The organism is Lysobacter sp. M2-1, assembly GCF_022662495.1.
Lineage (GTDB): Bacteria > Pseudomonadota > Gammaproteobacteria > Xanthomonadales > Xanthomonadaceae > JAKPBU01.
This window is the reverse complement of sequence record NZ_JAKPBU010000011.1, coordinates 1-56789: the sequence shown is the minus strand read 5'-3', so window position 1 is coordinate 56789 and position 56789 is coordinate 1. Positions and strand designations below refer to the sequence as shown.

Genomic DNA, 56789 nt, shown 5'->3' with positions numbered 1-56789 from the left:
GGTGGAGGCCAGGCTCTCCCACCGATGAACCCTCCAGCAGGCGCTGCGATTCGTCTTCGCAGGTCAGGCCTCCGCTTTCGAGCAGCAATATCCGATGGCGGGTGCCTGCAAACGCGTTTGCGATGGTGATGCCGGCGGCGCCTGCGCCCACGATGCACAGGTCGGTCTCGCAGTGGAACGTGCCTGTTCCAGTCCCAAAGTCCTCGATCAACGTCTGGCTCCGTGGTCCGCTGGCGTGCATCGACCGGCACGATTCAGTTGAACGCATGCGAGCGGGCTTACCGGTCATGCGTCCCGGTCTCGCGTCGCGCGACACCGACCCGGTAAGGTGGGCTCCCCAAAGAAGCGAACTGCAAACGCAATGGCCAAGAGCAGGACCAGCTACGTCTGCAGCGAATGCGGAGCGGGATCCACCAAATGGCAGGGCCAATGCGCCGAATGCGGGGCATGGAACACGCTGGTCGAATTCGTCGTGGAATCGGTCGCCAACGGCGGCGGGCCTGCCCGGCGCGGCGGCTGGGCCGGCAAGGTCGATCCGCCGCGGGTTACCGCGCTCAAGGACGTGCAGCACAGCGAGGACGCGCGCGTATCCACGGGGATCGGCGAGTTCGATCGTGTGCTCGGCGGCGGCCTGGTCGAGGGGGCGGTGGTCCTGGTCGGCGGCGATCCGGGCATCGGCAAGTCCACCTTGCTGCTGCAGGCACTGGCGCAGATGTCGTCGGCCTCCTCGGGTCCGGCACTGAGCAGCCTGTATGTGACCGGCGAGGAATCGCTCGCGCAGGTCGCCGGTCGCGCTGCACGACTGGGTCTGCCGCTCGACGGATTGAATGCACTGGCCGAAACCGGTGTGGAACGCATCCTCGAGCAGGCAGTCGCATTGCGGCCGCGGCTGATCGTGGCCGATTCGGTCCAGACCCTGTGGACCGACCAGCTCACCGCCGCACCCGGGTCGGTCAGCCAGGTGCGCGAATCCGCCGCCCGGCTCGTGCGCTACGCCAAGGAAACCGGCGCTGCCGTGTTCCTGGTCGGCCATGTGACCAAGGAGGGAGGCATCGCCGGCCCGCGCGTGCTCGAACACATGGTCGATGCGGTGCTGTACTTCGAAGGCGATTCTGGTTCGCGTTTTCGCGTCCTGCGGGCCTTCAAGAACCGCTTCGGCGCGGTCAACGAGCTGGGCGTGTTCGCGATGGGCGACAAGGGGCTCAAGGAAGTTCCCAACCCCTCGGCGATCTTCCTGTCCGGAGGCAGCATCCAGCAGCCAGGCAGCTGCGTCATGGTCACGCGCGAAGGCACGCGGCCGCTGTTGGTGGAAGTGCAGGCGCTGGTGGATGCATCGCCGCTGTCCAATCCGCGCCGCGTCGCGGTCGGCCTGGAAGGCAACCGCATGGCGATGCTGCTGGCGGTACTGCACAGGCATGGCGGCGTCGGGGTCGGCGACCAGGATGTGTTCGTCAACGTGGTCGGCGGGATCCGGGTGCAGGAAACCGCGGCCGATCTGCCCGTACTGCTGGCTGTGCTGTCTTCGCTGCGCGACCGACCGCTCGCGGACAAGACCATCGCTTTCGGTGAGGTCGGGTTGTCCGGGGAAATCCGCCCGGTCCCCAACGGCGAGGAGCGGCTCAAGGAAGCCGCCACCCACGGGTTCAAGCGCGCGATCGTGGCCAAGGCCAATGCGCCGAAGGCGGGCAGCTACAAGGGGATGCAGGTGGTGCCGGTCGAGCGCCTCGGCGACGCGCTCGAGGCCGCCGGTTGAGGGCTGGCTTGGGGTTCAATGCGCATCGGCCGCAGCGCCGACTCGCCGGGAACGCGGCGACCTCAGCCCCGTTGCAGAACCAGCTCCAGAGCGAACTGACTGCCGAAAAACGCCAGGCCCAGCAGGGCCATGGCCACGAGCGTCCAGCGCACCGCAATCGCACCACGCCAGCCATAGCGTCTGCGGCCGACCAGCAGCGCGCCGAAGGCCAGCCATGACAGCACGCTGAGGACGGTCTTGTGCACCAGATGCTGTGCGAACAGATCCTCCACGAACAACACGCCGGTGAGCAGGGTTGCGCTGAGCAGGACGAAACCGACGGTGATGCTGCGGAACAGCAGCGATTCGAGTTCGGTGAGCGGCGGCAGGGCGCGCAGCCAGCCATGGAACTTGCGCCGGCGCAGCGCGCGTTCCTGCAGCCACAGCATCAGCGCCAGCAGCGCCGCGATCGCCAGGGTTGAATAGGCCAACAGCGCGCACCAGGCGTGCAGTTGCAGCCGCCAGTCATGCGGCTCGGGCGGCTTGTGCCCGACCATGGCATAACCGGCCAGCATGATCGCCGCGAGCGGAAAGACCACCACACCTAGCGCGCGCATGCGGCCGGTTGCTCCGAACAACGCGGTGAGCGTGGCCATGCCCAGGCCCACCAGCGACAGTGCGGCGAAGAAGTGCATGTCCGCTCCGCCCGCGGCCCGCCAGGCGAGTAGGTGATAGCCGCCATGCGCTGCAACGGCGGCGATGGCCGGCCATAACCAGAGTGCCGACATCGACTGATCGTCATCCCTCGACACGGCCCGCACCAGCAGGGCGGTGGCCGACAGGTAGGCGAAGACGGCGATGAGAACGATTGTCATCGGAGGAGTTTGGCACGAATGGGCCACCGGGCGTGGCTGATACTGCCGCGGGACGGTCATCATCCTTCGCGCGAATATCCCGAGACCTCGCTGTGCCGGGCTGCGCAGGGCGAGCGTCGACGCAGGCGGGACCTATAATTCGCGCCAGTTCCTTCCGCATCTGCAAGGCCCTCGGCATGTTCGAATCCCTTACCCAGCGCCTCTCGGGCACCCTCAACCGCCTGCGCGGACGCGGCCGTCTGACCGAGGAGAACATCCGTGAGGCCACCCGCGAGGTGCGCATCGCGCTGCTCGAAGCCGACGTGGCCCTGCCGGTCGTGCAGGCGCTGGTCGAACGGGTCAAGGTGCGCGCGGTCGGACAGGAAGTCCTGAAATCGCTCACCCCGGGCCAGGCGCTGATCAAGGTCGTTCGCGACGAGCTGGCCACCGTGATGGGCGCCTCCGCCAGCGAACTCAACCTCAACGTCCCGGCTCCGGCGGTGATCCTGATGGCCGGCCTGCAGGGTGCGGGCAAGACCACCACGGTCGGCAAGCTCGCCAAGCACCTGAAGGAGAAGCGCAAGAAGAAGGTGATGGTGGTATCGGCCGACGTCTACCGTCCTGCCGCCATCGAGCAGCTGAAAACGCTGGCGCAACAGGTGGACGTGGGTTTCTTCCCCTCCGACCCATCGCAGAAGCCGGAGGCCATCGTGCGCGCGGCCATCGACGATGCGCGCAAGTCCTTCGCTGACGTGCTGATCGTCGATACCGCCGGCCGCCTTGCGGTGGACGCGGCGATGATGGCCGAGATCAAGGCCTTGCACGCGGCGATCCATCCTGTCGAAACCCTATTCGTGGTCGACGCGATGACCGGTCAGGACGCGGCCAACACCGCGAAGGCGTTCGGTGAGGCGCTCCCGCTGACCGGCGTGGTCCTGACCAAGACCGATGGCGACGCGCGCGGCGGCGCAGCGCTCAGCGTGCGCTACATCACCGGCAAGCCGATCAAGTTCGTCGGTACCGGGGAAAAGGCCGACGGCCTGGACGTGTTCCATCCCGATCGCGCCGCTGGCCGGATCCTCGACATGGGCGACGTGCTCAGCCTGGTCGAGCAGGTGGAGCAGCAGGTCGACAAGGACAAGATGGCCAAGCTGGCCGACAAGGTGGTGAAGGGCAAGCGTTTCGACCTCAACGACCTCAAGGAGCAGCTGGAACAGATGCAGAGCATGGGCGGCCTGTCCGGACTGATGGACAAACTGCCCGGTATGGGCCAGATCCCCGATTCGGTGAAGAGCCAGGTCACCGGCAAGGAGATCCCGCGCCAGATCGCGCTGATCAACTCGATGACCAAGAAGGAGCGGCGCAATCCCGCCCTGCTCAACGGCTCGCGCCGCGCCCGCATCGCCAAGGGCGCGGGGATGACGCCTGCCGACGTCAACAAGCTGATGAAGCAGTACCAGCAGATGGAAAAGATGATGGGCAAGCTGGGCCGTGGCGGCATGAAGGGGATGATGCGCAACCTGGGCGGAATGATGGGCGGGCGGGGACGGCCGTTCCCGTGATCGCGCGGACTCGACTCAGGATCGGGTGATGCGCAGCCGGCACGCCGAGCGCCATCGCAACGAACACGCCGGCTGGCTGCGCGCCGCCGTGCTCGGCGCCAACGACGGCATCGTCTCGACCGCGAGCCTGATGGTCGGCATCGCTGCGGCCAACGCCGGCCATCACCAGGTGCTGCTGGCCGGTCTTGCGGGGCTGGTGGGCGGGGCGATGTCCATGGCCGCAGGCGAATACGTGTCCGTGAGCTCGCAGGCCGACGTTGAAGCGGCGGACCTGGCCAAGGAAAAAGGCGAACTCGAGAATTTCGCCGAAGCCGAGCATCAGGAACTCGCAGCCATTTATGTCAAGCGCGGGCTCGACCCGGCGCTGGCCGACCAGGTCGCCACCCAGCTCAGCGAACACGATGCGCTGGCCGCGCACGCCCGCGACGAGCTCGGGATCACCGAGACCCTGCGTGCCCGGCCTGTACAGGCGGCGCTCGCTTCCGCGGGGGCGTTCGCGCTCGGGGCCATGCTTCCCATCACGGTGGTCCTGCTGGCGCCGCGGGACCATGCCGGCCCGTGGGTCACCGGATTTTCGCTGGTCTGCCTCGCAATCCTGGGTGGCGTCGCGGCCAAGGTGGGGGGCGCGCCAGTCGCGCGCGGCGCGCTACGCGTGAGCGTATGGAGCGCGCTGGCGATGGCCTTCACCGCGGCCCTGGGGCACTGGTTCGGGGGCGTGGTCGCCGGCTGACAGGCAAGCCTGGTGTCGCTTGCGAATGCGGGACCGGGTTTCGCGGCTCCTGCCAATGCTCTAGAATGTCCGGCTTACCCTGCCACCCTGGCAGCTGGGCTATACCGAGAACAGCAATGGTCAAGATCCGCCTCACCCGTGGCGGCGCGAAGAAGCGTCCGTTCTACCACATCATCGTCACCGACAGCCGCAGCGCCCGCGACGGCCGCAACATCGAGCGCGTCGGCTTCTACAACCCGGTGGCTTCGGGCCAGGAAAAGCGCGTCGAGCTCAATGTCGAGCGCGTGCAGCACTGGCTGGGTCACGGCGCCCAGATGACCGACAAGGTTGCCGATCTGTACAAGCAGGCCGCCAAGGCCGCACCCGCCGCCTGATCCGCCGGCTGCGCGACGCGCGGCCGCAGCTGGACGCATGCAAACCGCCACGCGCCCCTCCGGTGACAGGCTCGTCCTCATCGGCAGGATCCACGGCGCGTTCGGCGTGCGCGGCGAAGTGAAGCTCGAATCCTTCACCGATCCGAAATCGTCCGTGCTCCGCTACCAGCCGTGGACGCTGCGCGACGCGCACGGACGCGAGCGTGAACTCAGTGGCGCGCGTGGGCGCGAAACGGCCAAGGGCATCGTCGCCACGCTGCCGGACGTGGCCGACCGCGACGCCGCCGAGGCCCTGCGCGGCACCGAGGTCTGGGTGCCGCGTTCGACGCTGCCGGCTGCCAAGGAAGGCGAGTACTACTGGGTCGACCTGGAAGGCCTGCGCGTGCGGAATGCGGAAGGGGTCGACTTCGGGACCGTATCCCATCTGTTCTCCACCGGAGCCAACGACGTGCTGGTGGTGCAGGGCGAACGCGAACGCATGCTGCCCTTTGTGCAGCCCGATGTGATCCGGCAGGTCGATTTCGAAACCGGCGTCATCACGGTGGACTGGGACGCGGATTTCTAGCCGCTCCTACCAGTCGCACCTACACTGGCTGATGGAATTCCGATGCGTATCGACCTGATCAGCCTGTTCCCCGAATTCGTCGCCCAGATCGCCGGCCACGGCGTGGTCGGGCGGGCGGGCGAGCGCGGACTGCTGTCGATCCATGGCTGGAACCCGCGCGATTACGCCGGAGGCAACTACCGTCGGGTCGACGACCGTCCCTTCGGCGGCGGCCCGGGCATGGTGATGCTGATCGATCCGCTGCAGGCGGCCATCACCGCCGCGCGCGCGGCAGATCCCGCACCGGCCAGGGTGATCTATCTCAGCCCCCAGGGCGAACGTTTCGACCAGGCGAAGGCGCGCGAGCTGGCCACACGCAGCCGCGTGATCCTGCTCTGCGGACGGTACGAGGGGGTGGACGAGCGCCTGATCCAGGCCGAGGTCGACGAGGAGCTTTCGATCGGCGATTACGTGCTCTCCGGTGGCGAGCTGGCCGCGGCGGTAGTCATCGACGCGATCGCCCGGCTGCAGGAGGGGGCGCTGAACGACGCCGATTCCGCCCTCCAGGACAGCTTCGGACCCGGCAGTGAGGAAGGCCCCATCTTGCTGGACTGTCCGCATTACACCCGGCCGGTGGAACACCCCCTGGGCCCGGTGCCTGAAGTACTGCTGTCGGGGAACCACGCCGAGATCGCCCGCTGGCGGCGGATGCAGGCCCTGGGCCGCACCTGGCTGCGGCGGCCGGACCTGCTCGACGAGGCGGTCTTGTCCGAGTCGGACCAGGCGCTGCTGGATGAATTCAGGAAGTCCCGGTCCTGACCGGCCCGGCGTCCGCTAACCCCATGGCATCACAGGGAATTTTGTCGCTATAATGCGCGGCTTCGTTCCACCAAGGCCATGACGCGGGTCCGCGTGCACTCGCGCATACAACTAAGCTCTGAACAGAGCGTCCAACAGGCAGCCCGCTCGGGCACAGCTCCAAGGCGATTCCCATGAACAAGCTCATCCAGCAATTCGAAGCCGACCAGGCGCAGCGCCAGCTGCCGGAATTCGGTCCGGGCGATACCGTCATCGTCAACGTCAAGGTCAAGGAAGGCAACCGCGAGCGCGTGCAGGCCTACGAAGGCGTGGTCATCGCCAAGAAGAACGCCGGCCTCAACTCCGCCTTCACCGTGCGCAAGATCTCGCATGGCTACGGCGTCGAGCGCGTGTTCCAGAGTTACAGCGCCGCGATCGAATCGGTCAAGGTCAAGCGCCGCGGCGACGTGCGTGCGGGCAAGCTGTACTACCTGCGCGGGCTGGAAGGCAAGAAGGCGCGCATCAAGGAAGACCTGGCGGGCAATGCCAAGGCCAAGAATGCTGCGGCTGCCGCCGCTGCTGCAGCCGAAGCCGCCGAGTAAGACCCGCGCCTTCAGGCGATGCCTGGAACGGCCACCGCAAGGTGGCCGTTCGCGTTTATGAGTTCGACTGGCCGGGACCTGGCAGCGCGTGCTTTGGCGGAAGCGCCGCACCGGTTCGCTGCGGCCGACATGCACGACTGCACGCTGCCGGACCCGTCCGCAACGCTGGTTAGAATGTCCCCAGCATGGAATCCGCAACCGACAACGCTGCTGCCGGCACCCGCATCGATGTCTGGCTCTGGGCGGCGCGCTTTTTCAGGACGCGCAGCCTGGCCAAGCTGGCGGTTGAATCAGGCAAGGTCGAGGTCGGCGGCCAACGCGCCAAGCCCTCGCGCCTGGTGCGGGTGGGAGATCGCCTGTTCATACGGCGGGGCGAGGAGGTGTTCGAGATCATCGTCCGTGCACTCTCCGGCATGCGCGGACCGGCTTCGGTCGCGCAGGGGCTCTATGAGGAAGGCGAGGCCTCGCGAGAGCGACGCGAGGCCGAACGTGCGACCCGCGCAGCCGCGCGCGCAGGTTATCGCGCACCCGAGACCAAACCCGACAAGCGCGCCCGCCGCCTGATCCGCGCGCTCGGCGATATCGACACGCTGTAGCCGGAAACAGGAACGCCGGCTTGCGCCGGCGTTCCGTCGTCAGGCGCCGTGTCGGCGCCCGCGTTCTTGCCGCTACGCTGCGAGATCGAACCGGTCCAGATCCATCACCTTGCTCCAGGCCGCGGCGAAGTCCCTGACGAACTTCTCCTGCGCATCCGCGCTTGCATAGACCTCGGCCAGCGCACGCAACACGGAGTTGGCGCCGAATGCCAAGTCCACGCGGCTGCCTGTCCACTTCGACGCTCCCGACTTGCGGTCGCGGCCTTCGAATGCGTCGCGCGCATCCGAGGTCGCCTTCCATTCCGTGCCCATGTCGAGCAGGTTCACGAAGAAGTCATTGCTCAGCACGCCGGGGCGGTCGGTCAGCACGCCGTGCTTCGAACCGCCATGGTTGGCGCCGAGGGCGCGCAGGCCGCCGACCAGGACCGTCATCTCCGGCGCGGTGAGCGTGAGCAGCTGCGCCCGGTCGATCAGTAGGTGCTCGGCCGGTACCACGGAACGGCCCTTGATGTAATTGCGGAACCCGTCGGCGAACGGCTCGAGCGGGGCGAACGAATCGACGTCGGTCTGCTCCTGCGACGCATCGGTCCGGCCCGGATGGAAGGGCACCGCGACTTCGACGCCGGCGTCCTTCGCGGCCTTCTCGACGGCAGCCACGCCGCCGAGCACGATCAGGTCGGCCAGCGAAACCTTCTTGCCGCCGGCAGCCGCGCCGTTGAAATCGGCCTGGATGCCTTCGAGCGCCTTGAGCACCTTGCCCAGCTGCGCCGGCTGGTTGACCGCCCAGTCCTTTTGCGGGGCGAGGCGGATGCGCGCGCCGTTGGCGCCGCCGCGCTTGTCACCGCCGCGGAAGGTGGCCGCCGACGCCCATGCCGTGGATACCAGTTCGGCGACCGACAGCCCCGAGCCGAGAATCTTCGCCTTGAGCGCAGCGATATCGTTCGCATCGACCAGCGGATGGTCGACCTTCGGCACCGGGTCCTGCCAGATCAGCTCCTCTTCCGGAACCTCAGGGCCCAGATAGCGGGCGCGTGGGCCCATGTCGCGGTGGGTGAGCTTGAACCAGGCGCGGGCGAACGCATCGGCGAACTGGTCCGGGTTCTCCAGGAACCGGCGCGAGATCTTTTCGTACACAGGATCGAAGCGCAGCGACAGGTCGGTGGTCAGCATCGTCGGCACGCGCTTCTTCGACGAATCGTGCGCGTCCGGGATGAGGGCCGGTGCGTTCTTGGCGACCCATTGGTGCGCGCCGGCCGGACTCTTCGACAATTCCCATTCGAAGCCGAACAAGTGCTCGAAGAAGTCGTTGCTGAACCTGGTCGGAGTTTTGGTCCAGGTGACCTCGAGACCGCTGGTGATCGTGTCGGGACCCTTGCCCGAACCGAAACGGTTATGCCAGCCGAACCCCTGCGCTTCCAGCTCGGCGGCTTCCGGTTCCTCGCCGACATTGTCCGCCGGACCGGCCCCATGGGTCTTGCCGAAGCTGTGCCCGCCGGCGATCAGCGCGACCGTCTCCTCGTCGTTCATGGCCATGCGCCCGAAGGTGTCGCGGATGTCCTTCGCGGCGAGCAGTGGATCCGGGTTGCCGTCCGGGCCCTCCGGATTGACGTAGATCAGGCCCATCTGCACTGCGGCGAGCGGGTTTTCGAGATTGCGGGTATGCACGTCGCCGTCGGCATCGTCGTCGGAGACCAGCACGCCGCGGTCGCCCGGCTTCTCGACGCCTTCCGAGCCGTGGGCATAGCGCACGTCGCCGCCCAGCCAGGTATTTTCCCGACCCCAGTAGACATCCTCGTCGGGTTCCCAGGTGTCCGGCCGCCCGCCGGCGAAACCGAAGGTCTTGAAGCCCATCGTTTCCAGCGCGACGTTGCCGGCCAGGATCATCAGGTCGGCCCAGGAAATGCTGCGGCCGTACTTCTGCTTGATCGGCCACAGCAGCCGGCGAGCCTTGTCCAGGCTGACGTTGTCCGGCCAGCTGTTGAGCGGGGCGAAGCGCTGCTGGCCGCGCCCGCCGCCGCCACGCCCGTCGCCGATGCGGTAGGTCCCGGCGCTATGCCAGGCCATGCGGATCATCAGCCCGCCGTAGTGGCCGAAGTCCGCGGGCCACCAGTCCTGCGAATCGGTCATCAGCGCGGCGAGATCCTGTTTCAGCGCGGCGTAATCGAGCTTCTGGAATTCCTTTGCGTAATCGAAATCCGCGCCCATGGGATCGGACTTGGACGAATGCTGGGACAGCAGGTCGACACGCAGCTGGTTCGGCCACCAGTCGATGTTCTGCTGTCCTCCGCCCGCGGTCTGGTGGAACGGACACTTGGCCTCGTTGGACATGGCATTTCTCCCTTGGTGGTGTCGTGGAACGCAGGTTCGATCGAACCTGCGTGCGGCATGTCGAAGACAAGCCGGGCTGCCGGATGTGCCGGGTGCTCAGCTGGAACGAGGCTACGACCGTCCCGGTGCAAAGGAAAATTGAATGATTCGACAGATCCGATAGGTGATTGCTATTGCAAGCCCGTAGTGTTGCGGCTGTCCGGCCGACGTCGCGTCTGCGGCCGGGAGGCGCGCCGATTCAAACCCTCCGCGGGCCGCCGAGAATTGAACCCCCGATCTTCAGCAGGTCGCTGAAATCGGTGTCACCGTCGCCATCGCGGTCCAGCACCTGGCCGAGCACGCTGCCGAGCGGTCCACCTTGCTGTTCGACCGTGCGTGTCTCCTGCTCGAGGATGTCGCCGAGCACGCCGGGAGAGGGCGCCTGCGCCGGTGGCTGGTGGGCCGAGCCTTGCGGCAACGATGCACCGCCGGCCGACACCTGCCGGTTCTCGAACATGCGCTTGGCCAGATAGGCCAGCACGATCGGGGCGAGCCAGCGCAGCAGCAGATTGGCCTTGTCCTGGCCGATGCCGGTGCTCCGGCCGACGGCCTGTTCGGCGCGTGGCTGGCGGCCGCCGAAGATGTGGCCGAGGATGCCGGCGCCATCGGTCTGCCGGCTGTGGTCGCCGCCGAGCACCGCGCCGAGCAACTGGCCCAGGCCGCCAGCGCCGGCGTGATCGTTCTGCAGCGCACCGAACAGCGCCTGCGCGCCCCCGGGCTGGCTGGCATTGCGGCCGAGCGCGCCGATCAGCAACGGCAATGCGGCGGTCACCGCGGTCTGTGCGGTGGCCGGATCCACGCCCAGCTGCTGCGCGATCTGCTGTACCGGCCCACCCTGCAGCTGCGAGGCTAGATCCTGAGTCATCGAAGTGGTCATGGCCGGTCCGTCCGGTAAGGGGAAGCCACGCTACGGCCGAACGCGTTAGTACCCGGTTATTGCAGGGCCTTGATCCGGTACAGGGCTTCGAGCGCCTGCTTCGGCGTCAGTTCGTCCGGATCCAGTGTTGCCAGGGCCTCGAGCGCGGCGGATGCAGGCGCGAACAATCCGATCTGCTGTGGCGCATCGAGCGCCTGCGCGGTAAGCGGGGAGGAGGGCGCATCACGTCGCGCCTCGAGTTCGGCGAGCCTAGCGCGCGCCTGGCGTACCACGGATTTCGGCAGCCCGGCCAGCGCCGCGACCTGCAGGCCGAAGCTGCGATCGGCCGGCCCGTCCTTCACCGCATGTATGAACACCAGACTCTCGCCTGCGACCGGGTCGTGGTGTTCGACCGCATCCAGGTGCACGTTGGCAATGCCGCTGCCCGGTTCGGCCAGCGCGGTCAATTCGAAGTAGTGCGTGGCGAACAGGGTGTAGCTCCGGTTCACCGCTGCCAGGTGGCGCGCACAGGCATCGGCGAGCGCCAGGCCATCGTAGGTCGATGTGCCGCGGCCGATCTCGTCCATCAGCACCAGCGACTGGTCGGTGGCGTGATGCAGGATGTAGGAGGTTTCCGCCATTTCCACCATGAAGGTGGATTGTCCGCGCGCCAGGTCGTCGCCGGCGCCGATGCGGGTGAGGATGCGGTCGATCGGTCCGATCTCGGCGCGCGCGGCCGGGACGAAACTGCCGATATGCGCGAGCAGCACGATCAGCGCGTTCTGGCGCATGTACGTGCTCTTGCCGCCCATGTTGGGGCCGGTGATCACCAGCATGCGCAGGCCGCTATGGTCCGGCGCGCAGTCGAGCACCAGGTCGTTGGGAGTGAACGGCTCGTCGCGCACGGCTTCGACGACAGGGTGGCGCCCGCCTTCGATGTGCATCCCCGGACCCTCGGACAGTACCGGCTGGTTCCAGTCGAGCGTCTGTGCGCGTTCGGCGAAACAGGCGAGGGCATCGAGTTCGCTCAATGCCGCCGCGGAATGCTTGAGCGGTTCCAGGTTCTCGTTGAGCGTGTCGAGCAGGCTTTCGTAGAGCAGTTTTTCCCGCGCGAGTGCGCGTTCGCGTGAGGACAGCACCTTGTCCTCGAAGATCTTCAGTTCTTCGGTGATGTAGCGCTCGGCTCCGGTCAGGGTCTGTCGCCGGGTGTAGTGCGCCGGCGCTCGCTCGCTCTGGCCTTTGCTGATCTCGATGTAATAGCCGTGGACACGGTTGTAACCCACCTTGAGCGTGGGGATTCCGGTGGCGGCTTTCTCCCGTGCTTCCAGGTCGACCAGGAATCGATCCGCGTTGCTCGACAGCTGGCGCAGTTCGTCGAGTTCGGCATCGAAACCCTCCGCGAAGACGCCCCCATCGCGTGCCAGGACGGGTGGCTGCGCGACAAGCGCACGGGTCAGGCGCGCGGCATGTCCCGCATGTTCGCCAAGGGCATCGTGCAGCGCCTGCAGGCGCGGTGAATCCAGCGGCGCCAGCAGCTTGCGCACTTCCGGCACCAGGTTCAGGCCATCGCGCAGCGTGGACAGGTCGCGCGGACGTGCGCTGCGCAGGGCGATGCGGGAGAGGATGCGCTCCAGATCGCCGAGCGCGCGGAACGCGTCGCGCACTGCGGCGTCGGCGCGACTCTCGATCAGGGTCGCCACGGCCTGGTGCCGTTCGCGCACGACCTGGCGGTCGCGCAGCGGCCGATGCAGCCAGCGACGGAGCAGGCGCCCGCCCATCGGCGTCACCGTCGTGTCGAGCACGCCAAGCAGGGTGGTCTTCGTATCGCCATCGATGCGCGTATCCAGTTCCAGGTGCCGGCGGGTGGCGGCATTCATCGCGATGGCGCCGTCGCTGGCTTCCACGGCGATCGTGGTCAGATGCGGGAGGCGCTGCTTCTGGGTCTCCTCGACATAGCCGAGCAGGGCGCCCGCGGCGGCGACGGCCAGGCGTCCCTTGCACGCCAGGCCTTCGTCGATACCGAACCCGGAAAGATCGTGCAGGGCGAAGAACCGCAGCAGCTGGCGGCGTCCGCCATCGGCATCGAACAGCCACGGCGCGCGCCGGCGCAGGCCGCCGCGCTCGAGCACGAAGCCCGGCCAGCCGTCCTCGTCCGGCACAAGCAGTTCGGCTGGCTGCAGGCGCGCAAGTTCGGCCTCAAGCGCATCGTCGCTGGCAACTTCGTTGACCAGGAAGCGACCCGCGGCCAGATCCGCCCACGCCAGCCCATAGCCGACGCCTCCCCGCGACGCGCCGCCGCGCGCGAGCGCCAGCAGCAGCGTGTCGCGCCGCTCCGGCAGCAAGGCCTCGTCGGTCACGGTGCCGGGGGTAACGATGCGTACGACCTTGCGTTCGACCAAGCCCTTGGCCAGCGCGGGATCGCCGATCTGCTCGCAGATCGCCACCGACTCGCCCAGCGCCACCAGTCTTGCCAGATAGCCTTCGTAGGCATGCACCGGCACGCCGGCCATCGGGATCGGCTGTCCGGCGGAGCTCCCGCGCTGGGTCAGGGTGATGTCAAGCAGCCGCGCCGCCTTGCGGGCATCGTCGTAGAACAGCTCGTAGAAATCGCCCATGCGGAACAACAGCAGGATGTCCGGATGCTCCGCCTTGGCGGCGAAGAACTGCTTCATCAACGGCGTGTGTTCGGCGGACATCTGCGCAGGGAGCGGGCGTGGCCCGATAGTGTGCCCCAAGCCATGCCCATGCCGGCTGCCCTGGCTTGTGCTAGCGTGCCGTGCATGGCCGGGGCGTCCCCACCGATCCGGCCGCGGGGAATGCGTCGCCGATGCGACCGGGCGGACTTCGGTCCGGCCCCGTCACCGGATTTTCTCCGTTGTGTAGTCATCCGCATTGCACACATCCAAGGGGACATCGCCATGACCATCCAACCGCCGCGTGCAACGCTCGCCGTCGCCGTGCTGGCTGTTCTCGTTTCGCTGGGGCTTCCGACAGCGGCCAGCGCGCAGCAGGCGCCCGCGACTGCGACGGACCCGGATGCGGAAGAGCCGACGACGCTGTCCACCATGACCGTCACCGCGCAGAAGCGCGAAGAACAGATGCAGGACGTGCCGATCGCGGTCACGTCGATACCGCAACAGTTGATCCAGGACAACGGCATCCGCGACATCAAGGATCTGCAGGTGCTCGTGCCCGGGTTCACCGTGACCAGCACCCAGAACGAGGGCATCACCACTGCGCGGATCCGCGGGATCGGCACCGTCGGTGACAACGTCGGCCTGGAATCCTCGGTCGGCGTGGTGATCGACGGCGTCTACCGGCCGCGCAACAGCGTGGGCTTCGGCGATCTGGGCGAAGTCGAGCGGATCGAGGTGTTGAAGGGTCCGCAGGGCACCGTCTTCGGCAAGAACACCTCCGCTGGCGTGATCAACGTGATTACCAAGCGCCCCGGCTACAACCAGGAGCTCGATGGCGAAATCACGGTCGGCAATTACGGCGCCCTCGGCGTGTCGGGCGCGTACAACGACGCGCTGGGCGAGAACGCCGCCTTCAGCGTCTATGCCGCCAAGCGCAAGCGCGACGGTTGGATGGACGTGGTCACCGGCGCCGGCCCACGCACCGAGGAAGAGGACTACGACCAGAACTACCACACCCTACGCGGCAAGCTGCTGCTGGAACCCAGCGAAAACGTCGACATCCTCCTCTCTGGCGACTTCTCCAGCCGCGAGGAGAACTGTTGCACTGCCGTGCAGCTGGTCAGTGGCGGCACGGCGCCACTGATCAACATCCTCGGCGGCGGCAACGCCATCGCCATCCCCGCCGATCCGTTCGGACGCACGGCCTACAGCAACCGCAGCACCGAGCAGGACATCAAGGACAAGGGCGTTTCCGCGGAAATCAACTGGGAACTGCCGTGGTTCGGCGGTGCCACGCTGACTTCGATCACCGCGCAGCGCGACTGGGAACTGATTCACGGCATCGACTTCGACTTCACCGCCGCTGATATCCTCTATCGCAACGCCGATGAGGACGAGAATTTCAGCGGCTTCGAAAGCTTCAGCCAGGAATTCCGTCTGACCGGCTCCACCGACCGTGTCGACTGGATGGTGGGCGCGTTCTATTCGGACGAGGACATCGAGCGCAACGAGTCCTACCGCATCGGCGCCGCCTACGAGCCCTATCTGTCGACCCTGGTGCTGCAGCGCGTGGCACAGGGCGTGACCGCGCTGGGCCTGCCGTTCGACACCGCGAATCCGGCCACGTTCTTCTCGCAGGTCAGCGGCCGCCCGTTCGGCACCGGCTTCGCCGGGCTCGGTGCCCTTGACCGGCACAACCAGAACGCGAAGAGCGCGGCGATCTTTACCAACAACACCTGGCACGCGACCGAGGCGCTCGACCTGACCCTGGGCCTTCGCTACACCCGCGAAGAGAAGGAGCTGCGCTCGGTGTTCTCCAATCCCAACGGCAGCGCCTCATGCGGCGCGGTGCTGGCCAATCCTGCAGCCACGGTCGGCGGCGCGCTGGCGCAGCGCATCGCCATCTGGGCGTTCCTGCCGCCTGACGTCCAGGCCCAACTGATCGGCGCGATCGCGCCGCAGGTGGCCGGCTTCATGTGCTTGCCCTGGGCCAACGCCCTGCACAACGGCCGCATCAGCGAGCAGGAACGCGAGGAGAAGGAGTGGTCGGGCACGTTCAAGGCGGCCTATCGCTGGAACGAAAACGTGATGACCTACGCGTCGGCCGCGCGCGGCTACAAAGGCGGCGGCTTCAACCTGGACCGCGTGCAATCTTCCAACGGCCTGTCCAGCGGCGGCGCCGGCATCTTGCCGGTGAACGACACGTCGTTCCCGGGCGAGTTCGTCGACAGCTACGAACTCGGCGCCAAGACCACCTGGGCGGGTGGGAACCTGCTGCTGAACGCGACCTTGTTCCACCAGACCTACGACGACTTCCAGCTCAACAGCTTCCTCGGCACGAGTTTCGTGGTGCGCTCGATTCCGGAAGTGGTCTCGCGCGGCATCGACAGCGAAATCCTGTGGCAGCCCAACGCCATCCCCGGGTTGATGCTGCAGGGGGGCTTGATGTATGCCAATACCCAGTACGGCGACGACATCCCCGGGGCGGATTTCGTCGAGCCCACCGGCCAGCTGTACAAACTGCCGGGCGCGCAGATGAGCTTCGCGCCGAAGTGGTCGGGTTCGGCCTCGATCACCTACGAATGGGATTTCGCCAGCGACCTGGTCGCGCGCTTCAACCTGGGCGCGAAGTACATGTCGGACTACAACACCGGTTCGGACCTTGACGACGAAAAACTGCAGGACGCCTTCACCGTGGTCAATGCCCGGATCGGCCTGGGGCGGCGCGACAAGCGCTGGGCGGTGGAGCTGTGGGGCCTGAACATCTTCGATGCCGAATACGTGCAGGTCGCCTTCGACGGCCCGCTGCAGGCGGTCGGCACGCCGCAGCCCGGGGATCCGCTCAATACCTACAACGCGTTCCTCGGCGCGCCGGCCACGTACGGCATCACGTTCCGCTACAACTATCACTGAGGGCGGGCTTCGAGTTTCCGGACGAGGAAAGCGGGGCAGCAGGATCCATGCGCCGGCCGGTGACTCCAGCCGGCGGTGGTTGATCGCGAGCAGATTGCGTGAAAGGGCGCCGCGGCCATGCAACACGGGCGCTGGGTTTCAGCCGACAATTCAACGTTCCTCCGCCGAACTGCCTGCCGCATGCCGAGCCCCACCGATGCACAACTGCGCGCACTTGCCCAATCGCTGGGCGAGCGTCTGCGTGGCAGTCGCGATCACCTGGTCACTGCCGAGAGCTGCACCGGCGGCTGGATCGCCAAGACGGTGACGGACGTCGCCGGATCCTCGGACTGGTTCGACTGCGGGATGGCGGCCTACAGCTACGAGGCCAAGCAGGCTTTGCTGGGCGTGAGCCCCCAGACCCTGGAAACCCATGGTGCGGTGAGTCGCGAGACGGCGATCGAAATGGTTTCGGGTGCGCTGGTGAATTCGGGTGCCAGCGTCGCCGTGGCCGTCACCGGGATCGCCGGGCCGGGGGGCGGCACCGCGGACAAGCCGGTCGGAACCGTCTGGATCGCATGGAAGCGCCGCGGCGGCTATCCGCGGGCCGAGGTTTTCCACTTCGAAGGTGACCGCGAAGCCGTCCGACGACAAACCGTGGCAGCGGCCCTGGAAGGTCTCGGACCTCTGTAACCCTGAGGCAGCCAGGCGGAACGAGAGGCTTGCGCCGATGGTTTGTTAGTAGTAATACTACTCACCATGGAACTCACCGATACCCAGCAGGCCATCCTCGCCATGATCGCCGAGCGGATCGAGGCCGAAGGCTTCCCGCCCTCGCAGGCCGAGATTTCACGTGCCTTCGGCTTCAAGGGGGTGCGCGCCGCCCAGTACCACCTGGAGGCGATGGAGGCCGCCGGGGCCATCGAGCGCATGCCCGGTCGGGCGCGGGGCATCCGCCTGCTGCGGACGCCGACCGCACCGCAGCGGGAACTGCCGCTTGCCTCCATGGAGGACGCCGTGCGCCTTCCGGTGCTTGGGCAGGTCGCTGCCGGCCTGCCGATTGGCGCGGGCATCGACGAGAGCAGCGGCCCGGACAGCTATCTCGTGCTCGACCGTGTGCTGTTCTCGCCGTCGCCGGATTACCTGCTCAAGGTCAAGGGCGACTCGATGCGCGACGAAGGCATCTTCGAGGGCGACCTGATCGGCGTGCACCGCACCCGCGACGCACGCAGCGGTCAGATCGTGGTCGCGCGGATCGACGAGGAAATCACGGTCAAGCTGCTGAAGATCGGCAAGGACCGCATCCGCCTGCTGCCGCGCAATCCCGATTACGCCCCGATCGAGGTGCAGCCGGGCCAGGATTTCGCGATCGAGGGCCTTTACTGCGGCCTGGTGCGGCCGAACCGGTGATGGTGCGGCCCGCCGCAGCCCGATCCGCACCCCGCACCGGCGGGAACCCGGGCGCGTTGCCTCGGGCCTGCTCGACCAGCGATTTTTTTCAGGGTTTTCCTACCCGCCTTTGCGTTGTTGCCCAGTTCCCCCCAGCGTCCCCCGTGAATATTTTTTCGTACAAGGCTGCAGCGTCGCAGCCCCTGCGATGACCCGGGCCTAGCCTGACCGCATTCCGGATTTCCCATACGAACCTGAAGGACGACCACGATGGACGAAAACAAGAAGCGTGCCCTTTCCGCGGCCCTGACCCAGATCGAGAAGCAGTTCGGCAAGGGCTCGGTGATGCGCATGGGCGACCGTGCCGTGGAGGTGGCGGAAGTGATCGGCACCGGATCGCTGATGCTGGACATCGCACTGGGGATCGGCGGCTTGCCCAAGGGCCGGGTGGTCGAAATCTACGGGCCCGAATCCTCGGGCAAGACCACACTGACCCTGCAGACCATCGCCGAATGCCAGAAACTCGGTGGCACCGCCGCCTTCATCGATGCCGAGCACGCGCTGGATCCGATCTATGCGGGCAAGCTGGGCGTCAATGTCGACGAGCTGCTCCTCTCGCAGCCGGACACCGGCGAGCAGGCGCTGGAGATCGCCGACATGCTCGTGCGTTCCAACGCCGTAGACATGGTGGTGATCGACTCGGTCGCCGCACTCACGCCCAAGGCCGAAATCGAGGGCGAGATGGGCGATCAGCTCCCCGGCCTGCAGGCACGCCTGATGAGCCAGGCGCTGCGCAAGCTCACCGGCAATATCAAGCGCAGCAACTGCATGGTGATCTTCATCAACCAGCTGCGCCACAAGATCGGGATCATGATGCCGGGCCAGAGCCCGGAGACCACCACCGGCGGCAACGCGCTCAAGTTCTACGCCTCGATCCGCCTGGACATCCGCCGCATCGGCGCGATCAAGAAGGGCGACGAGATCATCGGCAACCAGACCAAGATCAAGGTGGTCAAGAACAAGATGGCGCCCCCGTTCAAGCAGGTGCTCACCGAGATCCTGTACGGCGAGGGCATCAGTCGCGAGGGCGAACTGATCGAGATGGGCGTGGACGCCAAGCTGGTGGAGAAGTCGGGCGCCTGGTACAGCTGCGGCGGCGAGCGTATTGGCCAGGGCAAGGAAAATGCCCGCCAGTACCTCAAGGAGAATCCGCAGGTCGCGCAGAAACTCGAAGCCCAGCTGCGTGAGCAGTTCGTGCCGGAGGAAATCTCGCGCGCCGAGGTCGATGAAGCCTGACCGGTTGCAACGGCGGGCCGGGATGACTGATCGTCAGCAGGCATCCCGGCCCGCTCCTCGTGCAGGCGCCGGAGAAGGGCACCTCATGGGGAAATCCGATGACTCGATCGACTTGCTCGAATCAAACCAAGGCTTAGCCGAAACCGCACCGGTCGTGTGCGGCGTCACTGGTCCCGAACGGCGCAAGCGACGGCGACCCGAACCCTCGCCCCTGCAGCGTGCGCTGGGCCTGCTCACCCGTCGCGAGCATTCGCGCAAGGAGCTGACCCGCAAGCTCACCGATCGGGGCGTAGAGCGGGCAGAGGCGGCCGCGGCGATCGAAAAGCTTTGCGACGCCGGCTGGCAGGACGACGCCCGCTTCGCCCAATCCCTGGTTCGCAGCCGTGCCAATGCTGGTTACGGTCCGATCCGGATCCGCGCCGAACTGGGAACCCATGGCCTGGATCGGGAAGCGGTGGCTGCCGCCATGGACAGCTTCGACGGGGATTGGGCCACCAATGCCCAGGACCTGGTCCGCCGCCGTTTCGGCCAGGGGATCGCCACCGACCGCGCCCGCCAGCGCAAAGCGGCCGACATGCTCGTCCGCCGCGGTTTTGCTGCCGACCATATTCGTACCGCGCTTCGCTGCGACCCTGAAGATTGAACCCGGACCTGGGTCTGTGGCAGGCATGCCTCGGGAAGGAGCGATGCGTGAACAGCGGCGGGGCAGCCATTAAGCGTCCGCCCCTGGCGCGCGTGGGTTGTTCAAGGTCCAAACACGCTTGATCGGCGCCCCGACGCGCCCCATCCCGCCTGTAAACTAGCCTGATCGGGTTGTCCGTTCGTTTCCGCGGCCGCATCTTGCCGGTCTTGCGGCGTCCGGACTGCGCCCACCCTCCAGCATTCGCCAGATGAAAACCACCTCCGACATCCGCCGGGATTTCCTCGAGTTCTTCCAGGGCAAGGGCCACACCATCGTGCCGTCCGCGCCGCTGGTACCCGGCAACGATCCGACCCTGCTGTTCACCAATTCCGGCATGGTCCAGTTCAAGGACGTGTTCCTGGGTGCGGAGAAGCGCAGCTACGTACGTGCGGCCGACGTGCAGCGCTGCCTGCGCGCGGGCGGCAAGCACAACGACCTGGACTCGGTCGGCTATACCGCGCGCCACCACACCTTCTTCGAGATGCTGGGCAACTGGTCGTTTGGCGACTACTTCAAGAAGGACGCCATCGCCTGGGCGTGGGAGCTGCTGACCGAGGTCTGGAAGTTGCCGAAGGACCGGTTGCTGGTCACCGTCTACCACACTGACGACGAGGCCTACGATCTGTGGCACGACATGATCGGCATCCCCGCCGAGCGCATCGTCCGGATCGGCGACAACAAGGGTGCGCCCTACGCGAGCGACAACTTCTGGCAGATGGCCGACACCGGCCCCTGCGGCCCGTGCACCGAGATCTTCTACGACCACGGTCCGTCGCATTTCGGCGGCGCGCCCGGGTCGCCCGACGAAGACGGCGACCGCTACATCGAGATATGGAACCTGGTGTTCATGCAGTTCGACAAGCAGCCCGACGGCACCCTGGTGCCGCTACCGGCGCCGTGCGTGGACACGGGCATGGGCCTGGAACGCCTGGCGGCGGTGCTCCAGCACGTGCACAGCAACTACGAAATCGACCTGTTCCAGGCGCTGATCCGGCGCGCCGCCGAGCTCACCAATACCAGCGACCTCGAGAACAAGTCGCTGCGGGTCATCGCCGATCACATTCGCGCGTGCGCCTTCCTGATCGTCGACGGCGTGCTGCCGGGCAACGAAGGCCGCGGCTACGTGCTGCGCAGGATCATCCGCCGCGCGCTGCGGCATGGCTGGATGCTTGGCGTGCGCGAGCCGTTCTTCCACAATCTGGTCGCCACGCTCGATACGTTGATGGGCGAGGCTTACCCGACCCTGCGTGAGCACCGCGCCACCGCCGAGCGCGCGCTGAAGGCCGAGGAAGAGCGCTTCGCCGAAACGCTCGACTCAGGCATGCGCATCTTCAACGAAGTCGCTGCGCGCAATGCCGACATCATCCCCGGCGCGGACGCGTTCCGCCTCTACGACACCTACGGCTTCCCGGTCGATCTGACCGCCGACATGGCCCGCGAGCGCGGGATGTCCGTCGACATGGCCGGATTCGACGCGGCGATGGCACGCCAGAAGGAAACCGCTCGCGCCGCGGGCAAGTTCGGCGGCGGCACCCAGCTGCCTGCCGACCTGGTCGCGCAGCTCACCCCGACGGAGTTCCTCGGCTATGAGGCGCTCGATGCCGGCGGGCTGGAGGTCGTCGCGCTGCTGAAGGACGGACGCCCCGTCGAGGCCGTCGACGCCGGCGACAGCGCGATCGTCCTGCTCGACCGCACGCCGTTCTATGCCGAATCTGGTGGTCAGGTCGGCGATACCGGCGAGCTGGACGAGAAGGGTGTGCGTTTCATTGTCGAGGACACGATCAAGCTGGCCGGGCAGTTCCATGGCCATGTCGGCCGCCTTGTGAATGGAAGCCTGCGCAGGGGCGACCGCCTGGTGGGTTCGGTCGACGCACCCCGTCGCGCCGCGACCGTCCTCAACCACAGCGCCACCCACCTGCTGCATGCCGCCCTGCGCACCGTGCTCGGTACCCACGTGCAACAGAAGGGCTCGCTGGTGGCACCCGACCGGCTGCGCTTCGATTTCTCGCACTTCCAGCCGGTGACCGATGTCGAGCTGGCCGAAATCGAGCGACGGGTCAACGCCGAGGTGCGGGCCAACCACGAGGGCGAGGTCCGCCACATGGCGATGCAGGAAGCGCTCGATTTCGGCGCCCTGGCGCTGTTCGGCGAGAAATACGGCGAGAACGTGCGCGTGTTGCGCTTCGGGCCCACCTCCACCGAGCTGTGCGGCGGCACCCACGTCCGTCGCACCGGCGATATCGGCCTGTTCAAGATCGTCTCGGAAGGTGGCGTATCGGCCGGTGTGCGCCGAATCGAGGCGCTGACCGGGCAGGGCGCGCTGGATTACGTCGAACAGGAGGAACGCAGGCTGGACGAGGCAGCCGCCCTGCTGGGTGGTGCCCCGGGTGATGTTGCCGACAAGCTGCGTGCGCTGATCGACCGCCAGAAGAAGCTCGAGCGGGAACTCGAGACGTTCAAGGCCAGGGCGGCCTCCGGAGCCACCGCGGACCTGGCCGCGCAGGCGGTCGACCTGGACGGCATCAAGATCCTGGCCGCCCGCCTGGAAGGCTTCGATGTGAAGGCTCTGCGTGAGGCGGTCGACCGGCTGCGGCAGCAGCTGGGCGACGCGGTGATCGTGCTGGCCGGAGTCCAGGGCGGGAGGGCGGCGCTGGTCGCCGGCGTCAGCGGCGCTGCCGGCGGCAGGATCAGTGCGGGCGAGCTGCTTGCCGACGTCGCGGCCCGGATCGGGGGCAAGGGCGGCGGTCGACCCGACATGGCGCAGGGCGGCGGCGAGGACTCGCCGGCGCTGGCCGATGCGCTTGAGGGAGTACGTTGTTGGGTGCAGACAAGGCTGAATGGTTAACGTCCTGCATGACTTTGTGCTGATGCAGGCGCCGTCGGGGCTGACTACCGTGAGAACAGCCGCCGGGGACGCAATCGGTTTTTGCGCAAATTCGTTTAAAATGTGCGTTTAAGCATGTAGACGGCCGCTGCCGTCCTCTGGAGAAGTCACTCAATGCTCATCTTGACCCGCCGCGTAGGCGAAACGCTGATGATCGGAGATTCGGTCACCGTGACCGTGCTCGGGGTCAAGGGCAACCAGGTGCGCATCGGCATCACTGCGCCTAAGGATGTTGCCGTGCATCGCGAGGAGATTTACCAGCGCATCCACGGCGAAGAGGGGGATCGCCGCTCCGAACCCCAAGAGCGCGACAATCTGGAAGGTTTGCCGCAGTCGGGTTGAACCGGTATCCTTCGGCGCCGCGCGCGTCCTCGGACGCAACGCACGGAGACTTGCCCGAGAGGCCGAAGGGGCTCCCCTGCTAAGGGAGTATGGGGTCAAAAGCTCCATCGAGGGTTCGAATCCCTCAGTCTCCGCCAGTTAACTGGCTACGACTTCGTGATTCCCGGCCCTCGCGCCGGGCGCGCGAGGGCGCAGATGGGCCGCAAGCCTGTGGCTTGCAAGCGGTCCACCGTTCGCCCCTCAGTCTCCGCCAGTGTCCGAGACGCCACGAATTGACGGTCACGCCGCCAATTGGGCACAATTCCGCTTCTGCATCATGCGCCCGTAGCTCAGCTGGATAGAGCACCAGGCTACGAACTTGGGGGTCGGAGGTTCGAATCCTTCCGGGCGCGCCAGATCCTGCAGTACCAAAGGCCGACGGTTTTCCGCCGGCCTTTGCTTTTTTCTGCGTGATGTTGAGGCTAGTGCGGGTACCTGGGCTCCGAGACTTCGCGCACGATCTCGGCGGTGTCCTTCTTCTTGCCCGCCAGCGCGATGTCCGCGAGCGAGACGATGCCCGCGAGCCGTCCGGATGGGTCGACCACCGGCACCCTGCGTACCTGCGCCTGCTCCATCAGGCTGACCGCTTCTTTCAGGTCGCTGTCGGTGCGTACCGTCCTGGTCGGCGAAGACATTGCATCGCTGGCCCTGACCATGCCGTCGCCGCCCCTTGCGACGATCCGTACCGCGATGTCGCGGTCGGTGATTACCCCGACCGGCATGCCCTGATCGTTGCACACCGGGATCTGTCCGCAGTCGTTGTCGATCATCATGCGCGCCACTTCTTGCACGGGCGTTTCGACCCTGCACGTGGCGGGGTCGGGCGTCATCACTTCGCTTATGCGTGTCATTTCGCTACCTCCATCGGGCAACCACCGCGATCGGGTGGTGGGAACGATTCTCGCGCGGCCGCAGTGGCATCCAGGTGAATGCCACAGCAGCGCAAGGCGCGTCGCGGTGGGCCGGCGTCACGGAAATGACCTGCTGCGACGTCCTAGAACTCCAGCAGCGGTACCGTGGCCTTCGGCAGCAGCCGTTCAGTGAAGTGCCGGTCCTTGAAGTATTTGATCTTCTCGCACTTCACCGGATGCGGGATTCCTTCGTAGAAGAACACCTCGGTATCGAATCCCATCGCCTTGAGTTCCTGGGGCAGCATCAGCGCGCGCCGCTCCTCGTTCTCGCTCAGGGTGTAGTTGCCGTGCTGGCCATAGGAACGGCTGCGGTTGCGCTTGCGGATGGTCGTGTAGCCGAGCATTTCCGAATAGTCGTTGGCGTCCTGCTGCTCCCGTGGGGCGTAGACGATCTGCAGCGCGTGATTGGTGATCATGGTGCGCGAGACGTCCTTGCCGTACACCGCATCCAGCTGCGCCATCGACTGGATGATCGGCAGCAGGCGGATGTTGTAGCCGGCCATGTAAGCGATGGCAGTGGAGATGATCTCCACCTTGCCGATCGATGTGAACTCATCCATGAGCAGCAGGCACTGGTGCCGGAGCTCGTCATTGTTCTGCGGCAGCTCGCGCGTGTTCTGGTTGATCAGCTGGCTGAAGAACAGATTCACGATCAGCCGCGCCTCGGCCAGCTTGTTGGGCTGGATGCCGATGTAGATGGTCATCCGCTTCCTGCGCACGTCGGTCAGCAGGAAATCGTCGTTGGAGGTGGCCGCGTCCAGCACCGGGTTGATCCAGGAGTTGAGCGGTTCCTTGAACGTGCCCATGATCGAGGCGAAGGTCTCGTCCGCCTGTGAGAGCATGTTGGCGAAGGCGGTCTTCGCATTCGGCCCGAGGAACTTGCGCGAGGCCAGTCCTTGTAGGAACTTCTTCAGGTCGCTGCCGTCGCCCGACGAAAGCCGATAGATCGCGCCTAGGGTCGGATACCGCGAGAACGGGAAGCCCAGCGCCTGCTCCTCATCCCAGTTCTCGAACAGGTACAACGCGAAGGCTAGGAAGGCATTGCGCGCCTGGCTGACCCAGAACTTCTGATCGTCCGCGCCGTCGGGATAGAGCATGGCGGCGATGCTCGACAGGTCCGAGACACGGAAAGCCGGGTCACGCGAGACGTAGGTCAGCGGATTCCAGCGATGCGTGCGCCGGTCCTCGGCGAACGGGTTGAACAGGTAGATCTCCTGGCCCTGGCTGGCGCGCCAGCCGCTGGTCAACTCGAAATTTTCCTGCTTGATGTCCAGCACCACCATCGATTCCTGGTACTCGAGCAGGTTCGGAATCACGATCCCCACGCCCTTGCCAGAGCGCGTGGGCGCCGCCAGGATCACGAACTGCTGCCCTGGCAGCCGGATCAACTTGCCGCCCATCTTCCCGACCACGACGCCGTCGGCGGACGGCTTGAACATGTCCTTCTTCGCCAGGTCGCCGGCGGTCGCGAAGCGCGCGTCGCCGTGCAGGGACTTATGCCGCGGTTTGAGGATCAGCACGGATAGCGGCAGCCAGACGAGCAGCGGCAGCCCGAAGCCGACGACGGTCGCGAACTTGATCTTGCCAGCGTGCGGTTTGACCTGCGGCAGGTCCAGGACTCGGAAGTAGCTCCACCAGGTTTCGTACCAGGGCGTGGGTGCCTGCACCTTCAGCAGCAGCGGCACCAGCACGCCGGACAGGTACAACCCGCCCGCCATGGCGAGCGCCAGGGTGACCAGAAGCGCACCGAGTTTCAGGGGGAATGTATTGCTCACCGTGGCGTCCTGCAGGTGGGGTCTGTCCATGTCGCGGCCCCGCAGCAGACGCGGGGCCGGGGCGATCATGTCAGGGCGCGACAGGCGGCGGCAAGTCGCACGAACTACCCCCTGATCGCCCAGGCCGCGTGGCCATACCTGTACGAATGGACTTGTTGACAGCGCCGATGCGGCCGTGGACTATTCATCAAGGAGCCAAGGATCGGCGATCCGCGGCAGCAGGGGATCAAGGAGGAACACGGACGTGTTACCCGGCATGGAGCTGATGAGCTGCCCCAACCTGGCCGTGCCCAGGGAAGTCATGCACCACGTGGTGCGTGTCGAATCCTCATATAACCCGTACGCCATCGGTGTCGTCGGCGGCCGCCTCGTGCGCCAGCCGCGCAACCTGCCCGAGGCGCTCTCCACCGCGCGCATGCTCGAGCAGCGCGGCTACAACTTCTCCCTCGGCCTGGCCCAGGTCAACCGCTACAACCTGGCCAAGTACGGCCTGGATTCCTACGAGAAGGCCTTCCAGCCTTGCGCCAACCTGCAGGCCGGCTCGCGCATCTTGGCCGAGTGCTACCAGCGCTCGCGCGACTGGGGCAAATCCTTCAGCTGCTACTACTCGGGCGATTTCAAGACCGGGTACCGGCACGGTTATGTGCAGAAGGTGTATGCGTCGATGCAGCGGGAGCGTCGCATGGATGCGACCTTTGCCGGCGTGGCCCCGATCGCTGTCGTTGACCGCGTCGTGAGGCGTACGGGACGCCCGGTCGAGCAGCAAACCGCAGCCGGCGCCACCACCGGGTCGCTGGTGGAACGCCGGGGCGCCGATTACCGATCCGCGCCAACGACTCGGGGCCAGCCTGCGGTCATCCCGCAAGGACAGGGTGCCGCCCCGACTTCGACACCCGCGTCCATGCAGGCGACGCAGGCCCAGGTTCCGATTCCGGCGACCGCTGCCTTTCCCATGGCAAGCGCGGGTTCGGGCGCCGTTGTCGTTATGGCGCGGCGTGCAAACGACGGCGCCGCCCCCGACGCCCCAGTCGCCCCCCAGCCAACAGCTGTTTCGCCGAGCGGCGGCGACAGCGCCTTCGTCTTCTGAGTCACGACACACCTAACGAAAGCCGCATCCGCCCCAACCACCCCTCACGAAAAGGAGATCACCATGAAGCCCGCGAAATTCGTCCCCCAGGCCAGCGATGCCCGCAACACGCTCTCGGCGCTATTCATGGCCGTCGTCTTCGTGTCGACGATCGCCATGCCCGAGATCGCCATGGCCCAGTCCGAATTCCAGACCAAAACCTGCGGATTCCTCAGCAATATCACCGGTCTGCTCAACATCGCGTCGATTGCCGTGGTCACCATCGGCATCATCTTCGCCGGCTACCAGATCGCGTTTGCACACAAGCGCATTTCTGATGTCGCGCCGATCATGATCGGGGCCCTGCTGATCGGTGCGGCTGGCCAACTGGCCAACTGGATCATTGGTTCCCGCGAAGGTTCGGAAGGTTGCGGCGATATCTCCGCGATCCAGCAGTTGCTGCCGTACGTGGCGTAAGCGCACGTCCAGGGCAATGCATAAGAACATCGTCTTCCGCGGCTGCACCCGCCCGCCCATGTTCCTGGGCGTGCCGTACGTCCCGTTCTTCATCGGGGCGGGCGGGGTGATCATGCTCGCCCTGTACGCGCCCGGGCGATTGCTCTGGTTGCTGTTGCTGCCACCGGTGATCCTCGTGATGCGGCAGATGGCCCGGCGCGACGAGATGATCTTCCGCCTGCTCGGGTTGCGTCTGCAGCTCGCGCCGCAGGTCCGCAACAAGCGCGAGCACGAAGGGATGTGGGTGTTCAATCCGAATCCCCATCGTGACCAACCCGCGCCAAAGAAGAAATAAACCGGCATTCCAATACCGAGACCGCATGTTCAACCGCGACAGTCCCATCAGCAGCTTCGTTCCGCTCTCGTCCCACGTCGCCCCCTCGGTCGTGAAAACGACCGGGGGCGACTACCTGTTGACCTGGTACCTGGGCGGGTTGCCATTCGTGGGGCGCGACGAGTGGGAGATCGAGCATCGCCACAACACGTTCAACCGCATGCTGCAGACCCTGCGTGCGCCGGACTACGTGAACGTGGCCTTCTGGGTGCACGACGTGCGGCGCCGGCGCAGGATCAGCTCCAGCGACCATTTCGCCCAGGCCTTCAACCAGCACTTGTCCGATGCGTACTACGGCAGCCTGTCGTCGCAGAAGATCATGGTCAATGAGCTATATCTGACGATGCTCTATCGCCCGATCGTCGGCGGCAAGCGCTTCACGGAGAAGGTCAGCGACACCGCGCGCCTCAAGGCGATGGAGGAGCAGGCCGTCGGCAAGGTGCTCGAGCTGGCAGGCAACGTCGAGGCCGTGCTCAAGGACTACGCTCCATACCGCCTTGGCATGTACGAAGCGGCCAACGGTGTGGTGTTCTCGGAGACGCTCGAGTTCTTTGGCTATCTGCTCAACCGCGTGGATGAGCCGGTGCCGGTGCTCAAGGCGCCGGTGCCGGAGTATCTGCCGGTGAGCCGCCACATGTTCTCCGTGAAGAGCGGCGACTTCGTGGTCAGTACGCCCAATGGCGGCAACCATTACGGCGCGATCCTCAACCTGAAGGAATATGCCGAGGGTACCTATCCGGGCATCCTCAACGGCCTGAAGTATCTCGATTTCGAGTACGTCATCACTCATTCCTTCAGCCCCATGGGTCGCCAGGACGCGCTCAAGGTGCTCGATCGCACCAAGGGCATGATGATCTCGTCAGGCGACAAGGCGGTCAGCCAGATCGTGGAGCTCGACTACGCCATGGACCAGCTTGCCTCGGGCAACTTCGTGCTGGGCGAATACCATTTCATCATCGCCGTCTATGCCGACGGACAGGAGAAGCTGCAGCAGCAGCTGGCCATCACCCGCGCCGAGCTGTCCAACGCCGGCTTCGTGTCCTCAAAGGAGGACTGGGCGATCACCGCGTCGTTCTATTCGCAGCTGCCAGGTAACTGGAAGTACCGCACGCGGCTGGCGAGCATGAGTTCGCTGAATTTCCTGGGCCTGTCGCCGCTGCACAACTTCAGTGCCGGCAAGAAAGACAACAATCCTTGGGGCCCCTGCGTCACGACGTTGCAGGCGACAAACGGTCAGCCCTACTATTTTAATTTCCATGCCACCCACCCCGCCGAGAATTCGCTGGGCGAGAAGGCCATCGCCAATACGATGGTCATCGGCAAGTCCGGTACCGGCAAGACGGCGCTGATCAACTTCCTGCTCAGCCAGGTGCAGAAGCTCGACCCGCCGCCCACGGTCTTTTTCTTCGACAAGGACCGCGGTGCCGAGATCTTCGTGCGAGCCTGCGGCGGCAACTACCTGGCGCTTGAGAACGGCCAGCCGACCGGCTTCAACCCGTTCCAGTGCGAGCGCACCGAGGCCAACGTCCAGTTCCTCGCAGACCTGGTCAAGGTGCTCGCGGGCAAGCGCGAATACACGGCGCGCGAGGAGGAGGACATCTTCCGCGCGGTCGAGAACATGCTCGACACGCCGATGCACCTGCGCAGCATGACCAACTTCCAGAAGAGCCTGCCCAACATGGGTGACGACGGCCTCTACGCGCGCATGCGCAAGTGGACGGCGGGCAATTCGCATGGTTGGGTATTCGACAACCCGAAGGACAGCATCGACCTGCACAAGGCCAACATCATCGGGTTCGACTACACCGACATCATCGACAATCCCGAAGTGCGTGTGCCGGTAATCAACTACCTGCTGCACCGGTTGGAAGAGCTGATCGACGGCCGCCGCCTGATTTACGTGATGGACGAATTCTGGAAGATCCTGGACGGCGAAGGCGGCCTGAAGGAATTCGCCAAGAACAAGCAGAAGACCATCCGCAAGCAGAACGGGTTGGGCGTCTTCGCCACCCAGAGTCCGGAGGATGCGCTCAAGAGCGACATCTCCGCGGCTCTGATCGAGCAGACCGCGACCATGATCCTGCTGCCCAATCCCAATGCCAGCCGCGAAGACTACATCGACGGCCTCAAGCTCACTGACGCCGAGTTCCAGGTCATCAAGGGCCTAGACGAGCGCTCGCGCTGCTTCCTGGTCAAACAAGGCCATGGATCTACCGTGTGCCAGCTCAACCTGCGCGGCATGGACGATGCGCTTGCGGTGATCTCAGCCAGTACCGACAACATCGAAATCCTGCACCAGATCCTGGAGCGCAAGGCGCGTTTCCACCAGGTCTCGCCGGACGATCTCACCCCCGACCAGTGGCTGCAGGACTTCTACGACAACCGTAAGGGTTCGGGCAAGGGAAAAGCGGCATCTGACTCGCGACAGAGGATGGGGACATGACGCGCCGCCCATCCCACTCACCCCTCCACCATGCATCAGTCACGCACGCAGGTTTGCTCAAGGAGTCGAAGATGAACACGAACTTGTCCAGCAAGAAAAAGACCGTCAGGGCGGGTGGCTTGTCGTTCGCAATGACCGTGGCGATCGGCATGGTTGGCGCGGGGGCCGTGATGATGCCGCGACCAGCGCAGGCAGTCGCATTCTTCTGCGCAAACTGCTCCAACTGGATGACCCAGATTCCAGAGTACGCGGCGAAGATCGCCCACTACGGCAAGGAAGTCGCTTCCTGGCAGCAACAGGCGCGGGACATGCAGAACCAGATCGCCAATATCCAGAACATGTTCCTGACCCTGGGCATCCAGCCGGGGCCGCAGATGGACGAGGTGCCGCAGAACTATAACGTGCCCGAGCGCTGCGGCGGGTTCAGCCCGACCTCGATGATGAGCTCGATGTTCAGTGTCGATGGCAAGGGCGACATTTACCAGCAGCAGAAGGAGGTCTGCGCCAACATCCAGATGATGCAGAACACCAAGTACAACGAGACGGTGAGGTTCCTGCGCGACAGCTACAGCGCCACCCAAAGCGAGTTCAACAAGTTGCAGCAGATGAACCGTTCGGCCACGAATCTTGGCAACAACGCCAAGGCCAGCCAGAGCGCCAACGAAGCGTTATATGCCCAGGAAGCGCGCTACAAGAACTGGCAGAGCACGATGACCGCCATCGATTCTTACATCGCCACCATGCGCGAGAACCAGAAGCTGCTGGCGCAGACCGCAATGAAGGGGTCGAAGACCAACCAGGTCCTGGGCCAAATCGGCAAGACGGCGATCCTGGTCGGCGCCTTGGAAGTGGACTGAACGCTAGCATCGGGCCGGAGCAGGGGATGCTGCGCCACAGGGAACGCGGCGCGGTGCGAGACGGGGGCGACCCCATATTTGCGCAGGGAAATGGGTAATGGCAATCGTGCGGGACATCGCGACGACGCTCGGCGGACTGGGTAACGGCCTCATGGACTGGTTGCAGCCCAAGGTAGTGGATATCGGCGGGCTGGGCGATTTCATCTTCTTCCGGGCCGTGTTCCGGTTCCTGAGCAGCCGGATCGAGGATTTCGGCTTCGACGTCATGGGCCGGGTGATGGGCTTCGTCGGCTTCCTGGCTCTGATCGTGCTGACGCTATGGATCTTCTTCCAGGGCTACAAGGTGATCACCGGCCAGATGCGCGAGTCGCTGATGGGTCTGGTGGCGAACATGGCCAAGGCGGCGTTCATCGTGTCGTGTGCGGTGGCGTTCGGGACGGTGGGCAGCGAGATCCATACGTACCTGACCCAGGACATGAAGGACGGGATCAACGAGCTGGTGACGGGCAATTCCGGCTCGCCGGAGGAAAAGATCGACGAATCGCTGGGCTGGCTGCAGGTGGCGATGAGCACGTTCGATGCGCTGGACCTGCAGGGCGATCCTGCGCTGGTCGCGGAGAAGGAGCGGGTCCAGTTCTACGTGACCATGGGCACCGGTGGGCCTGCGGTGGTGGCCGGTGCGATGCTGCTGCTGTACCAGATCGCGATGGCGCTGTTCATCGGCCTGGGGCCGATCTTCATCCTGTGCCTGCTGTTCGATTTCACGAAGGGGCTGTTCCAGAAGTGGTTGTTCTATGGCATCGGCACGATGTTCAGCATGGCGATGCTGAGCTTTGTGGTGAGCCTGGCGCTGGACATGGTCACCCGGGTGGCGATCGCAATGTGGACCAGCGCGGCGGCGGGCCAATTCCTGCTGGGGGTGAACGTCAACGAGGGCATGAGCAGCCAGGCGATGCAGCAGGGCGGGATGGGGCTGATCCTGACCGCGCTGATTGTCTCGGCGCCACCCATGGCGGCGTTGTTCTTCAATGGGGTGATGGGCCAGTTCTCGGCGTACGCGACGATGGGTGCGCATTTGGTGCCGGGCGGCCAGCCGCAGATGGGGGCGTATTCGGGTGGCGGGCCGGGCAGCGGATATGGTGGGGGGTATCAGCCGACGATGCCGGTGCGTAGCGACACGGGTATTCAAGCTGGACAGGTGGAAGGTGGAAGGAGCGTGTATAGCAGCCACGCAACGCCTATCCACTCGGCCAGCGGGACAGCGGGTGCACCTGTTCAGGGGCAGACGTATACGCCCGGCACATTGGGCGCGGCCAGCCGGTCGCAACCAAGTCAAGTGGCCAGTTCACCACCGGCTCAGCCGGCCGGGCCTACAACACAACCGCCACCGCCGCCGCGGAATCCGAATCCGACGACGGGTCGGGAGAGTTGAAGAGGTCTGCCATGAAATTACGCGTGTGGTTGCCGCTGGGTTTGTCGGTATTGGGTGCGCCTGTTACAGCTCAGGAAGTTCCCAATTCGCCGGACTATCACGCCAGGCACAATCCGCAGTCGGTGTACTACCAGGGACCGGGACAGCAGCCAGCGCAGCAGCAACAGCCGCTACAGCCGACAGGCTACTGGGAGATGACCTGGGGGGCGATCGCGCCTTCGCCAGTGGGCGGCGTGGTAGGTGCTGCTGTTGGGTCGAGCAGTAAGGAAGAAGCCGAGCGAACTGCCTTGGCCGACTGCAAGGCAAAGGGGGGAGGGGCATGCAAGGTGCTCATCGCGTATCACAATCAGTGTGGTGTGATGGTTGTCGGCGAAAAAAAGACTTTCACCGCAAGCGGAGGTTCTCCAGAGCATGCAGCCAAAGTCGGAATCGAATACTGCGAAGCAAATGACACAAATTGTAGCGTCTACTACTCCGCCTGCACCGAACCGATCTTCCACAAGTATTGATTGAGCAAAGCAGCAGCGCATGGATGCATATACACCCCCACCGCCGAAGGACCGGGGATAAGGAGGATTGCGGATATGAAGCTGCAGGCTTGGCTAATGCTCGCATCGCTGATGTTTGTCGGCGGCGCTCAGGCGCAAGCGCAGGCGCCCCATGTTTGTGGCGCCGGACCTGGGCCAAATGAAGTGATGGCGGGCATGCAACCGGGCGGTAACGGGGCTGCGCCTACGCCGCTTTGTTATTGGAAGCCTCAGGTGCAGCAACCTGCGCAACAGCAACAGCCCCCACATCCGGCCGGCTACTGGGAAAAGACCTGGGGGGCGATTGCGCCCTCTCCCCAAGGTGGCGTTCTTGGGGCCGCGTTGAGTGCGAGCAGTAAGGAAGAAGCCGAGCGGCTTGCGTTGGCGGATTGCAAAGCGAAGGGAGGGGGTGCGTGCGAGATTGACATCGCCTACCACAACCAGTGCGCGGTGATGATCCTTGGCGACAAGTTTATTAGCACCTTCAGCAATGCAACAATTGAAGAGGCATCAGAACGCGGGCTTGCCCACTGTCGCGATACCGATACAAATTGCCGCGTTTATTACTCCGCCTGCACGGAACCGATCTTCCATCGTTATTGAGTAGAAGGCGGCGCATGGACGCGTTGCCATGCGCCGATTAGTCGAAACAATTTGCAGGATGCAGATGAACCGAATCGTATTTTCTTCCGAACACCCGCAGCAGCTTGCCGCTGCGGGTGTTTTGTTGCTTGGCGTACTGGTATCCGGCTGCCGGCAGACGGCTGCTGGGTCCGAGTCAAGCGGTTCTGCTTCGCAGGCGCGCCCTTTAGCGACTTCCTCGATGACGGACCAAGGGAGCAACACCGTGTCGAACCTACAAGACGCAATCAAGAAGGACATGGCTTACGCGGACCTGCGCAAGCTGTTGATCGAGGGCGGTTGGGAGCCAGTGAAAGACCCCCAATGCCAGGTGCAGGTCGCAGGCTACGACCAGAAGACCTGCGGCGACAACCAGGATCTTGCCTTGTGTAGGGCATGCGAGCAGATGCCCGAATTGAGCGCGTACAGCGGCGACGGATTCGCCACTTCCCGTTTCAACGACGTGCGCGCCGGGAAGACGCTGAAGTTGGTCAGCTACGGCATGATCGAGGACTGGAACGTTCCCGGAGATGACTCGCGGCTGCGGATCGAGGAATGGGAGAGTGCCGACACGTCGGCACAGGATTAGCGGGCCTTCGCCGCGCGGCCGCAGGCCGACGTCGCGGCGCAGGCTAATGCAGTTTGGCGCCATGATGCGCCTTGTACGGAACCGGGGTAATGCAAGGCCTCGGTTCCCGGCGGCCGGCGCGGAGCGCAGGTTGCCACGGCCCGGAGACGATTCAGGATGAAACGTTCCGGACAGCCATTCATCCCACTTGACAGTAAAAGGACGTTGACATGAGCAATCCACTGAGCGAACTGCTTGCGCGCGGCGAAGGCGGGTATGGTTCCTACAACCGGGGACGCGCTGGAGATGCCGACGGAAGGACCATCGATTTTTCGCGGATGACCCTGGGCGAGGTCCAGGCGTTGCAGCATTTGCCGCGGCAGGATCCGGACAGGCTGTTTGCCGTAGGGAAGTATCAGATCATCCCGGGCACCATGGATATGGCAGTTCGGGGCTTGCGGTTGGACCCGAATCAGCGTTTCACGCCGGAACTGCAGGAGCGGATTTTTGCCGATTATCTGATTTCGGAGAAACAACCGGGCATCAGGACGTACATCACTGGACAGCCGGGGGCGACGCTGCGCACGGCGCAGATCCAATTGGCCAACGAGTGGGCCAGCGTGGCGCATCCAGACACGGGGCTGAGCGTGCACGGCCGCGTAGGCAATAACCGCGCTTCGATCAGCGCGGACCGAACGGCCGAGGCGCTGGACGCGATGCGGACGCAATACGCGACGAACATCCAACAGGGGATGAGTCCGGAACAGGCTTGGCGCGCCGTCACTGCGACGGGACCGGAGGCGGCGAGGACGCAGCAGACGCCGGCCGCATCCGACGCCCAGCGCATAGAACCGCAATCACCAGGGCAGCCTGCGCTCCTCAAGCAGGGCTCCCGCAGCGCCGAGGTCTGGGATCTGCAGACCACCCTGCACGCGCTGGGCTACACCGGCGCGGACGGCCAGCCGCTGAAAGTAGATAGCGACTTCGGCAACAACACCGACCACGCCGTGCGGGCCTTCCAGCGCGGCCACGGTCTAGAACCGGTGGACGGCAAGGTGGGAAAGGACACTCGGGCCGCATTGATCGAAGCGGCCAAACACCCGCTGGTTTCGGAGGCCGCCCACCCGAACCACAAGCTCTATGAAGCCATTGCTGCCCAGCTTCCGGCGGTCACCAATCCCAAGGTTGCGGCCAACATTACGCTGCAAGCCATGGAGAATGGCATCACCAGTCCCGACCGGCTGCAGCGGATGGTGGTGGTGGGTTCGGACGCGTATCTGCAAGGCCCGTACCCGGGCGATCGGGTGAAGGTGGACTTGGCTGCTCCGACCCCCGACCTTCAGGCCATGAGTGACCACATGGCCCGACAGACTGCCGAGCGAACGCAGGAAGCGCAGAGCCGCCAACAGAGCCACCAGCCACAGATCTCGATGTAGCACGGCTTCGTCGGCTTCCTGGCGCTGATCGTGCTAACGCTGTGGATCTTCTTCCAACAAGGTGATCACCGGCCAGAAGCACGAGTCGCTGTTAGGGCTGGTGGCGAACATGGCGGAGGCGGCGTTCATCGTGTCGTGCGTGTGGGGTTCGGGACGCTGGGCAGCGAGACCACACGTACCTGGCCCAGGAGATGAAGGGCCGGACCAACGAACCGGTGGCGGGCGGCTCGCCGGGCGAAAAGACCGACGAGTCGCAGAGCTGGCTGCATATCGGCAAGCCATTAAACGGCGTCACCAACACTATCTTTGCGTCGGCGACTGACGCGTGAGGTGGACTGATGAAACGATGGCTTTTGTTCTGCTTGGTAATCAACATGAGCACCCCCGTGGCGGCGCAGCTTGTCCCGGAGGCTGAGAAATATCGAATATCGACTGGCCAATACAATCAGCGTCAACAACAACAGCAGCAATATCAAGCACCGTCCTCTCCGCCAATTTACATGGCGGTGGCCATTCATCCCGACAGTTCCGAAGACTGGTCAACGTGGGGTTACCCGAGCACCGAGGCGACGGAGCAGGCCGCCCTGGGCGGTTGTGCTCAGGTCATGGGCGACGGCTGCGAGATTGGCGCATCCTGGAGCGGCCGAGCTCAGGTCGCGGTGGTTCGTGACGTGGGCGGTAACCTGTGGGTTGATGGCGCCGACCCGCAACGCAACGATGCCAAACGGCTCGCGCTCGTCAAATGCCTCGAAGAATCGACCGGCTGCGAGGAAGTGGCTGTTATCAGCAACGGCGCGAACAGAGGTGAGCATTTTGCAGGCCGTCCACCACAGCGCCGGACCTTCGCGGCAATGTGCGAAGGGGCGCAATTGCCGTGCGATCGAGGTTTACGATTCCCGCACACCTCGGGCCCTGACCATCGATCAGTTCAAGGGGGCGAAGAATCCGCTGCGGGGCTTCTTCTCGATTGCTTGGCCGGTGAATGCAGCAAAATCCGAATGGACCAAAGTGGCCATCGCCCGTGGCCAAGAGAGCGCAGCGAAAGCAGACACGGCGGCGATCACTCTTTGTGAGAAGGAAAGCCGCGAGAAATGCATTTGATACCTGGATAATTCCGACCTGGGCGTCGATCAGGTCGCGGTCGTGCTCCAGGACAGCAAGTATATGACGCGGGTGCATTTTGGCATTTCGCCGGCAGAGGCTCAGCGAATGAAGGAGAAATCGTGCGAAAAATATGCTGTCATCTGTCCAGAGGGACGTCTGATCGATCTCGCCGAGCCGACCAACATCACCGTCGACTACTCGCTGCCCGGAGTTGGCCCCTAAAAATTTTGCCTTCAGAGAACAAGGCGAGAAAAAGTGTCAGGGGTCCCCAACACCTTTTTCCGGACATAGCCCTTGGGTAACTGAAGGGCTCGCCCGTTGCAGACCGTCCCAAGAGAGGTACGGGAGGACCCAATGCTGCCCGCATGCTTCGGCTGGCGGGAGCCAACCGTACCCGGGAAGTGCGCAAGGTTCTTGACGGCGCTCTGCCGCTGACGTTAAGGTTTGGCTGCAATGCCGGCGGTTCAGGATCGAGGATCCGGATCGCCGCGGCACGGAAGCAGAGCAAAAGGGGCTGAGAGCTCAGATGTCGGCAAGGAAGCATTCGCCGGGCGTGGGAGCCCGGATACCCAGCGCGAAACCGGCCCATTACGTGGCTGCCGCCCCGCGTTCTCCCAATACTCTCTGCCGCGTTCGCGGCGCCGGACCCGTCGGCGCTCCGACGATGCGCGTGTCCGTTCATCCTTCGCCACTGGATGGTGCTTCGTGATCAGGATTGTGCGCCTGCGACCGCAGGTCTTGGTGGTGTGTTGCCTCGCATTCGCGGTGGTGGCCTGCGCCACCCGCCCGGCCCCCAATTTCCGCGGCCGCTGGAAGCCGGTGAACCAGTACGCCGACGCGCCCGTGGCCATTCCTCTGTACGAGTCGTACACATATGCAGCCTCGCCGATGGACAAGACGCTCAAGGGATTGCTGACCCGCTGGGCGAAGGCGTCCAAGCGCACCCTGTCGTACCTGCACGCGTCCGACTTCACCCTGTACGGACCCGTGAAGGACGTGAACACCACCAGCCTGGAGCAGGCGGTTGCGCAGCTCGATTCAGCCTACGCCTCGTACGACGTGGCGATCTCGGTGGAAGCAGGGCAGATCACGGTGCGGCACACGCAGGCCCCGGCCGTACCGCCCGCCCAATCCACCGCCGCACCCTGACGCTGGCGATTGACGCCCGGTCCCACCGCCGCGGAAGCCCCTGGATCCACGATGCTCGGAAGAAAAAAATCCTCCTCCCAGATCGATGCTGCAGTCGGCGCGTCCGTCAATTACGAGGTGACGATTGCCGACCTGGCCATGCGCAGCCAGAAGCGCGCCTGGTTCGTCGCCGGCAGCGCGATCTTGATGGCGGTGTTGTTGGCGCTCGGGTACCTGTTGATGCTGCCGCTCAAGGAAAAGACGCCATTCCTTGTGCTCGCCGATCCGTACACGGGCACGGCCGCAGTGGCACCACTGGTGTCCGACCTGAGCAACAGCCCGGTGACCTCGAATGCCGCGATCAACAAGGCCAACATTGCCAATTACGTGATCGCGCGCGAGTCCTACGACTACAACATCCTCACTCAGCGCGACTGGGGGCTGGTGTGGACCATGTCCACCAAGCAAGAGGGCGAGGCCTACGATCACCTGCTCTCGCCGGGCAATCCGGCCAGCCCGATCAAGCTGTACGGGAAGACCCGAGCCATCCGGGTCAACATCATCAGCCTCACCCCGAACCGGGAAGGTTGGTTCGACAAGGAAGGCTCGGCCACGGTGCGCTTCCAGCGCGTGCTGGTGAACAAGGCCAATGGCGCGCCGACGGTGCTCGACACCCGCGTAGCGACGATCATCTATACCTACAACGAAGCGCTTTCGCTGACTGACGAACAGCGGTTCAGCAATCCGCTCGGCTTCCAGGTTACTGACTATCGCGTCGTGACCGAACTGGTCTCGCTGCCCTCGCAGCCGCCGTCGGCAATGGCGGAACAGCCGGTGCCCGGCACCTTGCCGGCCCCTTCGGCCGCGCCCGGGGCGGGGGTGCTGCCATCACCTGGCGGCGTTGGACAGGATGCATCGCCAGCCGCAGCGCCTGGTGTCGTGCCACAACAGCCTTCCGCCCCGCAGCAGAACGTCGCTGCGCCCGCAGGTTACGCCAATGGAGCCAATACCCGATGAGCCGCAGTTCGCCATGGCTGCCTGCACTGGCCGCCGCGATCCTCCTGTTGTCCGTGGCGTGGGTCAGGCCTGCTTCCGCCCAGGTCATGCATCAGTACGAGTACCAGCCGGACCGCATCTACGAAATTCGTACGGGCCTGGGCATCACTACCCAGATCGAGTTGAGCCCGAACGAGAAGGTGCTGGATTACAGCACTGGCTTCAGCAGCGGATGGGAGCTCAACCGCCGCGAAAACGTGTTTTACCTCAAGCCGAACAACGTCGACGTGGACACCAACATGATGGTGCGCACCGACAAGCGTTCCTACATCTTCGAGCTGAAGGTGGTGGCCACGGACTGGAGAGTGCTCGACCAGGCCAAGCGTGCGGGCGTGCAGTACAAGGTGACGTTCGTCTATCCCAACGATCCTGCGCTGGCCGAAGCCGCCGAGGTGGCTGAGTCAAGGCCGGGGCAGAGCACGAGCATGGAAGCCGGGCGGGAATACAACTTCGACTACTCGTTCGCCACACGCAGCAAGAGCCCTTGGCTCGTGCCGGTGAGCGTGTACGACGACGGCCAGTTCACCTACGTCCAGATGCCGGACATGACCCAGTTTCCGACCGGGAACTTCCCAGCCGTATACGGGCGCGAGAAGCGAAGGGGCGAGGATTTCGTCGTCAACAGCACGGTCGAGAAGAACACCATCATCGTGCATGGGACCTACCAGTACCTGGTCATCCGCCACGGCAAGAACGCCGTCGGCTTGCGAAGGAACACGCCACAGTGAGCCAGACCACACCTCCGAACACCCCGGATAGCGGTTATGAGGACGGTCGGACCCCGTCCTTCGCGCAGGATCGCGGCAATCCGTATTACAGCGGCGGGTACCAGCAGGCGGAGCCGGCGCCCAATCTGGATGCGGGTTCGCCCACGCTGACCGCTGCCGAAAGCCAGCGCCTGAACCGCAAGGCGTTGCTGTCCCTAGGCGGCATCGTGCTGCTGCTGTTCCTGCTGGGCTATTTCGTCCTGCGTAGCGGTGGAGACAAGGGCGAGGACGAAAAGCCGCAAGCTGACGCCAACAAGCCCCTGATCGTGCCGGAGCTTCCCACGGCAGCCGACGAGCCGACCGAGACGGCGCCCCCAATCGACCTGGCGAAGCAAGCACAACCCGTGGTTCCGCCGCTGCCTGACCAGGCGTATGGCAATCCGTCGGCCAGCAGCCAGGGCGCCCCGGCAGGCCCGCAGCCACCAAGCCTGATGGAGCGACGCATGAGCGCCGCGGGCGGCGCCGGTTCGACAGCCGCTGCGCAGGAGCCTGCGGACAACGGCAGTACCGCGCAGCTCCAGCAAATGCAGGCGATGCAGAACGCGATGCTCGGCCTGCCGCCCGGCGGCACGCCGGCGCCGACCGTGGCCGCGGCGGCAACAAGCGCGCAATTCATGTCGAATCCGAATGCGCTGCTGGTGCGCGGCACCTATCTGCGCTGCGTACTGGAATCGCGCATCGTCACCGACATTCCCGGCTTCACGTCCTGCGTCCTGACCGAGCCGGTCTATTCGGTAAACGGGCGCGAGTTACTGCTGCCGAAAGGCTCGAAGATTCTGGGGCGTTACCAGGATGAAGGCGACGACATCGCGCGCGTCGCGGTCGTATGGGACCGCATCATCACGCCGACCGGAATCGACGTCGCCATGTCGAGTCCGGGCGTCGATGGGCTCGGTGGCGCCGGCCATCCGGGCGACTACAACGGTCATTGGGGCAGCAAGATCATGTCCGCACTGTTGATCAGCCTGATCAGCGACGCCTTCCAGTGGGGCGCGGCCGAACATGGGCCGAGAACCTCGACCAGCATCGTGGGTCCGGGCGGTACGACGGTGGTCGAGCAACCATTCCAGAGCGCGACCGCCCGTTCCATGGAGAGGCTTGCCAACCAGGCGTTGCAGAAGTCCGCACAGCGCAAGGGCACGGTCACGATCAACCAGGGCACGGTGGTCAACGTCTACGTCGCCCAGGACGTAGACTTCTCCGCGGTCATGGCCCTGCGTTGAGGCCGCGCGGCATCGCGATGCGCGGCGGCGCCGGGGCGCTCCCGCGTCACTGGTTCGCGCGAGCGCGGCTGCCTGCCGGCTCCGGAACCATCAGCCGCCAGCAGGGGCCGTGGTGATGCCATGACTGACGCCGACGACTCGCCCCTGGCGCACATCTCCAAGGATTTCCTGGAGTATCAGTACCAGATCCTCGGCATCCTGGAATTCATGCATTCTCCGGATGTCACCGAGATCTGCATCAATCGCCCCGGCGAGCTGTACCTGGAGACGCGCGAGGGATGGCGGCGGGTGGAGGTACCGACGCTCACGTTCGAACGCGCGCGACAGTTCTGCACGGCCGTGGTCAACGAGAGCAATACCGGGCAGCGCATCACCGATGCCGATCCGATGGTTTCTTTGACCTTTCCGACCGGCCAGCGCGCGCAGTTCGTGATTCCGCCTGCGTGCGATGCCGGCAAGGTATCGATCACCATCCGCCTGCCGGCGCGGCGAACGATCACACTGCAGCAGTACGAGGAAAGCGGCTTCTTCGAGCAGATTCTCGAGGACAACCCGACCATCGGCGCCCACGACCAGAAATTGCTGGACCTGCGTGCGGCGCGCGACTACGCCGAGTTCTTCAAGCGTGCGGTGTACTACAAGAAGAACATCGTCGTATCCGGCGCCACCGGCAGCGGCAAGACCACCTTCATGAAATCGCTGGTGGAGTTCATCCCGCAGGACGAGCGCCTGGTGACCATCGAGGACGCGCGCGAGCTGTTCATCGGGCAGCCGAACGTGGTGCACCTGTTGTATTCGAAGGGCGGGCAGGGCACGGCCAATGTCTCCGCCAAGAGCTGCATGGAATCATGCCTGCGCATGAAACCGGACCGGATCATCCTGGCCGAGCTGCGCGGCGACGAGGCGTTCTACTTCATCCGCAACTGCGCATCGGGCCACCCCGGGTCGATCACCAGCTGCCACTCGGGCAGCACGGAGCAGACCTGGGACCAGCTGGCGCTGATGGTGAAGGCATCGAGCGAAGGCGCCGGGCTCGAGTTCGCGGTGATCAAGCGCCTGCTGATGCTGACCATCGACGTGGTCGTGCACATCCGCGCCCACGCCGGCAGCCGCTACATCACCGGCATCGACTTCAATCCGGCACGCAGGTTCGCCGAAAGCTAGGCGCCGTGACTTGCCGCTGCCGGCATGACGTCGGTGCTCGAACATGTCAAGGCGGATGCCACGGCCTCGGGAAATCGCATCCAAGCAAAATGGTCGGCGGTCGCACCGAGGGCAGCCGCATCGAGCCGCGCGATGCGGACCTGCGTGCTTGCGAGTTTCGAAAGCAGGAAGCGCAGCGATGATTCCGGTCCCAGCCAGTCGCGTGCAAAAGCGATGGCATGCACGGGTACGGTGACGCTGCGCAGCGCGCGATCCAGGTCGATTTCCAGGCCCTGCGCGGCATAACGCCCGCTCAGCCCGCTGCGCGCCCAATCCTGGATCAGACCGCGCGCCTCATTGCCGCCGAAGCCGACCGTGCGTCCCGGCAGGGCGCCACGGATCTTCGCGAGCCACGGCAGGAACCGGTAGGTGGCGGGCAGCCACCAGCGCGTGCGCACGGGAAAGGCGCGCCAGTAAGGAGAGCCGGTGGCGACCAGCCACAACGCGCGCGCACCGGGTGCCAGCGCGAGCCGGCAGCAGGCGAGTTGGCCACCCAGGCTGTGGCCGCCGATGACCGGTTCCACGCCGGGCGCTTGGCCGGCGACAGCGCGTTCGCTGGCGGGCAAGTCGTGCAGCAGCAGCTCGCGATAGCCCCAGTCGCAATGGCGGGATGCGCGCACGCTGCTTGACCCATGTCCGCGCCACTCGTGCACGAACACGGCGACGCCGTGCTGCGCCAGCGCATCGGCGAAGGGCAGGTAGTGGCGCGCGGCGACGCCGAGCGCCGGTAGCCACAGCAGGCGATGCGAGGGCCGCTCGGGAATCCGCGCCAGCAAAGACCAGCGATGACCGTCTTCGCCTTCCACCGGCAACTCGAGCGCCTCAGTCGGCACCGGCCGCCGCACCGAGGTGATCGAGGACGATGAGTCCGCCGTGGCCCGGCCGGTAGCCGTGTCTCAGCGCAGCTTCCACGTAACCGATCGCACGCTCCACGGCGCTGCGCATGGCCAGGCCTAGGCAGAGATTGGCGGCAATCGCCGAGGCCAGGGTGCAGCCGGTGCCGTGGGCTTTCAGGTCCAGTCGATCGTGGGCGAATTCGACCCGGTCGGTCGTGTCGCGATAGCGGTCGACGACCCGTGTGCCTTCGTCCAGATGCCCGCCCTTGAGCAATACCGCGCGCGCGCCGAACTGGCGCAGCGCGTCGAAGGCAGCCTCTGCGCCTGCGGCATCGACGATGCGGATGCCGCACAGCAGCTCGGCTTCGGGGATGTTGGGGGTCAGCACTGTGGCCAAGGGCAGCAGCCGCGTGCGCAGTGCGTCCAGCGCCTCGTCCTCCAGCAGCTTGGCGCCGGAGGTGGCGACCATGACCGGGTCCACCACCAGTTGCGCCGGTCGATGCGTTTCGATCGCATCGGCCACGGCATGGATGACCTTCGCGTTCGCCAGCATTCCCAGCTTGACCGCGCCGATGCGGAAGTCGTCGAAACAGGCATCGATCTGCGCGCGCAGGAAACCGATATCGGGAACATGGACCGCGGTCACCCCGCGGGTGTTTTGCGCGGTCAGCGCGGCGATCGCCGAAAGACCGTGCACGCCGTGCGCGGCGAAGGTTTTCAGGTCGGCCTGGATTCCCGCGCCACCGCCCGAGTCCGAGCCTGCGATGGTGAGCGCGCAAACAGGCAGGGCAGGGCCACCATGGTCGGACATGCGGGCATTCTGCCCGAAGCTCGCCTCAGCCCGTTGTCGGCTCATGGACGATCGACTCGGCCAGCCGCAGCGCGCGTTCGAAATTCGAGGTGAAGTGCAGTTCGGCCGGCTCTTCCTCGAGCCGCATCCGGGCGATGACCCGGTTGGGTTGTTCCTGCAGTCCGGAAATGATCAGCACGATGCCCTTGCGATGGCAGCGATGGGCGAGCTGCTTCAGCGCGTGCACGCCGCTGGCATCGATCACCGGCACCAGCCGCATGCGCAGGATGAATACCTTCGGTGGTTGCAGGAACTGGTCCAGCAGGTTGTCCAGGCGGTTCGCGGCGCCGAAGAACAGCGGGCCGCTGATCTGGTACACCTCGACGCCCTTCGGCAGCATCGCGCGCTGATCGAGGTCAGCGCCGCGCGCGTGGTCGTCGTCGCCGATCTCGTCGTCGGGCATCGGCATGCCGGAACTCACTTCCACCGCTTCGGCCATGCGGAACATGAACACGAATGCGGCGACCACGATCCCGGCCTGGATGGCCACGGTCAGATCCAGGAACACGGTCAGGAAGAAAGTGAGCAGCAGCACCAGGCGGTCGCCCTTGGGTGCCGACATCGTGTTGCGGAAGTTCTCGACCTCGCTCATGTTCCAGGCCACCACCAGCAGCACCGCGGCCAGCGCAGCCAGCGGCACGTAGCGCATCAGCGGCGCCAGCAGCAGCATGAACAGGAGCAGGTAGGCCGAGTGCAGAATGCCGGCGACCGGCGTGCGTCCGCCCGAGCGGATGTTGGTGGCAGTGCGCGCGATCGCGCCGGTCGCCGGCAGGCCGCCGAACAGGGCAGAACCCACATTGGCCAGGCCCTGCGCGACCAGCTCGCCGTTCGAGCGATGACGGCCGCCGGTCATGCCGTCGGCGACCACCGCCGACAGCAGCGATTCCACCCCCGCGAGGAAGGCGATGGTGAGTGAGCTCGGCAGCAGTTCCCAGGTGCGCTCGAACGGGATCCGCGGGAAGTCGAACGTCGGCAGCGCCGAGGGCAGGGCACCGAAGCGGGTGCCGATGGTCTCGGCAGGCAGGGCGAATGCGGTCGCCACCAGCGTGCAGACCAGCAGCGCGATCAGGAAGCCCGGCCAGCCCGGCTTCCATTTGCGCAGCCCGACGATCACCGCCAGCCCCATCACGGTCAGCACGACCGCGGCCGGCTGGGTGCTGGCAATGTGCTGCCCGTAGGCGGCCCAGCGCGGCAGGAACTCGGCAGGCACATCGCCCATGCGCAGGCCGAGCATGTCCTTGACCTGGCTGGAGAAGATGCTCACCGCGATGCCGGCGGTGAATCCGGTGATCACCGGCTGGGGCATGTATTTCATCAGCGTGCCCAGGCGCAGCAGGCCCGCGGCAATCAGGATCAACCCGGCCAGCAGGGTGCACAGGATCAGCCCGCCGAAGCCGAACTTCTGGATCACCACGAACACCACCGGGATGAAGGCCGCGGTGGGCCCGCCGATCTGCACCCGCGATCCACCGAACGCGGAAATCAGGAAGCCGGCCACGATCGCGGTGTACAGGCCCTTCTCGGGCGTGGTGCCCGAAGCGATCGCCAGCGCCATCGCCAGCGGCAGGGCAACGATCGCGACGGTCAGTCCGGCCAGCGCATCGGCACGCAGGTCCTGCAGCCGGTAGCCCTCGCGCAGCACCGTGAGCAGCTTGGGCTCGAACATGCGCAGGTACTGGCGGCGATCGAAGCCGGGACTGGCCATCAGCCCGGCTCCTTCAGGCGCACGCCGCGGCCGCGGGCCTGGCTGGGCTGCTCGTTGCCGATCAGCTCGATGCCCGCAGCGTCGAGCGCCTCGATGACCTTCATCAGGGTGTCCACCACGCCGCGCACGGTGCCGTCGCTGGCTTCCATGCGCTGGATGGTCGGCAGCGAAACGCCGGCGAGCTGCGCGAGCGTGCGCTGGTCGATGCCGAGCAGGGCGCGGGCAGCGCGCATTTGGGCGGCGGAGATCATCGGCGCACCAGTCCGGAACAGGTGCCTTATTCCACCAGACAGGACCTGCTTATACAAGTTTCAAATATTGATACTGATGTTTAAAACATCATTCGTTCTGGGGATGATCGGCGCATGAGGGCTTCACACGACACGCCGCCGACCATGGGTCTAGAGCAGATAGATCGGAGGGTCCGTTGAGCCGGTCGCCTGGTGCGCAGGCGAACGCAGATGATCGCCGGCACAAGCCGGCGTGGTGGAGAGTTCCCGTCCTGGAGGCGCCGCCCGCTACAACACTTCCGAGGCGTAGTCCGCCAACCGCGAACGCTCGCCGCGGCGCAGGGTGATGTGGGCGCTGTGCGGCCAGGCCTTGAAGCGATCCACCACGTAAGTGAGGCCGGAGGTAGTTTCGGTGAGGTAGGGCGTGTCGATCTGCTCCACATTGCCCAGGCACACGATCTTGGTGCCCGGGCCAGCGCGGGTGACCAGGGTTTTCATCTGCTTGGGCGTGAGGTTCTGCGCCTCGTCCAGGATCAGGTAGCGGGACAGGAACGTGCGGCCGCGCATGAAGTTCATCGACCGGATCTTGATCCGCGAGGCGAGTAGGTCGTTGGTGGCGGCCCGGCCCCAGCTGCCGCCTTCCTGGTTGTGGGTCAGCACCTCCAGGTTGTCGGTAAGCGCGCCCATCCAGGGGGTCATCTTCTCTTCCTCGGTTCCGGGCAGGAAGCCGATGTCCTCGCCCACGCTGACCGTGGCCCGGGTCATGATGATCTCCCGGTAGCGCTGCTGGTCCATGGTCTGGGCCAGGCCGGCGGCCAGGGCGAGCAGGGTCTTGCCGGTGCCGGCGGTGCCGAGCAGGCTGACGAAATCGACTTCCGGGTCCATCAGCGCGTTGAGCGCGAAGTTCTGTTCGCGATTGCGCGCGAGGATGCCCCAGACCGCGTGCTGGTTGCTGCGGTAGTCGTCGACGATCTGCAGCGTGACCTTGTCCTCGCCGACCCTGGTGACCTTGAGCTCGGCTTCCTCGTCGCCGGGCAGATACAGGAACTGGTTGGGATACCAGTCGTCGTCCTGGTTGCGCGAGATCTCGTAGAAGGTGCGGCCTTTCTCGGTCCACGATTTCAGGTCGTTGCCATGCTTCTGCCAGAAGTCCTCCGGCAATGCGGTGACGCCGGTGTAGAGCAGGCTGAAATCGTCGAGCGCGCGGTCGTTTTCGTAGTCCTCGTTGACGATGCCGACGATCGAGGCCTTGATCCGCAGGTTGATGTCCTTGGATACCAGCACCACCGGCGTGCCGGGCTCGTCGACCTTGAGCGCCAGGATCGACGCCAGGATCTGGTTGTCGGGCATCGCCTTGGCGAACGCGCGCGACGCATCGATGGGCGCGGTCTGGAAGCGCAGGCGCCCGGCGCTGTCGGCGGTGCGCAACTGCAGTCCCTTCGGGCGCTGCAGGACCACGCCGGCATCCAGCGCCTTGTTTCCATGCGCTTCGATCAGTTCGTTGAGAAAGCGGCTGACCTGGCGCGCATTGCGGCTGGCCTCCGAGGTGCCCTTCTTGGCATGGTCCAGCTCCTCCAGCACCTGCATCGGCAGGTAGACATCGTGTTCCTCGAACTTGAACAGCGCGGTCGGATCGTGCATCAGCACGTTGGTATCGAGGACGTAGATGCGCTTGCCCTTGGTCATGCGTGACGGTTCCTGTCGGTCAGGCGTCGGAAGGCCACCGCGACCCGCGGGACGGGGCAGTGGAGGAGGAATGGGAGGCGTGCGTCACTGCTTCTGTGCAGCCTTGAGCGCTTCGAGCACGGCGTACGCATGGCCGGCGACCTTGACGCCGCGCCAGGCCTGGGCGATGCGGCCGTCCGGGTCGATCAGGAAGGTGCTGCGCTCGATGCCGATGTACTCGCGGCCGTACAGCTTCTTCGGCTTGATCACGCCGAAGGCATTGCCCAGCTTCTCGTCCGCATCGCTGACCAGGTCGAACCGGAACCCCTGCTTGTCGCAGAAGTTCTGGTGGCTCTTGATCGAGTCGCGCGAGACGCCCAGCACGGTGGCATCGAGCCTGGTGAACTTGGGCAGCAATACATTGAACTCCAGGCCCTCGGTCGTGCAGCCCGGCGTCGCATCCTTGGGGTAGAAGTACAGCACCAGCCAGTGACCAAGATGGTCGGCCGTGCTCCCGGTCAGCCCGCTGGACAGCGCCAGCGGCAGCTTGGGCACCTTGCTTCCGACGTCGAGCGGCTTGGTGGCCATCAGCTTCGCATGCCTAGAACTTCATCGGGTCCATGATCGCGTCCAGGTTGAGATGGTCGCAAAACTCGAGGAAGTCGTCGCGCAGGCCGGCGATATGCATGTCGGCCGGCACGCCGATGGTGAGCTGGGCGGAGAACATGTCCGCGCCGGTCTGCATGGCGCGATAGCGCGAGCAGTGCAGGCTTTCGATGGTGATGCCCTGGCCGTCGAAGAAGTCCGCCAGCTGGAACAGGATGCCAGGCTTGTCCGCCGCGACCACTTCCACCACGTAGGGCAGCAGGTTCGACTGCAGCGGCTTGGGGCCGGTGCGGTACCACACCAGCTTCAATCCTTCCTCGCGCTCGAGGCGGGTGAGCATGGCTTCGAGCTTGGCCACCGCATCCCATGAACCGGTGGCCAGCGCGCTTACCGACACGTCGCGTCCCACCGTCGAAAGCCGGGTGTCGACCAGGTTGCAGCCGCTGTCGGCGATCCGCCGGGTGACCGGCAACAGGGGGGATTGCGGATGCGTCGTGTAGGCGTTGATCAGCAGGTAGTTCTCGTTCGGCGCGGGCCGGACAGCGGTGTCTGGTTCGGTCAAGGCAGGGTCCGCGACGAAGGGTGAACGGCGACCGGACATCGGTCCGGCGCAGTGCGCAGGATACTTGCCCGTGCTTCGAGCCCGCAAGTAACATCTTGTGTTACGCCATTCCGCATCCGCCCGGCACCGCCGCGGATGCTTTCCCCACCGATTCGGGTACCCGCGCTTGCGACTTTCCGGCAGCATCACCGCGCTGGCGACGCCGTTCACGGCCGCCGGCGAGATCGACCTCGAAGCCTGGCAGCGTCTGTTGCAGCTGCAACTCGAGGGCGGTATCCAAGGCGTGGTCGTCGCCGGCTCGACCGGCGAGGCCGCCGCGTTGTACGACGCCGAGTTCGATGCGCTGCTGCGCAGCGCCGTCGAGATCGCTTCCGGACGCATTCCGGTCTTGGCCGGCACCGGGTTGTCCAACACCGCCAAGACCATCGAGCAGACCCGTCGCGCGGCGGCGTTGGGCGCCGATGCCGCGCTTGTGGTGACGCCTCCCTATGTACGTCCGACACAGGCTGGGCTGATCGCCCACTACCACGCGATCGCCGACGATGGTGCGCTGCCGCTGGTGCTCTACAACGTACCCGGCCGTACCGGCTGCGACCTGTTACCCGACACCGCCGCCGCGCTGGCGGCGCACGAGCGCATCGTCGGCATCAAGGAAGCGCGCAGCGAGCCCGAACGCATGCAGGCGCTGCTGCCCCTGCGCGGCGACGGATTCGCGGTGCTCAGCGGCGACGACCCCAGCTGCGCGCGCGCCATCCTCGCCGGCGCCGATGGGGTGATCTCAGTGGCCTCGAACGTGGCGCCCGCGGCAATGCATAAGCTGTGCGCGCTGGCGCAGACCGGCAAGACAGCGGAAGCCGAGGACTGGAACGCAAAGCTGCAGCCGCTATTCGACTTCCTCAACATCGAACCCAACCCGATCCCGGTCAAGGCCCTGCTCGCACTCCAGGAGATCGGCAGCGGGCTGCGCCTGCCGTTGCTGCCGTTGTCGTCCGGGCATGCTGCACGTGCTGGCGAGATTTCCGCCGGGATCCGTGCCCTTGAGCTATCCTGCCGCGACATGCTCGCGGCCTGACCCCGCAGGAGAGACAACCCGATGCGTCCGACCCCCTTATTGCGTACCGCCACGCTCGCCTTGCTGGTGGTGGCTGTGTTCGCCGCGTCCGGCTGCCGCTGGTTCCGCAGAAACAACCCGTACAACCAGTCCGCGGAAACGCGCCCGCTGGAAGTGCCGCCGGATCTGGATCGGCCGAGCACGGCTGCAGCCCTTGGTGCGCCCACTTCCGTCACCCGTTCGGGGATGTCGGGCACGCCGGTTCAGGGGGCCGCCCCGGCGCAGACACCTGCCGGACAGCCAGCCGTCGCACAGGCTCCCGCCGCGTCTGCGTCGGGCAGCGGCTTCACCGTGCCTGGCGAACGCGATGCGGTATTCAATCAGGTTGGTGAGGCGCTGGCGGCCGTGCCTGGCGCCACCATCGCAAGCAAGGCCCAGCTGCTGGGCACCTACGATGTGAACTACGAAGGCAGCAATTTCCTGGTGCGCGTCACCAAGGTCGATGCCGGGGTCTACGTGTCGGCGGTCGATCCGCGCGGGGTTGCCGCGGGCGGCGAGGCGGCTGCCAAGTTGATGGCGGCGTTGAGAAGCGCGCTCGGCGGCTGACGTAAGGCGCCCTCTCGCGGCTGTTCCTCAAGGGCGCTTGGGCGCCCTTTTGGCAGCTTTCCCGGCGGCCTCAGCGCTCGAGGAGCGGCAGCTTGTCCGGCTTGCCTTCCCATTCCTTGGCGTCGGGCAAGCCATCCTTGCGCACGGTGATCACCGGCCAGGCCTTCGACAGCTCCGCATTGAGCGCGACGAATCCCTCCTGTCCCGCAGGTACGTCGTCTTCGGGATAGATCGCATTGATCGGGCACTCCGGCTCGCACAGGGTGCAGTCGATGCACTCGTCCGGATCGATCACCAGGAAGTTCGGTCCTTCGTGGAAACAGTCGACCGGGCACACCTCCACGCAGTCGGTGTACTTGCACTTGATGCAGTTCTCGGTGACGACGAAGGGCATGGCGGATGGCGTGGCGGGACTGGTGCGATTCTAGCGAATCGTCAGCCCGGTTGATTCGTTGCCGTGAGCGATCGCGCGCGGCACGAGTGCGAAGCCGTTGCGCGCTGACCGGCGCCGCGAACGAAAGAACCCGGCCGGGGGCCGGGTTCTCACAGAAAAATGGCGCTCCCTACGGGATTCGAACCCGTGTTTTAGCCTTGAGAGGGCCACGTCCTAGGCCTCTAGACGAAGGGAGCTTTGGGGATTGCGCCGGCGGGACGCGCCGGCTGCGGGCAGGAGTCTGCGCGCAGCTTGCTAGTATAGCAGCCCAACTGCGGCCGACGCGGCCCGCCAGACCGAGCGCACGACGCCGCCCGATGCCCCAACAAATCACTACCAGCCTGCCTGCGCCGCGGGTCGTCCCGCGCGACCAGCACACGATCTCACGCAAGCACATCAGCCCCAACGCGCTGCGCGTGCTCTACCGCCTGCGCGAAGGCGGACACCAGGCCTATCTGGTCGGTGGGGCGGTGCGCGACCTGCTGGTCGGGATCCAGCCCAAGGACTTCGACGTGGCCACCGATGCCACCCCGGAGCAGGTCAAGGCGCTGTTCCGCAACTGCCGGTTGATCGGCCGCCGCTTCCGCCTGGCCCATGTCGTGTTCGGGCGCGAGATCATTGAAGTGGCCACCTTCCGCGCCAACAGCGACGACGGCAGCGGCGACCGCGAACTGCACGAAGGCGGGCGCCTGCTGCGCGACAACGTGTTCGGCGCGATCGAGGACGACGCGGTGCGCCGCGATTTCACCGCCAACGCCCTGTACTACGCGATCGAGGACTTCTCGGTGCGCGACTACGTCGGCGGTTACCAGGACGTGCTGGATCATGTGCTGCGCCTGATCGGCGATCCGGACACGCGCTATCGCGAAGATCCGGTGAGGATGCTGCGGGCGGTCAGGCTGGCGGCGAAACTGGGCTTCACTATCGATCCGGCCACCGCGGCGCCGATCCCGGAGCTGGCGCCGCTGCTGGCCGAGGCCGCACCGGCGCGTCTGTTCGAAGACGTGCTCAAGATGTTCCTCTCCGGGCACGGCGTGGCGAGTTTCGAAGGCCTGGAACGCCATGGCCTGCTGCCGGTGCTGTTTCCGGAAACCGCTGCTGCGCTCGCCGCGAACCGCAGCGGCGCGCTGCGGCGGATGCTGCTCGAAGGCCTGCGCGGAACCGATGCCAGGGTCGCACACGACGAGCCGGTGTCGCCTGCGTTCCTGTTCGCGTTGCTGCTGTGGCCGGCCTATTGTCGCGCCCTGATGGCTCTGCAGGCCCAGGGCGTGCATGCGGTGGAAGCGCAGCGCCGCGCGGCGGACCGGGTCACCGTGCACCAGCTCACCACGGTCGCGCTGCCGCGGCGATTCTCCTTGCCCATGCAGGAGATCTGGCTGATGCAGAGCCGGTTGTCGCAGCGCAAGCGCGCAGCTCGGCTGATGGCGCATCCACGTTTCCGGGCTGCTTACGACTTCCTGGTGCTGCGCCAGGTGGCCTCCGACGAGCATGCGGAAGACGTGGCGTTCTGGCGCGACGCACAGCAGCTGTCGGGCGAGGATCTGACGCATCGGGTCGCCATGGCGCAGGAGTCCGGGGACGAAGGTGAACTCGCCACGCGCCGTCGCCGCCGCCGTCGCCGTCGTCCGGCCGGCCACGTCGAGTGATCGACCCGGTCATCGCTTTCGTCGGCCTGGGCGCCAACCTGGGCGATGCCCCGGCCACCGTGCGCGAGGCCATGCGCGCACTGGATGTTTTGCCGCAGACGCGCCTCTTACGGGCGTCGCGCCTGTATCGCAGCCGCGCCTGGGGCGTGGAAACGCAGCCCGACTTCATCAACGCGGTGGCGATGCTCGAATCCCGGCTGCCGGCGCGCTCGTTGCTGGATGAACTGCTGGCGATCGAGCGCGCGCACGGGCGCGAGCGTGCGGCGGAAGTACGCTGGGGACCACGCACGCTCGACCTGGACCTGTTGTTGCACGGCGATTCGATCATCGATGAGCCCGGCCTGCGCGTGCCGCACCCGCATCTGCACGAACGCGCCTTCGCCCTGCTGCCCCTGGTCGAAGTCGCGCCGGACGCGGTCATTCCGGGCCGCGGACTGGCGCGCGACATCGCCGCCGTGATGGCGGGCGAGGGCATCCAGGCGCTAGGCTAGGGTCATGAACGCAGCGCCGAAGCCGATGACCGTGCCCGAACTGGCCGAGGCCAAGCAGAACGGCCGCAAGCTGGTGATGCTCACCGCCTACGACGCCGGCTTTGCACGCACGCTCGATGCCAACGGAACCGACATCCTGCTGGTCGGCGATTCGCTGGGCATGGTGGTGCAGGGCGCCGATTCCACGCTGCCGGTCACCGTCGCGGATATCGTCTATCACACGCGCTGTGTCGCATCGGCGACCCATCGCGCGCTGGTCCTGTCCGATCTTCCGTTCCAGGCCGACGCCACACCCGAACGTGCGCTCGATGCCGCCACGGCGCTGCTGCAGGCCGGCGCCGGCATGGTCAAGCTCGAAGGTGCCGGCCACAAGCTGCAGACGATCCGCTTCCTGGTGGAGCGCGAGATTCCCGTCTGCGGGCACCTGGGCCTGACGCCGCAATCGGTGCTGCGGTTCGGTGGCTACAAGGTGCAAGGGCGCGGCGAGGCGGCGGCGGACAGGCTGCTGGCCGACGCAAGGGCGGTGGCCGAAGCAGGCGCTGCGATGCTCGTGCTCGAATGCGTGCCCTCGTCGCTGGCGGCCGAAATCACTGCCGAGATCGATATCCCCACCATCGGCATCGGCGCCGGCCCGGGCTGCGATGGGCAGGTGCTGGTGCTGCACGACATGCTGGGTCTTGACAGTGGCCATCGGCGTCCGCGCTTCGTCAAGGATTTCCTGGCCGAGGGCGGATCGGTCGCCGGCGCGGTACGCGCCTACGCAGAAGCCGTGCGCAGCGGCGCGTTTCCGGACGAAGAGCACAGCTACGCATGAGGCCGCCCGTGGCCGCGGCCATGGTGGGAATCCCAGGGGCTCGGCAGCCCGCGTACCACTGCCAGCGCCATCCGCACGGCTCGGGGAACGGTTGATGGACACGATCCGCGAGCTCGAGGCGTTGCGCGCTCGCATCGCCGGTTGGAAACGCGATGGCCTGCGGATCGGGTTCGTCCCGACCATGGGCAATCTGCATGCAGGGCATTACTCGCTGATCGAATTGGCACAACGGCATGCCGACCGCGTCGTTGCCAGCGTGTTCGTCAATCCGACCCAGTTCGGCCCGAATGAGGATTTCAGTCGTTACCCGCGCACCCCGGAGCAGGACGCAGCGGGACTGGCGGCGGCGGGCACCGACGCGTTGTGGATGCCATCGCTTGCGACCATGTATTCCTACGGCGCCGACAAGGCGGTAGCGATCCGGGTGCCCGGTGTGACCGAGACCCTGGAAGGCGCGCATCGCCCGGGCCACTTCGATGGCGTCGCCACCGTGGTGGCCAGGCTGCTCAACCAGGTGCAGCCGGATGTCGCGGTGTTCGGGCGCAAGGACTACCAGCAGCTTGCGGTGATCCGCTACCTGGTTGCCGATCTGGCATTCCCGGTGGAACTCATCGCGGCCGAGACGCGGCGCGAGCCTGACGGCCTTGCGATGAGCTCGCGCAACCAGTACCTGTCGCCCGAGGAGCGCGCGATCGCGCCCGTCATCCACCGCACCCTGCTTGCGATGCGCGACGGAATCCGCGCCGGTCGTCCGCGCGCGCAAGTGGAAGCCGACGCCAGCGCCGACCTGCACCAGGCGGGCCTGGATCCGGACTACGCGGTGATCCGGAATCCGGACCTTTCCGAGCCGGCGACGCGCGACGGCAGCTTCGTGGCTCTCATCGCCGCGCGCCTGGGCCGCACCCGGCTGATCGACAACCTCGAGTTCGAGGCATAGCGCAGCCGCGCTGACGTTCATGTGGGAGCGGCTTTAGCCGCGATTGCCCTCGTGTTTTATTCGGTTTCTCGCAAAAGCATTCGCGGCTAAAGCCGCTCCCACATGGGTGTCCACCGTGCGCACGGCGCACGCTACGCTGAATCCACGGCAACGCTTTGTTGCGATGCGGCAAAGCGGCCCTATACTGCGCCCTGCCGGGCGCCTGCCCGGGTCGTGCCGATATCGCTCCGGAGCGCCGTTGCATGCAACTCACCCTGCTCAAGGCCAAGATCCACCGCGCCACCGTCACCCATGCCGAGCTGCATTACGAAGGCTCGTGCGCCATCGACGGCCGGCTGCTGGACATCGCCGGCATCCGCGAATACGAGCGCGTGGAGATCTACAACGTCAACAACGGCGAGCGTTTCGCGACCTACGCCATCCGCGGCGAGGAAGGCAGCGGCATCATTTCGGTCAACGGCGCGGCGGCGCACAAGGCGCAGCCGGGCGACCTGGTGATCATCTGCGCCTACGGCCACTGCGATGAAGCCGAAGCGGCGAAGTTCAAGCCGACCCTGGTCTACGTGGACCGCCAGAACCGGCTGACCCATACCAACCAATCGATTCCCAAGCAGGCCGCATGAGCGGCGCCGGGATCGATCTGTCGCTGCTCGCCGAGCAGACGCGGCGCCTGCAAGGCGCTTCGCTTTCGCAAATCAACCTGGACGACCCGGCGCGGGTCTCCGATTTCGCGCTGCGCGTCGGGCCGCTGTACGCCAGTTTCGCCCGGCAGTCGTACGACCGCCAGGCCTGGCAGGCGCTGCTCGCGCTCGCGCGCGACGCCGACCTCGTCGGTGCGATGCAGCGCCTGGTGGATGGCGAGCCGGTCAATGTGACCGAAGGCCGCGCCGCGCTGCACACGGCATTGCGCGGCGAAGTGTCCGGGTCGCCCACGGCGCGCGCCGCGCACGCCGATGCGCTGCGCGCGCGCGCGCGGATGTGCGCGATGGTCGAGGCGTTGGCCGCCACCGATGTCACCGATATCGTCAGCGTCGGCATCGGCGGTTCCGACCTGGGCCCGCGCATGGTGGTCGATGCGCTTGCGCAGCCGGATGCGCCGGCTGTTGGAAGAATGCGGCCGCGGGTGCACTTCGTCTCCAACGTCGACGGCGCTGCGGCGCAACGCACGCTGTCCGCGCTGGACCCGCGCACCAGCGCCGCGATCCTGATCTCCAAGACCTTTGGCACCCAGGAAACGCTGCTCAACGGCGGCATCGTGCGCGACTGGCTGGCGAACGACAGCAGGCTTTATGCAGTCAGCGCCAACGTGCAGCGGGCGAGCGACTTCGGCATCGATCCTGAGCGCATCCTGCCGATGTGGGACTGGGTCGGCGGTCGCTATTCGCTATGGTCGGCAGTGGGATTTCCGATCGCGCTGGCGATCGGGTTCGAGGCCTTCGAAGCGCTGCTGGCCGGCGCAGCGGAACTCGACGCGCACGCGCTGCAGGCCGCCCCCGAAGCCAATCTGGCGGTCTGGCACGCGCTCACCGCGGTCTGGAATCGCAATGCGCGCCACGCCGCCACCCAGGCGGTGCTGCCCTACGACGAGCGCCTGAAGCTGCTGCCGAACTACCTGCAGCAGCTGGTCATGGAGAGCCTGGGCAAGCGCGTGAAGCTCGACGGCGCGGCCGTGGCAGGCGACACCGTCCCGGTCTGGTGGGGCGGCCCGGGCACCGACACCCAGCACAGCTTCTTCCAGGCCCTGCACCAGGGCACGCAGATCGTGCCGGCGGATTTCATCGGCACGATCCGCTGCGATCATCCCTATCTCGAGAACCACGCGGCGCTGCTGGCCAATCTGCTGGCGCAGACCGAAGCCTTCGCCAATGGCCAGGACAGCGACGACCCACATCGCGTCTATCCTGGTGACCGTCCGAGCACGCTGCTGCTGCTCGACGCGCTGACGCCGCACTCATTGGGCATGCTGATCGCGCTGTACGAACACAGCGTCTACCTGCAATCGGTGCTCTGGGGCATCAATGCCTTCGACCAGTTCGGCGTCGAGCTGGGCAAGCAGGTCGCGAACCGGCTGCTGCCCGCGCTGAAGGGCGATGGCGATGCCGAAGATCCGGTGACGCGCGCGCTGCTCGTGGAAATCCGAAACCGCACGTAGGAGCGGGGGGGGGGGGGGGGGGGGGCGGGGGGGGGGGGGGGGGGGGGGGGCGCGGGGCGGGCC

General features: G+C 65.7%; 54 protein-coding genes, 3 tRNA genes and 1 pseudogene (1 of these 58 running past the window's edge). 42 read left to right on the top strand and 16 right to left on the bottom strand.

Annotated elements, in window-relative coordinates; genetic code table 11:
• A protein-coding gene (locus MC375_RS15535; RefSeq protein WP_242104336.1) for a GMC family oxidoreductase crosses the window boundary here: on the bottom strand, positions 1–211 show its 5' portion. It extends 1460 nt beyond the left edge of the window; 211 of the gene's 1671 nt are visible here — the first part of the coding sequence; it begins with the start codon at positions 209–211; the stop codon falls past the left edge of the window.
• A 150-nt stretch (positions 212–361) separates the two neighbouring features.
• On the opposite strand from MC375_RS15535, the gene radA reads away from it, so the two are divergent.
• The gene (radA, locus tag MC375_RS15530; protein WP_242104335.1) at positions 362–1753 is read left to right on the top strand and encodes a DNA repair protein RadA; all 1392 of its coding nucleotides are present in this window, start codon (positions 362–364) and stop codon (positions 1751–1753) included.
• A 62-nt stretch (positions 1754–1815) separates the two neighbouring features.
• On the opposite strand, the gene ccsA is transcribed toward radA, so the two are convergent.
• A complete protein-coding gene (gene ccsA, locus MC375_RS15525; RefSeq protein ID WP_242104334.1) occupies positions 1816–2607 on the bottom strand; it encodes a cytochrome c biogenesis protein CcsA in 792 nt (263 codons plus the stop codon).
• Between the two features lie 176 nt (positions 2608–2783).
• On the opposite strand from ccsA, the gene ffh reads away from it, so the two are divergent.
• From ffh to MC375_RS15490, 7 genes are all read left to right on the top strand, one after another.
• The gene (ffh, locus tag MC375_RS15520) at positions 2784–4148 is read left to right on the top strand and encodes a signal recognition particle protein (RefSeq protein ID WP_242104333.1); all 1365 of its coding nucleotides are present in this window, start codon (positions 2784–2786) and stop codon (positions 4146–4148) included.
• A gap of 28 nt (positions 4149–4176) precedes the next feature.
• Positions 4177–4878 (top strand): VIT family protein, encoded by a 702-nt coding sequence (locus MC375_RS15515; protein ID WP_242104332.1) that lies wholly within the window; start codon positions 4177–4179, stop codon positions 4876–4878.
• 116 nt (positions 4879–4994) lie between these two features.
• A complete protein-coding gene (gene rpsP / locus MC375_RS15510; protein ID WP_242104331.1) occupies positions 4995–5252 on the top strand; it encodes a 30S ribosomal protein S16 in 258 nt (85 codons plus the stop codon).
• A 37-nt stretch (positions 5253–5289) separates the two neighbouring features.
• Positions 5290–5817 carry a ribosome maturation factor RimM gene (gene rimM, locus MC375_RS15505; protein ID WP_242104330.1) on the top strand — a complete coding sequence of 176 codons (528 nt, stop codon included), beginning with the start codon at positions 5290–5292 and terminating at the stop codon, positions 5815–5817.
• Positions 5818–5859: 42 nt separating this feature from the next.
• Entirely contained in the window at positions 5860–6615 is a 756-nt protein-coding gene (gene trmD, locus MC375_RS15500) for a tRNA (guanosine(37)-N1)-methyltransferase TrmD (RefSeq protein WP_242104329.1), read from the top strand.
• Positions 6616–6788: 173 nt separating this feature from the next.
• Entirely contained in the window at positions 6789–7196 is a 408-nt protein-coding gene (rplS, locus tag MC375_RS15495) for a 50S ribosomal protein L19 (protein ID WP_242104328.1), read from the top strand.
• Between the two features lie 185 nt (positions 7197–7381).
• Positions 7382–7792, top strand: coding sequence for an RNA-binding S4 domain-containing protein (locus MC375_RS15490; RefSeq protein WP_242104327.1), 411 nt, complete (start codon positions 7382–7384; stop codon positions 7790–7792).
• A gap of 72 nt (positions 7793–7864) precedes the next feature.
• On the opposite strand, the gene katG is transcribed toward MC375_RS15490, so the two are convergent.
• From katG to mutS, 3 genes are all read right to left on the bottom strand, one after another.
• A complete protein-coding gene (gene katG / locus MC375_RS15485) occupies positions 7865–10120 on the bottom strand; it encodes a catalase/peroxidase HPI (protein ID WP_242104326.1) in 2256 nt (751 codons plus the stop codon).
• A 238-nt stretch (positions 10121–10358) separates the two neighbouring features.
• On the bottom strand, positions 10359–11036 hold the full coding sequence (locus MC375_RS15480; protein WP_242104325.1) for a DUF937 domain-containing protein: 678 nt from the start codon (positions 11034–11036) through the stop codon (positions 10359–10361).
• Between the two features lie 56 nt (positions 11037–11092).
• Positions 11093–13711 (bottom strand): DNA mismatch repair protein MutS, encoded by a 2619-nt coding sequence (gene mutS, locus MC375_RS15475; protein WP_242104324.1) that lies wholly within the window; start codon positions 13709–13711, stop codon positions 11093–11095.
• 222 nt (positions 13712–13933) lie between these two features.
• Between mutS and MC375_RS15470 the strand changes: the two genes are divergently transcribed.
• The 9 genes from MC375_RS15470 to MC375_RS15430 all read left to right on the top strand — a co-directional run bounded on the left by MC375_RS15470 (position 13934) and on the right by MC375_RS15430 (position 23531).
• Complete coding sequence (locus MC375_RS15470) at positions 13934–16564, top strand: TonB-dependent receptor (RefSeq protein WP_242104323.1); 2631 nt, start codon at positions 13934–13936, stop codon at positions 16562–16564.
• Positions 16565–16744: 180 nt separating this feature from the next.
• Positions 16745–17236 carry a CinA family protein gene (locus tag MC375_RS15465; protein WP_242104322.1) on the top strand — a complete coding sequence of 164 codons (492 nt, stop codon included), beginning with the start codon at positions 16745–16747 and terminating at the stop codon, positions 17234–17236.
• Between the two features lie 66 nt (positions 17237–17302).
• Positions 17303–17953 (top strand): transcriptional repressor LexA, encoded by a 651-nt coding sequence (gene lexA, locus MC375_RS15460; RefSeq protein ID WP_242104321.1) that lies wholly within the window; start codon positions 17303–17305, stop codon positions 17951–17953.
• 249 nt (positions 17954–18202) lie between these two features.
• Positions 18203–19228, top strand: a complete 1026-nt coding sequence (gene recA / locus MC375_RS15455; RefSeq protein ID WP_242104320.1) for a recombinase RecA — start codon at positions 18203–18205, stop codon at positions 19226–19228.
• An 85-nt stretch (positions 19229–19313) separates the two neighbouring features.
• Positions 19314–19871: a recombination regulator RecX gene (gene recX, locus MC375_RS15450; RefSeq protein ID WP_242104319.1), complete on the top strand. Its 558-nt coding sequence runs from the start codon at positions 19314–19316 to the stop codon at positions 19869–19871.
• Positions 19872–20118: 247 nt separating this feature from the next.
• Positions 20119–22755, top strand: coding sequence for an alanine--tRNA ligase (gene alaS, locus MC375_RS15445; RefSeq protein WP_242104318.1), 2637 nt, complete (start codon positions 20119–20121; stop codon positions 22753–22755).
• 153 nt (positions 22756–22908) lie between these two features.
• Entirely contained in the window at positions 22909–23136 is a 228-nt protein-coding gene (csrA, locus tag MC375_RS15440) for a carbon storage regulator CsrA (protein ID WP_242104317.1), read from the top strand.
• A gap of 44 nt (positions 23137–23180) precedes the next feature.
• A tRNA-Ser gene (locus tag MC375_RS15435) sits at positions 23181–23273 on the top strand.
• A gap of 181 nt (positions 23274–23454) precedes the next feature.
• A tRNA-Arg gene (locus MC375_RS15430) sits at positions 23455–23531 on the top strand.
• A gap of 66 nt (positions 23532–23597) precedes the next feature.
• Here the strand turns inward: MC375_RS15430 and MC375_RS15425 are convergent.
• Both MC375_RS15425 and MC375_RS15420 read right to left on the bottom strand, forming a co-directional pair.
• Positions 23598–24026 (bottom strand): CBS domain-containing protein, encoded by a 429-nt coding sequence (locus tag MC375_RS15425; protein WP_242104316.1) that lies wholly within the window; start codon positions 24024–24026, stop codon positions 23598–23600.
• 143 nt (positions 24027–24169) lie between these two features.
• Positions 24170–25804 carry a type IV secretory system conjugative DNA transfer family protein gene (locus MC375_RS15420; protein WP_242104628.1) on the bottom strand — a complete coding sequence of 545 codons (1635 nt, stop codon included), beginning with the start codon at positions 25802–25804 and terminating at the stop codon, positions 24170–24172.
• A 313-nt stretch (positions 25805–26117) separates the two neighbouring features.
• On the opposite strand from MC375_RS15420, the pseudogene MC375_RS15415 reads away from it, so the two are divergent.
• From MC375_RS15415 to virB11, 17 genes and pseudogenes are all read left to right on the top strand, one after another.
• Positions 26118–26528 (top strand): annotated as a pseudogene (locus MC375_RS15415) (lytic transglycosylase domain-containing protein); the annotation flags it as partial.
• A gap of 483 nt (positions 26529–27011) precedes the next feature.
• Positions 27012–27404: a TrbC/VirB2 family protein gene (locus MC375_RS15410; RefSeq protein WP_277929526.1), complete on the top strand. Its 393-nt coding sequence runs from the start codon at positions 27012–27014 to the stop codon at positions 27402–27404.
• Positions 27405–27420: 16 nt separating this feature from the next.
• Positions 27421–27738, top strand: a complete 318-nt coding sequence (locus MC375_RS15405; RefSeq protein WP_242104315.1) for a VirB3 family type IV secretion system protein — start codon at positions 27421–27423, stop codon at positions 27736–27738.
• Positions 27739–27763: 25 nt separating this feature from the next.
• On the top strand, positions 27764–30220 hold the full coding sequence (locus MC375_RS15400; RefSeq protein WP_242104314.1) for a VirB4 family type IV secretion/conjugal transfer ATPase: 2457 nt from the start codon (positions 27764–27766) through the stop codon (positions 30218–30220).
• Positions 30217–31077: a hypothetical protein gene (locus tag MC375_RS15395; RefSeq protein WP_242104313.1), complete on the top strand. Its 861-nt coding sequence runs from the start codon at positions 30217–30219 to the stop codon at positions 31075–31077. Before MC375_RS15400 ends, MC375_RS15395 begins: the two co-directional genes overlap by 4 nt.
• Before the next feature lie 106 nt (positions 31078–31183).
• A complete protein-coding gene (locus MC375_RS15390) occupies positions 31184–32509 on the top strand; it encodes a type IV secretion system protein (protein ID WP_242104312.1) in 1326 nt (441 codons plus the stop codon).
• A gap of 11 nt (positions 32510–32520) precedes the next feature.
• Positions 32521–33018 carry a DUF4189 domain-containing protein gene (locus MC375_RS15385; protein WP_242104311.1) on the top strand — a complete coding sequence of 166 codons (498 nt, stop codon included), beginning with the start codon at positions 32521–32523 and terminating at the stop codon, positions 33016–33018.
• 75 nt (positions 33019–33093) lie between these two features.
• Positions 33094–33639, top strand: a complete 546-nt coding sequence (locus tag MC375_RS15380; RefSeq protein WP_242104310.1) for a DUF4189 domain-containing protein — start codon at positions 33094–33096, stop codon at positions 33637–33639.
• A gap of 64 nt (positions 33640–33703) precedes the next feature.
• Entirely contained in the window at positions 33704–34246 is a 543-nt protein-coding gene (locus MC375_RS15375) for a hypothetical protein (RefSeq protein ID WP_242104309.1), read from the top strand.
• A gap of 209 nt (positions 34247–34455) precedes the next feature.
• A complete protein-coding gene (locus MC375_RS15370; protein ID WP_242104308.1) occupies positions 34456–35661 on the top strand; it encodes a peptidoglycan-binding protein in 1206 nt (401 codons plus the stop codon).
• A 191-nt stretch (positions 35662–35852) separates the two neighbouring features.
• Positions 35853–35990 carry a hypothetical protein gene (locus tag MC375_RS15365; RefSeq protein ID WP_242104307.1) on the top strand — a complete coding sequence of 46 codons (138 nt, stop codon included), beginning with the start codon at positions 35853–35855 and terminating at the stop codon, positions 35988–35990.
• Positions 35991–36035: 45 nt separating this feature from the next.
• Positions 36036–36734: a DUF4189 domain-containing protein gene (locus MC375_RS15360; protein ID WP_242104306.1), complete on the top strand. Its 699-nt coding sequence runs from the start codon at positions 36036–36038 to the stop codon at positions 36732–36734.
• 745 nt (positions 36735–37479) lie between these two features.
• The gene (locus tag MC375_RS15355) at positions 37480–37914 is read left to right on the top strand and encodes a hypothetical protein (protein WP_242104626.1); all 435 of its coding nucleotides are present in this window, start codon (positions 37480–37482) and stop codon (positions 37912–37914) included.
• 51 nt (positions 37915–37965) lie between these two features.
• The gene (locus tag MC375_RS15350) at positions 37966–38910 is read left to right on the top strand and encodes a type IV secretion system protein (RefSeq protein ID WP_242104305.1); all 945 of its coding nucleotides are present in this window, start codon (positions 37966–37968) and stop codon (positions 38908–38910) included.
• A complete protein-coding gene (locus MC375_RS15345; RefSeq protein WP_242104304.1) occupies positions 38907–39677 on the top strand; it encodes a TrbG/VirB9 family P-type conjugative transfer protein in 771 nt (256 codons plus the stop codon). The genes MC375_RS15350 and MC375_RS15345 overlap by 4 nt, the downstream gene beginning before the upstream one ends.
• Positions 39674–40939 (top strand): TrbI/VirB10 family protein, encoded by a 1266-nt coding sequence (locus MC375_RS15340; protein ID WP_242104303.1) that lies wholly within the window; start codon positions 39674–39676, stop codon positions 40937–40939. Before MC375_RS15345 ends, MC375_RS15340 begins: the two co-directional genes overlap by 4 nt.
• Before the next feature lie 120 nt (positions 40940–41059).
• A complete protein-coding gene (gene virB11, locus MC375_RS15335) occupies positions 41060–42103 on the top strand; it encodes a P-type DNA transfer ATPase VirB11 (RefSeq protein ID WP_242104302.1) in 1044 nt (347 codons plus the stop codon).
• Here virB11 and MC375_RS15330 read toward each other — a convergent pair.
• The 7 genes from MC375_RS15330 to MC375_RS15300 all read right to left on the bottom strand — a co-directional run bounded on the left by MC375_RS15330 (position 42100) and on the right by MC375_RS15300 (position 48596).
• The gene (locus MC375_RS15330) at positions 42100–42975 is read right to left on the bottom strand and encodes an alpha/beta fold hydrolase (RefSeq protein ID WP_242104301.1); all 876 of its coding nucleotides are present in this window, start codon (positions 42973–42975) and stop codon (positions 42100–42102) included. The genes virB11 and MC375_RS15330 overlap by 4 nt on opposite strands.
• Complete coding sequence (gene thiD / locus MC375_RS15325; RefSeq protein WP_242104300.1) at positions 42965–43789, bottom strand: bifunctional hydroxymethylpyrimidine kinase/phosphomethylpyrimidine kinase; 825 nt, start codon at positions 43787–43789, stop codon at positions 42965–42967. Before thiD ends, MC375_RS15330 begins: the two co-directional genes overlap by 11 nt.
• 25 nt (positions 43790–43814) lie before the next feature.
• Complete coding sequence (gene sulP, locus MC375_RS15320; RefSeq protein ID WP_242104299.1) at positions 43815–45533, bottom strand: sulfate permease; 1719 nt, start codon at positions 45531–45533, stop codon at positions 43815–43817.
• Positions 45533–45766 (bottom strand): helix-turn-helix transcriptional regulator, encoded by a 234-nt coding sequence (locus MC375_RS15315; RefSeq protein WP_242104298.1) that lies wholly within the window; start codon positions 45764–45766, stop codon positions 45533–45535. Before MC375_RS15315 ends, sulP begins: the two co-directional genes overlap by 1 nt.
• A gap of 285 nt (positions 45767–46051) precedes the next feature.
• Entirely contained in the window at positions 46052–47449 is a 1398-nt protein-coding gene (locus tag MC375_RS15310) for a PhoH family protein (RefSeq protein ID WP_242104297.1), read from the bottom strand.
• A gap of 84 nt (positions 47450–47533) precedes the next feature.
• Positions 47534–48016 carry a peroxiredoxin gene (locus MC375_RS15305; protein ID WP_242104296.1) on the bottom strand — a complete coding sequence of 161 codons (483 nt, stop codon included), beginning with the start codon at positions 48014–48016 and terminating at the stop codon, positions 47534–47536.
• Between the two features lie 13 nt (positions 48017–48029).
• Positions 48030–48596 (bottom strand): glycine cleavage system protein R, encoded by a 567-nt coding sequence (locus tag MC375_RS15300; protein ID WP_242104295.1) that lies wholly within the window; start codon positions 48594–48596, stop codon positions 48030–48032.
• Positions 48597–48762: 166 nt separating this feature from the next.
• Between MC375_RS15300 and dapA the strand changes: the two genes are divergently transcribed.
• Together dapA and MC375_RS15290 are read left to right on the top strand one after the other, a co-directional pair.
• Positions 48763–49668, top strand: a complete 906-nt coding sequence (gene dapA, locus MC375_RS15295; protein WP_242104294.1) for a 4-hydroxy-tetrahydrodipicolinate synthase — start codon at positions 48763–48765, stop codon at positions 49666–49668.
• Positions 49669–49689: 21 nt separating this feature from the next.
• Complete coding sequence (locus MC375_RS15290; protein ID WP_242104293.1) at positions 49690–50253, top strand: hypothetical protein; 564 nt, start codon at positions 49690–49692, stop codon at positions 50251–50253.
• A gap of 70 nt (positions 50254–50323) precedes the next feature.
• On the opposite strand, the gene fdxA is transcribed toward MC375_RS15290, so the two are convergent.
• Positions 50324–50647: a ferredoxin FdxA gene (gene fdxA, locus MC375_RS15285; RefSeq protein ID WP_242104292.1), complete on the bottom strand. Its 324-nt coding sequence runs from the start codon at positions 50645–50647 to the stop codon at positions 50324–50326.
• 160 nt (positions 50648–50807) lie between these two features.
• Positions 50808–50883: transfer RNA gene (locus MC375_RS15280), tRNA-Glu, on the bottom strand.
• Positions 50884–51003: 120 nt separating this feature from the next.
• Here MC375_RS15280 and pcnB point away from each other — a divergent pair.
• The 6 genes from pcnB to pgi all read left to right on the top strand — a co-directional run bounded on the left by pcnB (position 51004) and on the right by pgi (position 56726).
• Positions 51004–52332: a polynucleotide adenylyltransferase PcnB gene (gene pcnB, locus MC375_RS15275; protein WP_242104291.1), complete on the top strand. Its 1329-nt coding sequence runs from the start codon at positions 51004–51006 to the stop codon at positions 52330–52332.
• Complete coding sequence (gene folK / locus MC375_RS15270) at positions 52329–52823, top strand: 2-amino-4-hydroxy-6-hydroxymethyldihydropteridine diphosphokinase (protein ID WP_242104290.1); 495 nt, start codon at positions 52329–52331, stop codon at positions 52821–52823. The genes pcnB and folK overlap by 4 nt, the downstream gene beginning before the upstream one ends.
• Before the next feature lie 4 nt (positions 52824–52827).
• A complete protein-coding gene (panB, locus tag MC375_RS15265; protein WP_242104289.1) occupies positions 52828–53637 on the top strand; it encodes a 3-methyl-2-oxobutanoate hydroxymethyltransferase in 810 nt (269 codons plus the stop codon).
• Between the two features lie 91 nt (positions 53638–53728).
• Positions 53729–54574: a pantoate--beta-alanine ligase gene (gene panC / locus MC375_RS15260; protein ID WP_242104288.1), complete on the top strand. Its 846-nt coding sequence runs from the start codon at positions 53729–53731 to the stop codon at positions 54572–54574.
• Positions 54575–54816: 242 nt separating this feature from the next.
• Positions 54817–55197 (top strand): aspartate 1-decarboxylase, encoded by a 381-nt coding sequence (gene panD, locus MC375_RS15255; RefSeq protein ID WP_242104287.1) that lies wholly within the window; start codon positions 54817–54819, stop codon positions 55195–55197.
• Positions 55194–56726: a glucose-6-phosphate isomerase gene (gene pgi, locus MC375_RS15250; protein WP_242104286.1), complete on the top strand. Its 1533-nt coding sequence runs from the start codon at positions 55194–55196 to the stop codon at positions 56724–56726. Before panD ends, pgi begins: the two co-directional genes overlap by 4 nt.
• Positions 56727–56789: the final 63 nt, after the last annotated feature.

Bases quoted from the DNA above. Each gene is read 5' to 3' on its own strand.
- ccsA (WP_242104334.1), bottom strand. From the start codon at position 2,607: ATGACAATCGTTCTCATCGCCGTCTTCGCCTACCTGTCGGCCACCGCC.
- rpsP (WP_242104331.1), top strand. From the start codon at position 4,995: ATGGTCAAGATCCGCCTCACCCGTGGCGGCGCGAAGAAGCGTCCGTTC.
- panD (WP_242104287.1), top strand. From the start codon at position 54,817: ATGCAACTCACCCTGCTCAAGGCCAAGATCCACCGCGCCACCGTCACC.
- MC375_RS15310 (WP_242104297.1), bottom strand. From the start codon at position 47,449: ATGACCAAGGGCAAGCGCATCTACGTCCTCGATACCAACGTGCTGATG.
- MC375_RS15290 (WP_242104293.1), top strand. From the start codon at position 49,690: ATGCGTCCGACCCCCTTATTGCGTACCGCCACGCTCGCCTTGCTGGTG.
- fdxA (WP_242104292.1), bottom strand. From the start codon at position 50,647: ATGCCCTTCGTCGTCACCGAGAACTGCATCAAGTGCAAGTACACCGAC.
- rimM (WP_242104330.1), top strand. From the start codon at position 5,290: ATGCAAACCGCCACGCGCCCCTCCGGTGACAGGCTCGTCCTCATCGGC.
- MC375_RS15480 (WP_242104325.1), bottom strand. From the start codon at position 11,036: ATGACCACTTCGATGACTCAGGATCTAGCCTCGCAGCTGCAGGGTGGG.
- lexA (WP_242104321.1), top strand. From the start codon at position 17,303: ATGGAACTCACCGATACCCAGCAGGCCATCCTCGCCATGATCGCCGAG.
- recA (WP_242104320.1), top strand. From the start codon at position 18,203: ATGGACGAAAACAAGAAGCGTGCCCTTTCCGCGGCCCTGACCCAGATC.
- trmD (WP_242104329.1), top strand. From the start codon at position 5,860: ATGCGTATCGACCTGATCAGCCTGTTCCCCGAATTCGTCGCCCAGATC.
- MC375_RS15380 (WP_242104310.1), top strand. From the start codon at position 33,094: ATGAAGCTGCAGGCTTGGCTAATGCTCGCATCGCTGATGTTTGTCGGC.
- MC375_RS15420 (WP_242104628.1), bottom strand. From the start codon at position 25,804: ATGGCGGGCGGGTTGTACCTGTCCGGCGTGCTGGTGCCGCTGCTGCTG.
- alaS (WP_242104318.1), top strand. From the start codon at position 20,119: ATGAAAACCACCTCCGACATCCGCCGGGATTTCCTCGAGTTCTTCCAG.
- ffh (WP_242104333.1), top strand. From the start codon at position 2,784: ATGTTCGAATCCCTTACCCAGCGCCTCTCGGGCACCCTCAACCGCCTG.
- panB (WP_242104289.1), top strand. From the start codon at position 52,828: ATGAACGCAGCGCCGAAGCCGATGACCGTGCCCGAACTGGCCGAGGCC.
- mutS (WP_242104324.1), bottom strand. From the start codon at position 13,711: ATGTCCGCCGAACACACGCCGTTGATGAAGCAGTTCTTCGCCGCCAAG.
- MC375_RS15365 (WP_242104307.1), top strand. From the start codon at position 35,853: ATGAAGGGCCGGACCAACGAACCGGTGGCGGGCGGCTCGCCGGGCGAA.
- MC375_RS15425 (WP_242104316.1), bottom strand. From the start codon at position 24,026: ATGACACGCATAAGCGAAGTGATGACGCCCGACCCCGCCACGTGCAGG.
- pcnB (WP_242104291.1), top strand. From the start codon at position 51,004: ATGCCCCAACAAATCACTACCAGCCTGCCTGCGCCGCGGGTCGTCCCG.
- MC375_RS15345 (WP_242104304.1), top strand. From the start codon at position 38,907: ATGAGCCGCAGTTCGCCATGGCTGCCTGCACTGGCCGCCGCGATCCTC.
- MC375_RS15360 (WP_242104306.1), top strand. From the start codon at position 36,036: ATGAGCACCCCCGTGGCGGCGCAGCTTGTCCCGGAGGCTGAGAAATAT.
- MC375_RS15385 (WP_242104311.1), top strand. From the start codon at position 32,521: ATGAAATTACGCGTGTGGTTGCCGCTGGGTTTGTCGGTATTGGGTGCG.
- MC375_RS15315 (WP_242104298.1), bottom strand. From the start codon at position 45,766: ATGCGCGCTGCCCGCGCCCTGCTCGGCATCGACCAGCGCACGCTCGCG.
- MC375_RS15370 (WP_242104308.1), top strand. From the start codon at position 34,456: ATGAGCAATCCACTGAGCGAACTGCTTGCGCGCGGCGAAGGCGGGTAT.
- pgi (WP_242104286.1), top strand. From the start codon at position 55,194: ATGAGCGGCGCCGGGATCGATCTGTCGCTGCTCGCCGAGCAGACGCGG.
- csrA (WP_242104317.1), top strand. From the start codon at position 22,909: ATGCTCATCTTGACCCGCCGCGTAGGCGAAACGCTGATGATCGGAGAT.
- thiD (WP_242104300.1), bottom strand. From the start codon at position 43,789: ATGTCCGACCATGGTGGCCCTGCCCTGCCTGTTTGCGCGCTCACCATC.
- MC375_RS15490 (WP_242104327.1), top strand. From the start codon at position 7,382: ATGGAATCCGCAACCGACAACGCTGCTGCCGGCACCCGCATCGATGTC.
- radA (WP_242104335.1), top strand. From the start codon at position 362: ATGGCCAAGAGCAGGACCAGCTACGTCTGCAGCGAATGCGGAGCGGGA.
- sulP (WP_242104299.1), bottom strand. From the start codon at position 45,533: ATGGCCAGTCCCGGCTTCGATCGCCGCCAGTACCTGCGCATGTTCGAG.
- recX (WP_242104319.1), top strand. From the start codon at position 19,314: ATGGGGAAATCCGATGACTCGATCGACTTGCTCGAATCAAACCAAGGC.
- MC375_RS15470 (WP_242104323.1), top strand. From the start codon at position 13,934: ATGACCATCCAACCGCCGCGTGCAACGCTCGCCGTCGCCGTGCTGGCT.
- katG (WP_242104326.1), bottom strand. From the start codon at position 10,120: ATGTCCAACGAGGCCAAGTGTCCGTTCCACCAGACCGCGGGCGGAGGA.
- MC375_RS15395 (WP_242104313.1), top strand. From the start codon at position 30,217: ATGACGCGCCGCCCATCCCACTCACCCCTCCACCATGCATCAGTCACG.
- MC375_RS15405 (WP_242104315.1), top strand. From the start codon at position 27,421: ATGCATAAGAACATCGTCTTCCGCGGCTGCACCCGCCCGCCCATGTTC.
- MC375_RS15375 (WP_242104309.1), top strand. From the start codon at position 33,704: ATGAACCGAATCGTATTTTCTTCCGAACACCCGCAGCAGCTTGCCGCT.
- MC375_RS15305 (WP_242104296.1), bottom strand. From the start codon at position 48,016: ATGGCCACCAAGCCGCTCGACGTCGGAAGCAAGGTGCCCAAGCTGCCG.
- MC375_RS15410 (WP_277929526.1), top strand. From the start codon at position 27,012: ATGAAGCCCGCGAAATTCGTCCCCCAGGCCAGCGATGCCCGCAACACG.
- MC375_RS15515 (WP_242104332.1), top strand. From the start codon at position 4,177: ATGCGCAGCCGGCACGCCGAGCGCCATCGCAACGAACACGCCGGCTGG.
- virB11 (WP_242104302.1), top strand. From the start codon at position 41,060: ATGACTGACGCCGACGACTCGCCCCTGGCGCACATCTCCAAGGATTTC.
- MC375_RS15350 (WP_242104305.1), top strand. From the start codon at position 37,966: ATGCTCGGAAGAAAAAAATCCTCCTCCCAGATCGATGCTGCAGTCGGC.
- rplS (WP_242104328.1), top strand. From the start codon at position 6,789: ATGAACAAGCTCATCCAGCAATTCGAAGCCGACCAGGCGCAGCGCCAG.
- MC375_RS15400 (WP_242104314.1), top strand. From the start codon at position 27,764: ATGTTCAACCGCGACAGTCCCATCAGCAGCTTCGTTCCGCTCTCGTCC.
- MC375_RS15465 (WP_242104322.1), top strand. From the start codon at position 16,745: ATGCCGAGCCCCACCGATGCACAACTGCGCGCACTTGCCCAATCGCTG.